This window comes from Corallincola holothuriorum (assembly GCF_003336225.1).
Taxonomy (GTDB): domain Bacteria; phylum Pseudomonadota; class Gammaproteobacteria; order Enterobacterales; family Neiellaceae; genus Corallincola; species Corallincola holothuriorum.
This window is the reverse complement of the sequence record NZ_QPID01000002.1, coordinates 403,700-461,370: the sequence shown is the minus strand read 5'-3', so window position 1 is coordinate 461,370 and position 57,671 is coordinate 403,700. Positions and strand designations below refer to the sequence as shown.

The following is a 57,671-nucleotide window of genomic DNA, read 5'->3' as shown; positions in this document are numbered from 1 at the left end:
CGTAGCCGCAGACAGTTCATCATCGGACTTCATCTGCGCTATCTGCGACATCACCTCTTCCGCTTGCTCTGGCTCCCCAGCCCCAAACAAGGCTTTGGCCTTATCCAACTGATCTTCAATATTGTGTAAAGGCTCTGCAATAAGCTGCGGATCCAGCAACACACGAGCGGTTTCGATATCGCCTTTCAACACACTGATACGGGAATTCAAAATCTGATTTTGCGAATCAAGCAACTCACTGTTGAAGCGGCGGCAGGTATCACGTAGCACCTCCTGTGCGCGATTCACACAACGCACAGCCACTAAATCATTACTCTCGATCGCCAGATCGACCAGGCAACGGGCGTAATTAAGGTGATGAAGTGGTGTTTCGTGCACCGAATGCCGGATCCCTTCAACAATTTTCTTATGCGCTTTAACCGCCATCTCTAGCTGATCATTCGCCATCGCTAAATGGGCAATGGCACGTTGACGTTCAATGTTTCTCGGCGAGAGTTTACTGGCTTCGACAAAAAACTCCTGTGCTGCTTCCAGCTGCTTCGCCCTGATAGCTACCCGTCCAAGCCAATCAAACGATTCCACCCGCACTTCGGCTCGCTCTAATAAAGCCTCAAACATCAATTTAGCTTCGCGGATCTGGCCTAAATGAAAGCGCGTGATCGCTAAGCCCAGCATCGCCCAAGGGTGGTCTCGTTCACTCAGCACTTCCGCATACAGGTCAAACGCCCGCTGATAGTGGCCTAATTTAACCAACAGCTCACCGCGCATGCGCATGGCAAAGAGCTTATGCTCTGGCACATTTTTCACAGCAAGGTAGCACTGCTCTGCTGCATCTTCGAGGTTCTCATCACGCAGCGCTTGGTAAACTGAAGCTAATGAATGCTTTTTGATAAATGCACGGGCAAGGCGGCGCCCTAAACTGACGTAGCTAAACGGTTTAATCAGGTAATCATCAGGTTGTAGTTCGATCACCCCATGTACCACCTGGCGGCGATTTTCAGCACTGATCAGAATAAACAGACTTTCCGGCTGGATCAGCGCCCGTTGCTTCAGCTCTTCAAACAACTGATAACCGTCTTTGCCATCACCGAGATTGTAATCGCACAAGACAATATCAAACGGACGGGTTTCACACAGTGCCAGGGCACGCTCACCATTAGCGGCGGTTTGAATATCTTCACAGCCCAAGGTTTGTAGCATCCCTTTGATGGCTGTACGGATTGGTGCGCAGTCATCTACCACCAACAAACGCTGGCGTTTATAAAACTGGTTTGCTACTGCACTCATGCATCCCCATCAATGGCACAACTCAAGCCATTTAAAGCGTAAACGCCCAGGTAATTTAGCATCACCTGATTCTAATCATCCGCCGACAAGTCTATCCAGTTAATCAGATTAACGACACCGATATCATCACACCTTTGTCAAAGGATAAGCATCGGCTATAGTAAGCCTCCGGATGCAGGAGCAACCGGCAGAATAACAATATGAGAAGCTAACGAACAACATTCAGGGAATACCATGGCGAATACACTGCAACAACTCAAAACCATGACCACAGTGGTCGCGGATACCGGTGATATAGACGCGATCGCCCGCAGCCAGCCGCAAGACGCCACCACGAATCCATCATTACTGCTGAAAGCCGTACAGAGCCCTGATTACCAGCCCTATATCGATGATGCTATTGCCTGGGCCAAAGCCCAAAGCACAGATACCACTCAGCAACTGATTGATGCCAGTGACAAGCTCTCCGTCAATGTTGGCCTGGAGATCCTAAAACTGGTACCCGGCCGTATTTCAACGGAAGTGGATGCCCGCCTCTCTTTTGATACTGAGGCAACGCTGGAGAAAGCGCGCAAGTTGATCAAGCTGTACAACGCAGCCGGAATTAGCAATGACCGTATTCTGATTAAGATCGCCGCTACCTGGGAGGGGATCTGTGCCGCCAAGCAGTTGGAGCAGGAAGGGATTAATTGTAACCTGACACTACTATTTAGCTTTGCTCAAGCCCGAGCATGTGCTGAAGCGGGTGCCTTTCTTATCTCGCCTTTTGTTGGCCGTATCCTCGACTGGTATAAAGCGAATACGGACAAGAAAGAGTACAGCGCTGCTGAAGATCCTGGCGTGCAGTCTGTCACCGCCATTTATGACTATTACAAACAACATGGTTATCAAACCGTGGTGATGGGAGCCAGCTTTCGCAACAGTGGCGAGATCATTGAACTGGCCGGATGCGATCGACTGACGATCAGTCCAGGACTACTAGAAGAGTTAAGCCAAGCCAACACAAGCATCGTGCGGAAGCTAAATTCCCCAACCCAACTTAAGCCAAAACCTGCGCCGCTAACTGAAGCGGAGTTTCGCTGGCAGCTCAACCAAGATGCCATGGCTACTGAGAAGCTGGCCGAAGGGATCCGTAACTTTGCCGCAGACCAACTGAAGCTAGAAGCCATTTTGGACAAACAGCTATAGCAGCCTTAGCTCGCTTTCCTTTACTGCAAACACAAAAAAGGCCGCAAATGCGGCCTTTTTTCTAGCAATCATCGCGCTAACTATTTCGCCATCGCTTTATAAGCGTTGATCAAACCGTTAGTAGAGCTGTCATGGCTGCTTACTGCATCATCGTTAGTCAGTTCAGGCAGGATCTGGTTAGCTAACTGCTTACCAAGCTCTACGCCCCACTGGTCAAAGCTGAAGATATTCCAGATAACGCCTTGGGCAAAAATCTTGTGCTCGTAGAACGCAAGTAATTGACCCAGGGTACGTGCGTCTAACTGTTTAAACAGCATGCTGTTAGTCGGACGGTTACCCAAGAACACTTTATGCGGTGCCAATTCAGCGATCTCAGCGTCGGATTTGCCTGCCGCTTTCAACTCAGCTTCCACGGTGGCACGATCTTTACCAAACGCCAACGCTTCAGTTTGCGCAAAGAAGTTAGCCAACAGCTTCGGATGATGATCACCAATCGGATTGTGGCTCACGGCTGGTGCCAGAAAATCACAAGGGATAAGTTTGGTGCCCTGGTGGATAAGCTGGTAAAACGCATGCTGACCATTGGTACCCGGCTCACCCCAAATAATTGGGCCAGTTTGATAATCTACCGCTTCACCATCACGGGTAACATACTTGCCGTTACTTTCCATGTTGCCCTGCTGGAAGTACGCAGAAAAGCGATGCATGTACTGGTCATAAGGCAAAATAGCTTCACTATCGGCACCAAAGAAGTTGCCATACCAAAGACCAACTAGCGCCATCAGTACAGGCACATTTTTGTCCATCTCTGCGGTAGCAAAATGTTGGTCAACATCGTGAGCGCCCTGGAGCAACTGTTCGAAGTTGTCGTAACCAACGGTCAACGCAATGGATAGGCCAATCGCTGACCACAAGGAATAACGACCACCAACCCAGTCCCAAAACTCAAACATATTGGCGCTATCGATACCGAACGCTTCTACTGACTTCTGGTTGGTAGACAAAGCAGCGAAGTGCTTAGCGACATGCGCTTCATCACCGGCTGCCTTCAAGAACCAATCGCGCGCACTGTGGGCGTTGGTCATGGTTTCTTGAGTAGTAAATGTCTTCGATGCAATCAAGAAAAGGGTCGTTTCTGGATCCACTTTCTTTAATGTTTCAACAATATGAGTGCCGTCGACGTTGGAAACAAAGTGTGGCGTGATCCCTTTCCAATATGGCTTAAGCGCTTCAGTCACCATCACCGGGCCAAGATCTGAACCGCCGATGCCGATATTAACCACATCAGTGATCGCCTTACCGGTATACCCTTTCCACTCACCTGAATGCACTTTCTCGCAGAAAGCTTTCATCTTCGCCAGCTCTTTATTCACGGCTGGCATGACATCTTCGCCATCAACTAATACTGGTGTATTGCTGCGGTTACGCAGGGCGACGTGCAGTACTGCACGCCCTTCCGTGGCATTGATCTCATCGCCGGCAAACATCTTGTCGATCGCATCTTTCAGCTCTGTTTGCTCAGCTAACGCCAACAACTTGGTCAGCGTCTCTTCGGTAAGCAAATTCTTCGAATAGTCGAAAAGGATGTCGTGAAATTGTAGTGAAAATTTGTCAAAACGAGCCGCATCATTTGCAAACAAGGCTGCAATGTCAGTTTTCTTCATCTGCTCAGCGTGGTCGCTAAGCGCCTTCCATGCTGCGGTTTGAGTCGGGTTTATTGCCTGAAGCATAGGTGCTCCTTTCCAGTGAAAGTCTTGAGATCAGTTCCGGTCACGCACGCCATAGGCGAGCGCATTCAATTCATTCGGGCTAACAAGTGTTGCGCGAGGGCAAGTCGCTATCAATATAGCTTGTCACTGAGTTTGTGCTAGCGAACCCAATGGTGCCCTTAGCTCCCCAAAAACCTTGTTCTAAGGAGACGGTGAAAGATAACACAACTGACGAAGAACGGAATTGATCGTTGTTAAACAACAAAGTGGCGCACAAAGCACAGAGGCGTTAGGCATTCAGAGATAAACAACGGGATCTGACAAGTGAAAATAACCAAAGAAAGTGTGACGCAATAACAAAAGCGCAACATCATCGTTTTATTTTTAACCTGGTTATGATATCACCGTAATTGCCAACAATATAAAACCGGAGGTAAGCATGGAGCGTTTAGCATTAGAAGTTGCCGGACAAGAGCGCGGGCCTAAGGGGAGCAGACAAAAAAAACGTAAATGGCGTGAAATCGAATCTATTCAAGAGCGTTTCAGGTTAAAGAAAGAGTTGCAAGATATTGATTGGGCACATGATTTAGAGTTAGATGACTTAGAAATATAAAAAAAGCCCCGGATTCTGTCCGGGGCTTTTTATTTCATCCAAATTGCTTAATATCAGGCGATAAGCCTAAACGCTAACACACTCATTTCGGGTCTGTAGACGCTTGGCTAGATCTTTGTATTGCTCTGCTACTTGTTGTCCAAACAATGGATCAAGGCGCTGTGCCGTCGCTTTCGCCTCTTCAAGAGTAGCTCCGGGGCATACCGGGAATTTGTCTGCTACCGCCTGCCAATCATCTTTAGTCATCACCGCTGCTAGTTCTGGCAGAATATGTTGCTCTTCATAATCCATATGCGCTTGTTGCATCGCGATAAACTCGCCGAGCTTATCGGCGAATTGATCCAGAGGGATGACGCAATCATTGAGGATCATATCAAGCATGGTGCGCAGTTCATCGGTATTCAATTCCAGCTTTTTATGCTCAACCGACAACTTATTCCCTTCACTGCTCTGTTGGCATTTATGGGTGAGGTAGTAGTCATAGACCACGTCTTCCACTTTATGGTGATACTTGTCAGCGTACTCCTGCATGTAATCCACCACATCCCGGATCAGGCTGTAATTGACTTCCCCCTTCTCTACCAATGCGGCATGACGCTCTCTCAGCAACTGGATTAGTATTGCCAAGTTCTTATGGTCATTGTGTATTAGTTCGAGCATAGGACCTCTCCCGATGGTCTAAATGGTTGATTTATATAAGCCATGAGTTAAAAGCTGAACAACCAGTATAAGCAGCTCATCCCCACGAGGTGAGTACCTGTTATAAAATTGTGACCGACATCTGAGTCATATGTTCCCATCATAGCCCGAGGAAAGTGACACATTTTTGACCAAAACTAATAGAACTCATTGAATAGGCAGACGTTCTAGCGATCTGCTTCACAAAATATTCATTTCAGTCATGAATCCCCTATTTTTGACCCACTACACCTGCCACTGAATGGGATTTTTACCGAGAGCGACAAGGCGGTCATTGGCCTGAGAAAAATGGCCACAGCCAAAAAAACCCCGGTGAGCAGACAGTGGTGATGGATGCGGCGCCTCAAGTACGGTATGACGTTGGCGATCAATCATCCGGCCTTTCTTCTGGGCATGCGCCCCCCACAACATGAAAACGATGTCTTGCTGATGCTGATTAATTTTAGCGATCACTGCGTCGGTAAATGTCTCCCAGCCGAACTTGGCATGGGAGTGGGCTTTGCCAGCTTCCACCGTCAGCACAGTATTAAGCAACAACACCCCTTGCTCAGCCCACGGGCGAAGATTGCCATGTGTGGGGATCTGAAAACCCGAAACATCATTGGCTAACTCTTTATAGATATTCTTTAACGAAGGGGGCGGAGTAACCCCATGTTGCACAGAAAAACAGAGGCCATGAGCTTGAGCTGGGCCGTGGTATGGGTCCTGCCCCAAGATCACCACCTTTAATTGCTCTAGTCCAGTCGCTTGAAAGGCTTCGAAAACTTGCTCATGGGGTGGATAGACAGTGACACCAGATCGCCTTGCGTGCTCCACCGCCTGCAAGGTCTGCTGGAAATAGGCCTGCTGTTTCTCTTGTTCGATTAACTCCTGCCAGCTCGCGAAACCCACGTTAGTCACCCTAGTATATAAATTTGTGTGCCAGAGTAACTAAGCCAAAGCGATGCAACAACACTAATCAGGGCCAAACAATCCCGCTGACAGCCGCTTGTTTGTCTAAGCAAGGAGGTTACACTGTCGCTCAATCATTATCAGAACCTAGAGAAGCTCGCCATGAAGTTTATTGGTGCCCATGTTAGTGCCTCGGGTGGCGTACAAAACGCCCCCCTCAACGCCGAAAAAATTGGTGCGAACGCATTCGCCCTATTTACCAAAAATCAGCGCCGCTGGGACGCCAAACCGCTGGAACAAAAAAACATTGAGCAGTTTAAAATTAACTGCGACAAAGCCAACATCAAAAGTGATCAGATCCTGCCCCATGATAGCTATCTGATTAATCTGGGACACCCAGAAGCAGCAGGCCTTGAACGTAGCCGCGCTGCTTTTATTGACGAGATGCAGCGTTGCGAACAGCTGGGCTTATCACTGCTTAATTTCCATCCTGGCAGTCATCTGAAGAAAATTTCCGTCACCGAATGTTTAAGCCGCATTGCTGAATCGATCAATATCGCTCTAGATCAGACGCAAGGCGTCTGCGCCGTGATCGAAAATACCGCCGGCCAAGGCAGCAATCTTGGCCATAGCTTTGAGCAGTTGGCCGAAATTATCGCGCAGGTAGAAGATAAATCTCGCGTCGGTATCTGTCTCGATACCTGCCACAGCTTTGCTGCGGGCTATGACTTAACCAGTCATGAAGCTTGTGAAAAAACATTTCAACAGTTTGAACAGGTCGTTGGCTTTCAGTACTTGCGCGCTATGCACCTCAATGACTCTAAGAACCCGCTAGGCAGCCGTGTTGACCGCCACCATAGTCTGGGCATGGGCACCATAGGTAACGCTGTATGGGAGTACATCATGCCAGATACTCGCTTTGATAATATTCCGTTAGTCTTGGAAACCATTGATGAAACGCTGTGGCCGGCAGAGATCCAGTATCTACGCAGCCTGATAAAAAAAGCTGCATAACACCCTGATCCAGCACTTTCATTGCGCTGGATCAATTTTCAGATACCTCTTTCGTGATACAAATCAATTCAGAATTTGAAATCCTTTTTTTAACTCTTTTGAGGGTAATATTATGACTATCGGTATCCAAATCACTAAAGCCGACAACGACGCCTTGATCAACTCTTTCTGGTTGTTGGATGAAGCAGCAAGCGAAGCACGCTGCCTGTGTGTCAAAGATGACCTGTACGCCGAAGACGAAGTTGTAGCCCTATCTAAGCTAGGCAACATCGAGTACAAAGAAGTGGCAATGGAAATGGCAGCACCTAAAGTTGAAGGTGGCCAGCACTTGAACGTGAACGTACTGAGCCGTGAAACACTGGAAGATGCGATTGCACACCCAGAGAACTACCCACAGCTGACTATCCGCGTATCAGGCTATGCAGTGCGCTTTAACTCACTGACTCCTGAACAGCAGCGTGACGTGATCACTCGTACATTTACAGAAAGCCTGTAATACTCAGGTCGACGTCCACCGACCTTTGTTACCTGTGTAAAAAAACCGCCTGATGGCGGTTTTTTTGTAGCTTGAAACTACCTTAGCCCCAGTGAAGTCACTGATCAGAATGGATTGTAGGCGTCAGTTATCCCCATTAAAAAAGGCAGCCTTGATTGGCTGCCTTTTGCTGAACTATCACTAAAGCGAAGTTAGCACTACAAACTCATCAGCTTTGCGCGAACCAAGCTGAAATCAGCAGCAATAGTCTCTGATAACAATGGTTTCTCTGCGGCGTCAGCCAGTGGCTTAGGTAGTGGCAGATCCATAGACAGTGCTTCATCGACACTCTCTTTGAACTTAGCTGGATGCGCAGTACACAGGAACAGGCCATATTCTCCTTCCTGCAGTTGCTCATTCAGCACATGATAAGCAATCGCGCCATGGGGCTCGCACAGATATCCTTCGGCGTTCATCGCCTGCAGGGTGCTGACCGTCGTGGCATCATCAATAGCACCATAACCTAATTGGTCCAAGCCCCAACCTTTCACCTTGCACAGCTCTTCAATGCGTGGCCAGTTATTTGGCGCACTCACATCCATGGCGTTGGCCAGAGTCGGGATAGTTTCTTTTGGCGCCCACTCACCCGTTTGCAGATAGCGAGGTACCGTATCGTTAACGTTGGTCGCGGCAATAAAGCGCTTCACCGGTAATCCCATCGCTTTGCCTAACAGGCCAGCAGTCAAATTACCGAAATTGCCGCTAGGCACCGAGATCACCAGATTATCTCTTGCCTCTTTTGGCATCTGCGCCACGGCTTCAAAGTAGTAACAGATCTGCGCCATCAAACGGCTGATATTGATAGAGTTGGCAGAGTTCAGGCCAACAGCTTCACGCAATTCAACATCATCAAAGGCTTGCTTCACCATCGTTTGGCAATCATCGAAAGTACCTTCAACCGCCAAGGTATGGATGTTGTCACCTAGGGTACAGAACAGCGCTTCTTGCAGCTTACTGATCTTACCTTTCGGGTACATCACCAACACATCGATATTATCGATGCCATGGAAAGCATGCGCCACAGCAGCACCAGTGTCGCCTGAGGTAGCAGTTAAGATGGTGATCTTCTGGCCGCCACCGAACTCACGCAGGCACTGAGCCATAAAGCGGCCACCAAAATCTTTAAATGCTAACGTTGGGCCATGGAACAACTCCAACGCTGAGATTTTATCAGTCACTTTTTTAACTGGCGCGGGAAAATGGAACGCCCGGCCAAGCATGCCTTCTAATGCTTCATCTGACAGTTCTTCGCCAATCAATGCGCCAAGGATCACCTTACTACGGCTCACTAGATCCATCGCCAACAGCTCATCGATATTGTCGAAGAAAGGTAAGTCAGCTGGAAAGAACAGACCTTGGTTACGGCCTAAGCCTTGTCTTACTGCTTGTTGAAAACTGACCTGCTCAGAATGGTCTTTGATGTTGTACAAGTTCATGCTGTTTCCTCCAGAACCCGGGTACCCAGGGTGTCGATCTGGCAGACATGACTGAAGCCACGATCGTTTTGAATAAAGTTAGCTTGCATCCACCGATGCATCTGTTCGGCTTTTTCTTTTGAATCGGTAATCACAAACACGCTAGGGCCTGATCCTGAGATACCCACCGCCAAAGCGCCATCTGCCATCATCTGTTCCCGCATAGCATCAAAGCCAGGAATAAGCTGTTTGCGATAAGGTTCTGCCACCACATCACGAATCGATTCGGCAGCCAGCTGGCCATCACCACGATATAACGCGTGGATAAAAGTACCTAAGTAACGTCCATGGTCGATGATATCGGCACGGCTATAATGATTTGGCAAAATAGAACGAGCTTCAGCAGTCGAAATAGAAATACCAGGATAAGCAGAGACAAAATACCAATCTTCAATCACAGGTAAGCTTTCACTGATCCTGCCATCTCGTTCCAGCATCAGCTGGATGCCACCTAAGTAGCATGGCGCGACATTATCATAGTGGATAGATCCGCTAATCTGGCCTTCCAGCTCACCCATCATCGCCAGCAGCTGCGCTTCAGAAAATGGCTTACCGTAATGCTCATTCAGCGCATAAAACGCTGCGACAATAGAGCTGGCACTGGAGCCTAAACCGCTGCCGATAGGCAGGTGCTTTTCCAGCACCATACTCACAGCAACTTCATCGGTACGCCCCATATCGGCCATCGCTTTACGAAAGGCCAAGTAGCAATCGTAGATAATGTTTTGCTTGGGATCCGCCGGTAGTTTGTCAACGAAGCGCCCCACGCACTGCAGAGAAAAATCTCCCGTGGTGCTGCTCTCTATGCTGACGCTGTCCCCCAGCAGGGAGCCATCTATTGGCGATAAGGCCGCCCCTAAAATGTCAAAACCAACGCTTAGATTACCGATAGAGGCCGGTGCATATACATTCAAGCCCATGGCTTAATGCTCCTGTTTCCATGGCAGCGTTCGCAGCACGTCAGAGAACACTCCGGCTGCGGTTACTGCGGCGCCTGCGCCATAGCCGCGAAGGACAAATGGCAGAGGCTGATAATACTCACTGTAAAACGCCAGGGCGTTTTCACCGTCTTTAATGCTGAATAGTGGATGTTCAGGCCCAACCGCTTCAATACCACAACGGCAATTGCCCTCTTCATCAATGGTACCGGCATAACGCAACACTTTGCCTTCATCTTTCAGCTTGGCTAACCAATCGCTAAAGAACGCATCGGCATCTTTAGTACGTGCCATAAAGCTTTCGACATCACCGCTTTGGTCAAAACCAGGCGGTAACGCAGGCTGCACATCAATATCTTCCAGATCGAGTTCCAGACCAACTTCACGCGCCAAAATAAGCAGCTTACGCGCAACATCAGTGCCGGAAAGGTCATCGCGGGCATCCGGCTCGGTAAAGCCATTCTCACGGGCGATAGCGGTGGCTTCTGAGAACGCCATGCCATCGTCCAGTTTGCCGAAGATGTAAGACAGTGAACCCGATAAGATACCGCCAAAGCTTAACAACTGGTCACCTGCATTAAGCAAGCCTTTGAGGTTATCAATCACAGGTAAACCTGCACCAACGTTAGTGTCATAGAGGAACTGACGTTTGCTTTGCAATGCAGCCTGACGCAATGCGCGGTAGTAGTTCATCCCACCCGTATTGGCTTTCTTATTCGCTGTCACCACATGGAACCCGGCTTGCAAATAAGCCAGATAATCATCCGACAAAGACTGACTGCTGGTGCAATCAATTAACACCGGATTGATCAGGTTATTCTCTTTGATAAAGCGCTTAAGCTCATTAAGAGTGAACGGTGCCTTCTCCTGCTCCGCCACCGCTTGCTGCCAGTGATCCAGATCCAAACCATCAGCTGCGAGGGTTAACCCTTTACTGTTTGCGATGCCGCACAGGCGCAAGCCGATATTTTGTTTACGCAGTCGCTCTTGCTGACGTTGCACCTGATTCAGCAGTTCACCGCCGACCGTGCCACACCCCACCAAGAAGGCATCAATATAATGCAGTGTGTCGAAAAAGTTCTCGTGACAGGCGCGGATCGCATGATTACAGCGTTCATCATTAATCACTGCAGACACCGAACGCTCCGACGAGCCCTGAGCAATGGCTGCAACATTCACATTGGCTTGTGCTAACGCGCGGAAGAATTTAGCGGCAACACCACTGTACTTCTTCATCTCGTCACCAACCAGTGAGACGATGGCCAAGCCATCAAGCATCTCAATAGGATCCAGCAATTTGTTTTCAAGTTCCAGATAGAACTCATCTTGCAAGACCTGCCGTGCCAGCTCCGCTTCACTGCTATGGATACAGAAGCTGATGCTGTACTCAGAGGAAGACTGGGTGATCAAAGTAATAGACACACCGGCCTGACTAATGGTGGCAAATACACGGGCGGCCATACCCACCATGCCTTTCATACCAGGACCAGAGACACTCACCATGGTCATGCCACTCAGGTTCGAAATCGCCTTAACTTGCAAGCCTTCGCTGTCACTTTGCGCACTGATCAAGGTGCCTTCAGCAGCAGGATTATGGGTATTTTTGATTAAACAAGGGATATGGAATTGGGCAATGGGTGCGATCGTTTTCGGGTGTAGTACCTTGGCACCAAAATAGGACAGCTCCATCGCTTCTTGGTAGCTAAGGCTTTTTAACAGCTTAGCATCGGGCACCAGGCGCGGATCACAACTGTATACGCCATCCACATCAGTCCAAATTTCACAGCAGGACGCTTTCAGACAAGCAGCCAGTACCGCAGCAGAATAATCCGAACCATTACGCCCCAGCGTAACAATTTCGCCGGCATCATTACCTGCGGTAAAGCCCGGCATCACCAATACGGCATCAGTCGGTAAAGACACTTTGTCAAAACGTGCGGAAGACTGTTCAATATCAACCATCGAAGAGAGGTAGTCGCCCACGCCAACAAACTTCTGCACAGGGTCAATCCCTTCAGCGTTCAAACCCTTCGCTTTAATCAGCTCAATCATGGTGGCGACACTCATACGTTCGCCTTTCACCAAGATCTGCGCTTGAATGTTATCCGGGCACTGCTTCAATAAACTGACGCCACGCAACAGCTCCTTCATCTGCCCCATCTCCTGATGCAGCTTTTGCAGTAGCTGATCGGCAGCGAACCCGGGGAACTCCTCATTCAGGGTGTTAATCAGGTTGGTAAAGGTCGACTCAATACATTCGATGTGCTGTTGGGCATCAACGCCCTGAGATGTCGTTTGTACTGCAGCCACCAGTGCGTTAGTAACTCCTGATGGCGCCGACAACACCAATGCGACCTGCTCTGACTTGAACTTGTCGGCGACTATCGCAGCCACTTGCTGGAAGCGACTGGCTGTTGCCAGTGACGTGCCACCAAACTTAAGTACTCGCATTTCCTACCTCGCCCTTACATTCCTGAAAAATAAAAAGCCCGCGACCTTTTGGGTCCCGGGCTGTGATTCTGTTCTTAGTGCGCAAAAACTCAGCCCGTCTCCCCATGGGTGCGGGTAATGGTGATAATAATGGTGTTGCGCACTGTGCTGCTCATGTTCTGCTTTTATAGCCTTACAAAAGGTGAGTGAGTGTTTTACCAGAAAACGACCTCACATAAAAGTCAAGCATGTGATAAAAATCACCTGAACTGACCAGTGTCTAGAAAAAATGACACTCGAGCACTGTTTTTATGCTGTCACCACATCAGACGCTCGCTCTGCAGGAAGTATCAATCGTTGTCGCGGTCGCAACACATTAAATCCTTCAGCTTCCATTAACGCAGCATCTTTCTCAGCGTAATAATGATAGAGATAAAGCCGTGGCCATAGCCGCGCATCATAGTCGCGCTTTATATCTTCTATTCCTGTGTGGGAGGGGTTAGCAACTAAACCGACATCGTGCAGGATCGGCTCTCCGCCAGCAGCAAGGTGATGCAACACTTCAGGAATAGGTCGCGTATCGGCAGTGAAGAAAAAGCGCCCAGGCAACGACAAGCTAAAACTAAAATCCAATTGATGATGACGCGCAGGAGTTACCCTGAAGTTATGCTGCGCCAGCCAAAACCCGCTATCCACCGCGACTAACTGTAACACTTGCCAGAAGTTCGCCCCCCCTTCAGCCAGTTGCCCTGGGTGATTATCAAACATGCGGGTCAAACGCGGCACAATCGCCGCCGGCACATAGATCCGCGGGGCGGGCTTATCGTTAAAGCAAGCGGCGATAAACAACTTTTCCAGATCCGCCACATGATCCATATGCGGGTGACTGATATACACCGCTTCCGGTAGTTGCTGATACTGGCGCCGATACGCATCAAGCACACCCGCACCACAATCAATCAGCAAAATGGGACGTCCCTCCTGTTCCAGCACAAAGCTGGACGGCAGCAGCTCAGTGGCCCCTGCACTGCCGGCGCCCAATACAACCATCGCCAAATCACTCAATGCATAACTCCTCTGTACCTTGCGGTACATCTTGCGGTACATATTGTTTATCCAATGGATAATGTTTTAACGAAAAGTGTTGATAACTACCTGCAAAGCCGTTTTTAAGTGCTGCATCATAAGCCAGATTAACCCGCTTTTTGTCTCGTAACATCGTTTCGACTATGCGTTTAAACGGCTCACTGCCAAAGCCCATCGCGTCGGAAAGCAGGCGATCCAAACAGTGCTGATAAGCCATATCTGCGCGCTCAGCCGCATTATCGCTGTGGCAAATCGACTGACTGTTGACACGGTATTGATGCAGCGGTTCGCCCCACATAACACAGCCCTTGGCGCGCTCCATGGCACGAAGGTTAAACAGTGTATCCTCGCCTAACTGAACATCACGATGCCATCCCAAACCAACACAGTCACGACGGAATAAAAATATTAGTGGTGTCTTGGTCTGACTATAGCCAGCGGCCGACCATAAACGATATCCCTGATATTGCGGCAACAGAGTGGCCATCAGTTGACCATTCTGTTCATCGACAATATCAACGTTATCGCCAGCTACACCATACTCCATTGCCAGAGGCACCAACGTCGATAACCGAGTAGGATAGTAGAGGTCATCAGCATCCAACGGCGCGATCAACTCCCCTCGCGCTTTCGCTAAGGCCAAATTGCGTGTGTGATTAGGGCCTGAGCCAATCTCTCCAGAGCTAATAAAGTGGATCCTGGGATCGCAGATACCATGGCTGGCAAGCAATTGTTGATAATCCACACCGTCATCAACCACAATCCACTGCTCCCAATGGCTGTAGTCTTGAGCCAACAAACTCTCAACTGCGCGTAACAGTGTGTTCTCGCCGCGAAAAACCGGCGTTATAACTGAAACCAAGGGAGGCTCTGGTCGAGATGGCGTAACGTCGTTCTGAGGATCAACCATCTATGGCAGCGCTTTTTCAATGTCGTTTAATAACGTATGCAGCAGACGAATATCTCTTCCCTCTACCAATCCCAAACGATCATGTAGCCACTCTGACAGTTTTTGATCTTCGCTGTTGAGTAGGCTTTCCTGTAACGTCGCGACACGTTGCTTAAGCGCTTGCCATTCGCCCGAGTCAGTCAGATCGTCCCGCCCTTGCCCTGCACCCGACAATAGCGTTTTTAGGGGTGATAATGCGTACGCATAAACCATGGCAGCCTGCCCCAAATTCAGCGATGGATAAGGTTGCGCAAGGGGAATGCAGCTTAGCAGGTCGGCACGATCAATCAGGGTATTGGGTAATCCCGATTCTTCACAGCCAAACAACAGCGCTACACGTTGGATCGCAGTCGCTTTGGACTCGAGCTGCTGTAGCGTTTGCTGCGGCGACCAATAATCTCTGGCACATCCCCGTCGTCGAGCTGTGGTTGCGATGACAAAGTCACAATCACTCAACGCCAGATCGGCCGATGCAAAGCAACTTGCCTCGGCTAACAGCTCTTCAGCACCATGGGCCACCCATCCAGCTTCGGGATCTTGATGTGCCACACTGTCCACAATACGCAGCTGGGCAAACCCTTGGGTTTTCATCGCTCTAGCCACAGCCCCTACATTGGCGGGCCTCGCTGGTGAAACCAGCACAAAAATCAATTCCATGGTTCAACAACAGTGACCAAATTCATGCCCTATTCTGCCTAGATAGACCAGCTTGCGCCAGCTCGCCTGCACCGACTACACTGAAAACTACAAAACTGGTCTTACCACAAGGTGTTATCGATGGCACTGCCCGACGAATTAGCCGCTCAGATCCTGGAAAGCTTTAACCTTTGCTACGACCGTTTTTTGAGTATCACCAGGGAATCTGGCCAACGCTTTGTCAACGCCGATTGGCTAGGTGTGCAGGTCGCGTCACGAGAGCGGCTGCAGATCTATGATGGCCGTGTTGCACAGATTTCCAACAAACTGCGTAAGCAAAAAGACTGCTTAGAGGTAGAACTATGGCGTGCCATTAAACAAAGCTACCAACAGCAAACCGTCAACAGTCCTTGTCGCGAGTTAGCCGAAAGCTTCTACAACTCAACCTACGGCAAGATGTTCCATCATCAATTCTTAACTCCCCCCCATGCCTTTGTTTGGGCCGGCGGCCCACCACCAGAAAAAGATGCGCCACTACACCACTATCGACTCGTCGGGGTGCCTCTCGGCACCATCGCCGAGCAGATCCTAAGCTCCAGTGGTTTTATTGATAACTGGCACGATAAAGCTGCAGATATCGAACAACTCACCGTTCTCTTACGAAAACAGCTGGAACGATTCCCTGGAATTCCAACACTTGAGATACTCAAACCGATTTTTTACCGCAATAAAGGCGCATACATGGTGGGGCGTTTGTTTAGCGAACATATCAGCCACCCCTTTATTATCTGCTTAATCAATCGCGAAGGCGAAGGGGTCATGGTAGATGCCGTGTTAACTGAGCGTGACCAGGTGAGCATTCTGTTTGGCTTCGCCCGCAGCTATTTTATGGTCGATATACCAGCCCCCTCATCAGTAGTGGCCTTTCTTCGCCATCTGCTGCCACATAAAAGTGACGCGGAGCTGTACAGCGCCATCGGCTGCTTAAAACACAGCAAGACCCAATTCTATCGCCACTACCTGCACCACCTGGAACACAGTAGCGATCAGTTTGATATTGCCCCCGGGATCCCAGGGCTGGTAATGAGCGTATTTACCCTGCCCTCGTTCGATGTGGTATTCAAGGTAATACGAGACAAGTTTGGCCCCAGCAAAGGGATGAGTAGACAGCAGGTAAAAGCAAAATACCGGCTGGTAAAGCAGCATGATAGGGTCGGCAGGATGGCCGACACGCAGGACTTCGCTAATTTCCGCTTCCCTAAACGCCGCTTAAGTGATGCTTTATTGGCAGAACTAAGGCAAACAGCCCCCAGTAGCATCACTGAAACCCATGATCTGGTGATCATTAAACATCTGTATATCGAACGTCGAATGGTGCCACTCAACCTCTATCTGGATCAAGCCAGTGAATCACAAGCGAGCGCGGCTCTGATCGACTATGGCTGGGCGATAAAAGAGATGGCTGCCGCCAATATCTTCCCTGGCGATCTGCTGCTGAAAAACTTTGGTGTCACTCGCCATGGCAGAGTGATTTTTTACGATTACGACGAAGTTTGCTATCTCATTGATTGTAACTTCCGACGCATTCCAGAACCGCTGTATCCAGAACAAGAGATGCAAGCTGAGCCCTGGTACTCGGTTGCCGAGAATGACATATTTCCTGAAGAGTTTGCGACCTTTGTAACAACCCACCTTAAGCATCGGCAGGTACTTCAACAATATCATCCCAACTTATTCGAGGCCGACTGGTGGAAACAGGTGCAATCCAAATCACTACGCGGCCACTTTGAAGAGTTTTATCCTTACCCGGAGAGTTGCTGCTTTAAAAACCATAAAAAGAGCGAACTGAGCAGCGAATAAGGCCCCCTCTATTGCAATCCCCAGTGAGCAGGTAGATTATGTGCAAACGGTTTTTTTCGCGTTATTTATTGCCGTTCTAATTGACCATTAGCTTAACTAAGGGACTAGAGTGATGAGCCCCATCGCGCCGAATATTATTCTCTTTTACGATCATGATGCGCTCGCAGTGATTGTCGATGACATAGAGCGCCACTTCAGCGACAGTCCGCTATTCGATAGCGGATACAGGATCTCTCGTCTGGACAACCGTGGCCAAGGCAAAGCCAGCTTAGCCGACATCAAGGATGCTGGCATGTTTATGTTGCTAAGCATTGATCGTCAACCGGAGCAGGAAGCTGCCCCACGCAAGCGTTCGCTAACTGAATCTGCGCTCTACCAACATCTAAGTGTCGGTGCACAACGTTTAGTCGTACCGGTACTCGACGTTAAATTGCGAGCCAAAAACGCTGAGCACGACACCCTCGCGGATCCCAGCATCTCTACCAGCGCTCATTATCACCTCCGCCCACTGGTTCGCTCGGCTCATTCTGCAGATGAAATCATCCAGGATATAGAACGGATCCTCGGCAAGCACCTCGACAGCCATGAACAGGTATTGCAAAACCGCAATAGCCTACTGAACGTTGCGGGCTTAACCCCGGACACCGATGCCACAGGTAACCCATTACTTGCTCGGCAGCTGGCAGTTATTTTCGGCAACGCCCCGGATCCGGCTGATGATGAACAGCTGCTGGCTTCCAGTGACGGTGCCAACCTTAAATTAAACCTTCGCTGGGCAATGCGTAACCTGGGATTTGGTCATCGCAAAGGCGCTATCGCCAATTTGCGCCGGATCGTCAGTCTAGATGATGGCCACCTAACGGCTAACTTTTGGTTATCACGCTTACTGAGTGAAAGTAATCGCGATCAGGGAATATTGGACGAAGCCAATACACGCTCAAAGCTGCTGCTATCGCAACTCGAGCAATATCACAACGACTATCACCTGCTTCGCAGCCTAGGCCTTCTGCACCAGTCTCGCGCCAGTTTCCACCTTCATCAACACGATGAGTGTCAACGCCAACTGCGCATGGCAATGAAACTGGATCCCAATCGTGATGTATTAGCCGAGACGGTTCGTCGTACGCTACAAAAAATTATTCGCGACGGCGACATCCGCCTTAGCCACAATGATGATCATGTCGAACTGGCTGTTGATGCTCTAAAGATCCTCTATGTTCAGGATCACAGCTACTACTATCGTACTGTGAGGGCGCTCAGTGAAAGTTTTAGTCCTGAGCTTGTAAGTCAACTCACTCGTCAACTCGATATTCGCATTCAGAAAGAGGTATCACCGCTATTTCGCAGTGAAAACCAAGTCACCCTATTTTGCACCGATGAACTATCAAAACCACTATTGGCAGCGAGAGAAGCCAAACCGTTGCCCAGCTGGCAACAATATGAGTTGAGTAGAGACAGCGCGTTAAATCAGTTAACGCTGCTGCAGCAGATAGCCAGACACCAGCAATCAAAATGGCAACAACTCAAAAACGACGAACAGCGTTTAAAGCTGGAATCACAACAAGCCGCATTACTCCCTGATAAGATTGATCAAGGGTTGGCTGAGATGAAGGATTGTAAGCAATCACTGAGCTCGACACGCTTGGCGACGATTAGCTCCGTCGTTCTCGCCGTCATCTCTGTCACTCTGTTTTGGTTTCCCGCGCTCAGTACGCAACTGGCCAGTGTACCCTTCGTTATTTGTTTCATCCTGAGTGCTTTGTTTGCTATCCAGTGGCGACGCCATAGTGAACGTAAGGCAACATACGAAGACAAGTTACGAGATGCCGTTGCTGCCTTATCCAACCAGCTCGAAGCGGAAACCCACCCAAACCTTACTACGGATGGGTTATTTCAGCGTTTAGATTTTCTTGCCAGCCAACTGCGTGAACATGTTGCCGAAGAAAGTCGAGAATGTAATGAACGGCGACAACACCTGCATCAGCAAACCGGGCAATTTATGCTACTGGCGGATACCTTTGAAAGCTCGCTAACTGCCTGCGACAACAAGTTTAATCCGTTTGTGCATAATCAAGAGATCCGCTGGCAACCCTTAGCGTTGATGGCTGATGCCTGCCTGATGCCACCGGAGCTGCAAGCAGTCAGAGAGAGTCATGGCACGAATGATCAGGGGCTTTGTACCCAAGGCAGTAGCGAGGGGCTTAATCGTTGGTCTGTTTACTTTGAAGCTCAAATTGATGAACAGCGGTGGCAGCGTCTGCAGAGCCAGGAAAAACTGGCTATCAGCCAGCCTAACTTACGTCCGATTATCATGCCGAGCGTGGATAATATTATTAATTTCAAAGCCAAAACCGAAGAGATCCATTAACGTTATTAACCAATAAGCCATCTGAAAAACAAAAAAGGCAGCTATCAACTAGCTGCCTTTTTTATTGACAAGCATGCTATACCGAGAATCGACTAAGTAGAGAGTCCTGCTCTGCCGCCATGGTATTCAACTCTTCCGTGGTGGCTGCGATCTTCTCAATCTCCTCAAAGTTCTCATGGGAAACCTCTGAAACCACATTCACATTACGAGTGATCTCTTCAGCCGCCAACTGCTGTTGACTCGCCGCTTCGCTGATTAAATTAGCCATATCACGCACAGAAGACATGCTGCCCTGGATCTGCTCCATTGATTGGTTGGCATGTTCAATATGGTCGCGGGTGTTATTCATCTCACCGACGCTGGATGCCATGGTAGAAACAGCTTCCTTACTTTGACGTTGTAACTGACCGATGATGTTTTGGATCTCTTCGGTTGAACTGGCCGTTTGACTAGCCAACTGTCGTACTTCATCCGCAACAACGGCAAAGCCTCGTCCCTGCTCACCGGCTCGGGCCGCCTCGATCGCCGCATTGAGTGCCAATAGATTGGTTTTATCAGCCACTCCAGTGATCACTTCGACGATCTTGTTGATTTCACCACTTAGGTTATCCACTTGTTGAATAACCGAATTAGACTCATCTAAACGTTGCGACAGTGTACCTAAGATGGTGATGCTCTCTGCCATCACAGTACGACCACCATCCGCTTCAGTTTCTACTTCCAGCGTCCGCTCACGGCTTGCATCGGTATTTCTGGCGATCTCAGCCACCGCGCTTTCCATCTCGGTGATCGCAGCAGCAACCCCTTGAACTTCGGCATTCTGACGCTCCAATGCCGCACGGGTACGCAAAGTGGTATCGCTATTGTCAGCCGCAACTTGCGTTAAACGCGCCGAGGACTCGCGCAAGCGAGCGATAACTTCGTTCATATTATCAGCCAGCTTGTTCACCCAATCTGCCACCTGAGAAAACTCATCGCCGCCACTATGTTGAATACGTTGACGGAAATCTCCCGAAGCCATCAGATCCAACACGCGCATCACTTTGTTGAGCGGCACGCGGATCGCTTGTCCCATTAACCAAGCTACCACCAAGGCAACCGCCACGGCACCGATTAATGTCACCAAGGTTAATGTGATGGTAGTGGACACCGCGCTGGTCGCTTTTGCCTCTGCTCTAGCAGTGATATCTTGACTGTAATCAACCATGTCATCATAGAGAAAAAGATCGCCAACTAACTCATCCGCCATGCTATCGAGTGCGGCAGCTACCTGCTTCGAACGATTAACATTAGCAATATGTCGAGCAATAATTCCGTTGGGATCATTAACCGCGAAAAACAGCTGTTCCATCCCATCTTTCACATCGGCATTACCATCCAAACCCTCGACTTCATCCAAAATCGAAAGGTAGTAATCATCCAGCGTTACCGCATTAACCTTAATCCGATCCAACATCTCATTCATCTTGTCGATGTCGTCAGACACCAGCAGATTTGTCGTAATAAACTCCATCAACTCTAAAGTCGAATTGAAGGTATCCAATAAGCCTTGAATATAGCCATCATACGCAGCCATACTTGCACTGCCTGAATTAACAGCCTTCTTCGCGATAGAGGTCTTATAAAGGAAGGTGCTACGCTCTTCTGCAATCTGATCGCTCTCAATCAACACCTTGCTACGGTTTTCACGGATCATTTCTACACTCTGGGAATACTCATCTAGGCGACCTTTCAAGATACCCAGTTGATCTGAAACTTGAGAATGAGCGTAAACATCGGCGTGAGACGCCAAGCGATCGAGGCTAGCAAGATAACGTGATGATTCAGCTTCAATAGCTTGTATAGTAGCGCTCAAACTATCAGTGCTGTCGCTCAAAGCCACATTGTTCGCTAGTCGATTCAAGTCAAGCACATGGATCTTAGCGAGGTTGGCATCTGCAGTAAGTAGATTGGCATCATTGGTCACAGACGAAAAACTCGACTTCACACTATTCAGTTGAAGAAACGAGATGCCGCCGGCAATGGCAAACAGCAGAACCAACACAGCAAAAGCTAGATAGATGCGGTGGACTATTGATAGTTTATTCATGTTTTCACTCAGCAATAAAACAGGGCCAAAGGGGCTAGATGACTGTATTGCGACTTACTACTTCCTTATATCATTCGCTATTTTCTTAACTATTATCGACAGTTATGGATAAGAGTTTAGACGTTTCGAAAGAAGATCGCGCACTGAAATAAAATAAATGAGACAGATATGCAAACCCAATCCCAAAATATCCAGAAAAGAGCACTGCTCCTCGTAGCTCATGGCAGCCGCCGCCAAGAATCTAACCAAGAAGTGATCGCTCTGGGTCATGTCATCGCAGCGCATCAAAGTTACGCATTGTGCGAAGCGGCCTTTTTGGAGTTAGCCGCCCCATCAATAAAAGAGGGCTTTGAGCGCTTAATTGCTCTGAGAGCAACAGAGATCGATGTGATGCCCTATTTTCTGGCCGCAGGACGACACGTTGTTGAAGATATCCCTGAAGAGCTAGAAGCCTGCCAGCGAGCCCATCCTTCAGTGCCAATCAAGCTTGCTCCACACTTGGCAGCCGTTCAAGGGCAAATGGCGGAGCTAGTCATACAACTGATGGCAACAGCGAAACCCCTTGACCGACAGTGATAAAACAACGCTAAATACAGAGGTATGACCAGAAAAGGCTATCAGCGACATGACCCAAGTACTTGATCAACTCACCTCCTTACTGACATTAGAAGAGATAGAAGCGGGGCTTTATCGAGGACAAAGCCAAGACCTTGGCTTTCCTCAAGTTTTTGGTGGGCAAGTGATAGGCCAAGCTCTCGCAGCCGCTAAGCAAACGGTCGATATCAGTCGTAAAGTTCACTCTTTTCATAGTTACTTCTTATTACCAGGCGATGCGAGTCGCCCCATTGTTTACGACGTAGAGGTGATCCGTGATGGACGCAGCTACAGCACCCGTCGTATTAAAGCTATTCAATACGGCAAACCCATTTTTTATATGACGGCCAGTTTTCACCAAGAAGAAGCTGGCTTTGACCACCAAACAACAATGCCTAACGTAGCTGCGCCCGAGCAACTGGAATCCCAACAAGCCTTTGCAAAGCGACATCTGCATCTGTTGCCGGAAAAGATCCGCGATCAATATGCCTGTGAAATGCCTATAGAGATGCGCAGCGCTACGCCATTCAACCCACTGCAACCAGAAAAAATGCCAGCAGTGAGGGATGTATGGTTCCGAGCCAACGGCACGCTTCCAGATGATCCTCGCATGCACATGTACTTGCTGGCCTATGCATCTGATTTCAATTTTTTGCCAACAGCGGCACAACCTCATGGCGTGAGCTTTATGCAGCCCTCGATTCAGATGGCAACCATAGATCACTCAATGTGGTTTCATCGCGACTTCAGAATGGATGACTGGCTGCTTTATCACGTTGACAGCCCATCCAGCGGCGGTGGGCGCGCAGTCGTACGAGGCCAGTTTTTTGATACACAAGGGCGACTGGTCGCCTCTACGATGCAAGAAGGGGTATTTCGCCAACGTAAGTCGAGTTAAATCAACGATCGCTAACGCGATCTCGGCAATATATGCCTAAAGTTTAATTGAGATCATGCTCACCAAATAAACAATTATTTGACAAGCGTCACAATTTTTAACATGATGTCGCTCGTTTTAAGCCCTTAACCGTTTTTTGGAGTAGTTAATGAAGCGCGCAGTCATGACATTGGTTTTCGCAGCATCTATCACCACCGCAGCTCACGCGGATACCCTTGCCACCGCAAAGCAAGCGATTAGCGCAGGTAACTGTGACGCGGCGGTTAGCACATTAAATCAATTGGCTGGAAGCAAAGATGCTGCAGCAATGAATCAACTGGGCGGCATGTACCTGGTTGGTCAGTGTGTTGAAAAGAGCAACGACGAAGCAAAAGCTTGGTTCGAAAAAGCTGCCGCGGCAGGCTCACTGCGCGCACAAAAAATGCTGGATCGTTTGAACAAGTAATACATTGTTGAAAATGATTCGAAAAAAAACGCCCGCTGATAAGCGGGCGTTTTTGTTTTAAGAGCGAAATAGCATCACGGTTTATATAAGACCTTTACTGTTCCGTCGACATCCGCTTCATCGATGTAACCAACGGCGCCCGTATTCGCAGCCACCTTTTGTTTCACCTGATCAATTGAGGTCATCTGCGCAGGAGCACTGGCTTTGCCGGTAAAAATCAAACGCGACCAGTAGGACTGCAACTGCGATTCGCTTTTACCCGTCACCTTGTCATGAAACTCGATACGCAATGGGTTACCATCTTGCAGCTCAACCAACACCGCCTTGCCGCCCCCAGGAACACTTTTCATCTTGCCTAAAAACAACTTTTTGGCGTCAGATTTCGACAGTTCATCAGCTGCAGGATTACCGATAAGCACGACCGCAGATTGCGCGGAAAAGCTAGCCAAACAAAGGAGAGAAACTACCCATAATTTTTTCATTACTCACTCTCCCTAAAAGACCACATCGATCAGCACGGAGTAGATGAAGCTTTCATCATACTCGCCAGTGTTTACTGGCACTGGGCCAACCCCTGGAATATCAATTGTCCCGATGTTCCCCGATAATGCACCACTGGTGTCATCAAAATCATCGGTATAAGTCAGGTCAAACTTTACCGCTAAGTTCGGCATAAAGTCCCATCTCACACCGGCACTGGTTGTTCCACGCTCTACGTTTAACGCAGAAACCACACCAGGAATAGGGATGGTACGCTCACCATCATCTTTGCTCTCAACCCATGAAATCATTACATAGGGTGAAAACTGATTGTAACGATAAGTGGCACCGATATATGCAGAGTCGGTATCTGGATACTGGCCATCGACTTCAATACGGGTAAACTCCCCCATCACCATCCAGTCGCCATTATCCCATCTAGCACCAAGGCCATAAAACTCACCGGTCTTATCATCTAACCAAGGTACCGGATCAATATCCGTTTCTGAGTGAAAATAGCTGGCACGTAACGTCAACTCATCCCAATCATAAGTGGATGCCAAGCCATAAACCTTTTTAAAGTTAGTTTCCAACCCTAAGCGACTATCATCGGCATCAACAGTAGACTCACCAAAAATAGGCTGAAATGTGAGTGCTGATTCATCGAAATCAATGACGTGAATAACATCAAAACCGGTGAAAGTAGAAACCGGGATCACGCCATACACCTCCTCCGACGGTCTTGCCCATGGATAGGCATAACCTACTTCCAAATAATCGGAAAGCATATACAAAGGCAGTCTTAATTTGCCCCCACGTATAGTGGTAGCGTCATCAAATTGGTAGGAGAGAAAAGCCCACTCAGCTTTTAGATCCCAGTCTTGGCGACCTCTTGTCACAAGTTGCAAAGTGGCAGAGATATCATCATTAACATCATAACTGGTTTGTACTGCCAATATGCTGTCATTTTCAAAGTCAAAACCGTCGTTGTCATAGTCGGCATAGCCAGCATCATTACTTGCACGCCCCATACCAACGGTAGCAAAACCATTGACATTAAAGCGATTGAGCCAGCTATGAACTTGCCCCTGAGATTCCAACTCGGCGACTTTTTGTTCAAGCTTATCAATACGCGCTTGATCATCTTCTGCAAATGCTGATGGTGCGGCCAACACCGCAGCTATCAACACGGTAAGTGCTTTTAGTTTCATTTCATTCTCCAAACGGAAATAGGATGGGCGCTCTAACGGCACCTATGGTTTATCTACACCTTGAACTGATTAACCACTTGCGACAGCTGTTCATTCACATCCACAAGTGATTGGCTAACGCCCTCCAGCTCAGAGGTGCTACTCATCGCGTCCTGCGCCATCAGTTGGATCTCCTCAACATAAGTACGTATCAGTTCTGACGTCTGATTTTGCTCTTCTGTTGCTGCCGCGATCTGGTCATTAAGACCCGAGATCGCTTCTACTTGGTTAGTAATACTGTTGAGTGATGTTCCGGTGTGCTCTGCCTGCTCAACGCTGTGGCTTGCCATATCTGTACCCCGGCTCATCGATTCAACCGCAGACTTTGACGCGTTTTGCAGCTCTTCCAGTACCTGCTGGATCTCCTGCGTTGAATCCTGAGTGCGACTCGCCAACGAACGCACCTCATCAGCAACAACGGCAAAACCTCGGCCCTGTTCACCGGCACGCGCCGCCTCAATCGCAGCATTCAATGCCAGCAGGTTGGTTTGCTCAGCGATACCGCGGATGGTATCGAGAATGCTGCCAACGTTACTGGTGTAGCTTTCCAGCCGAGAGATTTCGCCAGCTGTCTTTTCGACTTCAACAGCCAACTCGTTAATAGAGCCAACACTTGCCTCCATCAATGTCAGTCCTTGACTGGAGTCACCGCTGGCTTGCGATGCGGAATTAGAGGCCTCTGCCGCATGCTCAGCAATATGACCAACACTGACAAACATTTCGTTTAATGCGCCGGTTGTCTGATCTATCGCATTGGTCTGAGAAGCGATATTGGCATTCGCCTGTGCACTGACCCGAGATAACTGCTCAGCCATATCACCTAATGATGACGCGCTATCCACCGTTTGTCGGATCAACCCCTGCAATTTGTCGACAAACTGATTGAAGTAGCTCACCAGATCAGCCAACTCATCTTTGCCGTCATAGTTAACCCGGACAGTTAAGTCACCATCACCGCTGGCAATCTCCTCTAGTGAACGACTAACCTGACGGATCCCTTTAGTAATGTTGGCAGACACAGACCAGCCAATCAGTAGAATCAAAATGACCGTCGCCACCCCCAGGCTGATAGAAAAGCCCAAGGTCCATTGGCTGGCTTGATTCGCTTGTTCAACACGCTCGTCTACAGCCATTTGCGCCTGGCTGCGAAACTCGATAAGTTGATTCTGAAGTTTTTCCAGGACAGCGTTGCTGGCTGCGGCTTGGGAGGCCATCTGCTCCATCGACACTGTGCCTTCAATCATGCCAAAGGCTAATGCTCTGGCGCTATTAAAATAGCTATTCAAATTTCTGGATATATCAGCTAATGCCTTACTGTCAGCGCCGTAGCCGTTCAACACCTCTAAACTTGCTTTCAGCGCAGCCATCTGTTCATCCGCGCCCTCCAACATATCTTCTTCGCCAATCATCACCGCCGTTCTCAGCCCTTCGGCCACTTGATTAACGGCAACAACGCTCGACTGAGCCTCCTGCAGGATCGGATACAAACGTTCTTTCAATTCAGACAATCGTTCTGAGTTATCACTCACATTGGTACTGATAACCGATAGCAACACCACAAAGCTTGCTACCGATACGCCGGTAATGATGGCAATTTTTTTACCAATAGAAAGTGTTTTAAGCAGATTCATAAAGACAACCCAACCTCGTTGCGTTAACAGCAGTAACAGATTTGTTATTCAGAACTTCAAAGCTCTATCGGCAAACCACCCTAAGAATATTAGGCAATATTTCGAAAATATGATGAAAATCGATGGAAAAGCACTAAGTTACGGGGAATAGTGTGAACCAAGACGAGCCGTACAAAACAGTGTTAAATTTTCTGACACACTTATTAACAATGCAAGACTATATAAGTTTTTTTGCAACGAGCCAGTCGTTAGTTTCGCTCAAAATCTGTGTGAGTGGCACCTGATCGTTATAACCAAATTGCTCCCTTGCTTTATGGCTATCCGCCATCACTTTTTTTGACACCATGGCAGCTTTTTCTGGCGTAATATCTGGCTCCCTGTTGGTCAGTGCTGCCAATGCCTGCTTGCAGTAACCAATCAGCAGTAAGAATGATGCAGGGATGACCTTGGCTGACAGTGGCACCCGCTGAAGCTTTGCGATCTGCTCACAGACCTCTTTCATCTGGTGGTACTGCCCACCAAGAATATAGTTTTCACCTCGTCGCCCCTGCTCATAAGCCGAAATATGGGCACGTGCCACTTCTGCCACGTGGCAGAAAGGGCCGCCGCCGGGAGGGATCCCTGGCAGCCTGTTGGTTTTGATCAAGCGAAACAGTTGCATCCAATTGTGTCGATCACCCGGCCCCATAATATGGCAAGGGTTGAGCACCACCGTGTCCAAACGCCCAGCGGCTTCAATCACCATTTGATCTGCGCAGCATTTGGTATGTAAATAGTTAACACCGCTGTTTTTACCTAGCTTCTGGCTTTGCTCATTAATGACGCCTTGATGAAAACCATAAGCTGAAATACTCGAAGTATAGATAAAGCGGCCAATACGTTGCCGTTCAGCCATTTTCAGTAACGCCCGCGTGCCATCAATGTTGATGCGGGTTTGCCTGTCATCATGGCGCCGCCACACACTGGTATCTGAGGCAACATGGAACAGGGCATCACAATGAGCTGGCAATGCTTCCTCAATGCTGTCGATATCCAGCAAGTCGGCTTCAATCCAAAAAACAGCAAGATCAGCAAGCGCACTGGTATCACTACTGGCACGTTTTAATGCGTAGACAGTCCAACCCGTATCGGTTAACTGACGCACCAAGTGACCGCCGAGAAATCCGGTTGCACCAGTCACAAAGGCGATCTTGCTCTCTGTCATCTCAATTCCTCTCGCAGCCTTAAACATCAGCACAGTCAATAAAACATTCAGAAAAAAGGCCAGTCAAAACCGGCCTTCATTTACTGCTACAAACGTGGACTACTCCTCCAACGTGCTGAGATCGCCCTCATCCTGCCCCAAGGCTCGGGCGCGCAATACTCGCCGCATGATCTTGCCTGAACGTGTCTTCGGTAATGCATCAACAAAAGTGACATCTTCCGGCTGAGCAATACGACCAAGCTCTGCCGCCACATGCGCTTTTAACTCCTGCGCCAGTTCATTGGTACCGGCAACGCCCTCTTTCAGAATGGCGTAAGTATGGATCGCATTACCTTTCAGTTCGTGGGGTAAACCGATAGCAGCCGCTTCTGATACCAATGGGTGACTCACTAACGCACTCTCAATTTCTGCGGTACCTAAACGATAACCGGAAACTTTGAGTACCTCATCCATGCGACCAATGACCCAAATGTAGCCATCATCATCGACTTTCGCCGAATCACCGGCTTTGTAATACTCCTTGTCGCCATAATCACCCCAGTAAAGATCGGCATAGCGTTGGTCATCCCCCATGATCGTCCGTGCCATACCAGGCCAAGGGTTCTTAATCACCAGCTTACCCTCTTCCCCTGCCGGCACTTCATCACCATTGTCATCCACCACACCAATCTCATTACCAAAAAAAGGCTTGGTTGCCGAGCCCGGTTTTAACGGGGTAATAGGTAACGGACAGATCATGAAACCACCGGTTTCAGTTTGCCACCAGGTATCAATAATCGGACAACGACTGCCACCAATCACGTCGTAAAACCAACGCCATGCTTCTGGATTAATCGGCTCGCCAACACTCCCCAACAGACGCAGGCTAGAAAGGTCATGACGCTTCGGCCACTGATCGCCAAAGCGCATCAGGCCACGGATCGCGGTCGGTGAGGTATACATCACGTTGATGCCATACTTCTCCACCATCTGCCACCAGCGATTGGGGTACGGGTAGTTTGGCGCACCTTCATACATCATGATGGTCGAGCCGTTGATCAACGGTGCATAGACGATATAGCTGTGGCCAGTGATCCAGCCGGGATCAGCTGCACACCACCAACGATCGTCAGGTTTAATGTCGAATGCCATACGGTGAGTGGTCGCGGTATAAACACTGTAGCCGCCGTGGGTATGTACCATGCCTTTCGGCTTACCCGTGGTGCCCGAGGTGTAGAGCACAAACAGCATATCTTCGGAATCAAGCACTTCCGTTTCACACTTAGGTGATGCGATCGGTAAGGCTTTCAAATCGTGATACCAGAAGTCACGCTCTGACTCCATTTCCACGTCCAGTTGGTTGTATTTAACCGTGATGCACACTTCAATTGTCGGCGAGCGCTTCATCGCTTCATTGGCGATCGCTTTCAAATTGGTCGGTTTACCCCGGCGCCAGCCACCATCCGCGGTGATCAATACATGACTGTTGGCATCGGCAATCCGCGCAGCAAGGGCCTCATAACTAAAACCACCATAAACGACCGAGTGAGCGGCACCGATCTTGGCACAGGCCAACATAGCAAACACCAGCTCAGGGATCTGCGGCATATAGATAGTAACGATGTCGCCTTTCTTCACCCCCATGCTTTTCAGCGTGTTGGCCATCTGGCTCACTTCACGGTTCAATGCATAGTAGGAATAACTGCACATCTCACCGGCTTCACTTTCCCATATGATGGCTAGTTTATTGCGGGTGGCATTATGCAGGTGGCGATCAATGGCGTTGTGAACAATGTTGGTTTTAGCACCACTAAACCATTTAAAAAATGGCTTATTGCTGTCATCCAACACCTTATCCCAGGGCTCATACCATTCAAGCTCATTGGCTTGTTCCGCCCAAAAACCTTCTCGATCTTCAATCGAACGTTGATACAGGCTGTCGTAATCTTTGATTGTGGCATTCGCTATCACTTCAGCAGACGGATGAAATAGCTCCTTTTTGTCACTCATTGCGCTTCTCCCAGTGTTTGTTCGCTAGTGCGATTCTTTTCGTTATAAATTTTTGTCTGACTACCTTATGAGAAAAAAGTGAGGCCATGGCACTACCAGTATGATTATTGGTTCAAGGTGTGATCTATTTCGCTCTTTTTTTAGCCACAGCCAATAAATAGCGAAAGACAACCTAAGAGAAGCCTAATTCATTGTTCTTAAATGAGATCCGCCCTAAAGTAATGTCATCACTTCGTAACCCACTGGCATCATGGCACCCGTTTTCACCATATTACTGCCCGTCTTTCTGATGATATTGATTGGCGGCTGTCTCGGACGTTTTGCAGGTTTTGCCGAGCACCATTACAAAGGGATCGCTGCGCTCACCTTTAATCTGCTGGTGCCCGCCTTACTATTTAACGGAAGCTTGCATACCCAGTGGCCTTCGTCCATTCCATGGGGACTGTTTGCCAGCTATTACCTGCCCCAATTCATCATCTTCACCATCGCCTGGTTTGCCTGTGGCTATCGCCTAAGTCATCCACAACGCGCCTGTGTGGCGCTGGGGTCAACCTACTCCAACAACGTACTGATAGGGATCCCTGCGGTATTAGCTGTATTTGGTGAACCCGGTATGGCGCCGGCATTTATGATCATCGCCTTTCACAGTGCGTTGCTATTTACCATCAGCGGTATCGCTCTGGAGCTAGGACGAAGCAACACGGCTCATTGGCGACTGTTTTTTCGTGCACTGAGGAAGACCCTCACCACCCCCTTAGTCGCTTCTTTGCTGTTGGGGTTTGTTGCCAACGGCATGGGGCTGATGCTACCAAAACCAATTCAGCAACTTCTTAGCTGGCTTGGGGACGCCGCGATCCCCTGCTCCTTGTTGGTATTAGGGATCGCTATCAGCAAATACTCCCTAACAGGACTCGGACCACGGGTGCTAATTATGAGCTTGCTCAAAGTCGGCTTAATGCCGGTACTGGTATGGTGGTCGGTAACTTTCCTATGGCAGCTCGATTTTTTAGACGGTGCTGTTGCCGTGCTACTGGCAGCAACGCCGGTCGGAGTCAATGCTTACGCCTTCGCCCACCAGCATCAGCAAAGCGAAGCTGAAGTGGCAGCCGCTGTGCTTTTGTCTACGATAGTAGCAAGCATCAGTATGAGTGCTTGGCTGGCGTGGATGCTGTTACCAAATACCTGACAGGGGGTCAGTGCTTACTCATGGCAACGACAGATATCTACTTGGTGCGGCACGGTGAGACAACATGGAACCAAACACATCGACTGCAAGGTCACTTAGACAGCCCCTTGACTCAGCGCGGCAAACAGCAAGCAAAACAAGCTGCTGAGCTGCTGAAAACCACCTGTTTAGCTGCAGTGTATAGCAGTGACTTAGCCCGCTGCAGTCATACCGCTCAATGCATAGCTGCGCAACATAAACTGCCCTTGACCACGCTCAGCGGACTCAGAGAGCGCCATTTTGGCCCACTGCAAGGGATGCAGCTGACCGATATGGATCATCATCAGTTAGCACTATGTAATCTGCATGTGGATGGCTCTCCCGATGCTGCTCCGCTCGGCGGCGAAAGTGTCAGAGAGGTCTGGCAACGTAGCCAAAATACTCTCGCTGAAATCGTCAAGCCTCATGTGAATCAAGCCATAGTTGTCGTCACCCATGGTTCGGTTTTGGCTATTTTGTTACAAGGCCTGGCCGCTAAACCACTGCATCCGGTGCGCACCGGATATTATGAGAATGGCGCTGTCGTTGGCTTACAGTGGCAACACTGAGTCAGCACACGGTTCATACCTGTTAATAACTTGTTGTCTCCAGCAATATGCCGGATAATCTCGCCACCAATTCGTTGTGGCTAAGTAAGCGATCGATAACCACAGCGGTAACGATGGTGCCATACAGGCTTAAAAGGGAACGCGGTGCAAAACCGCGGCTGTACCCGCAACTGTAAACAGAACGCTGCACACTCGCCACTGACCTCCAAGGGTTGGGAAGGCGTGCAGTCAGAAGCTGTGAGCCAGGAGACCTGCCATCCGTTAAAACTGAACCTTGTATCACGCAATAGCGTGATAACACCTGAGCGGGTTACTCAGGGCAGTGTTTACCGGAACCAGATCTATAGCTTTCAATTCCGGTCAACCCGCCTAAAAATCCGCGCTCAATAATGGAAGCAATGTGGCGCATATCCAAGCTAAACATCTGTATCGACCTCAGCATCACAGGCGATACCACTGATGCCCAATCAAGAGCAACCGCTGGTGCAGGTGGACGCCCTTGGCTGGCAAGCTGATGGTCGCCATATTCTGCAACAGATAGATTTCCAGATTAGCCGTGGCACATTTGTTGGCTTGATCGGGCCAAATGGCGCAGGCAAATCCAGCTTGCTACGATGTCTATATAGAGTAAATAAACCATCCAGCGGTCAAGTACGCCTTAACGGTCAGAATTTATGGCAGCACTCGGCGCGCACCGTTGCGCAGCAAGTGGCTGTGGTACTGCAAGAAACCACCGGTAACTTCGGCTTGCGATTGCGTGATGTGGTACGGATGGGGTTAACTCCCCATAAAGCCGCATTTGCATTGGATAGCCACCATGATCTGCAACTGGTCGATGATGCCATTGAACAGGTGGGTTTAACGGCATTAGCACAGCAGCCCTTTGAACATCTGTCTGGGGGCGAGAAACAGCGCGCGCTGATCGCCCGCGCTATTGTGCAGCGTCCTAAGCTGTTGCTGATGGACGAACCAACCAATCATCTCGATGTGCGTTATCAAATTCAGGTATTGGAGCTAGCCAAACACTTGGGCATCACTGTGATCGCATCGATCCACGATCTGAATTTGGCCAGCGCCTTTTGTGATCAGCTGTTGTTGATCGATCAGGGCAAACTGATTGGCCAAGGAACCCCTGACGAAATATTAACCGAACGCATGCTCGGTGAGGTATTTGGAGTCTGCAGCAGTATCGATCAACACCCGGACCATGGTCACCCGCGCATTACCTACCACTATGGCTACTTAACCGCAAACAATAAGCCACCGGGAGGTGACCATGCCTGAGCAGTTATGGCAACGGCCCGCCTTTCGCTGGTTGGTAATAATGGCGCTACTGCTATTTGCATTAGCAACACCGCTGTTCGCAGCCAGCTTCGGCGCTGCCCAGATCGATGCAGCAGATGTGTGGCATGCTCTGTGCCATCATTTGGGGGGCAGTTGTGATGTCAGCGCGATCAAACAGCGTATCGTTATCGATATTCGCTTACCTCGGGTCATTTTGGCCTTTGTTGCCGGCGCGGGGCTAGCACTGTCTGGAGCGGTATTACAAACCGTCACTCGTAACCCGTTAGCTGACCCCTACCTATTCGGCATCTCTTCTGGGGCTTCGCTGGGGGCAGTGATCGTCATTGCTGTTCTAGGTATAGGCCATGGCATCGGTCTCCCCTTGGGGGCCTTTTGTGGCAGTGCTCTGGCCGTTATCTTAGTGATGGCGATGAGCAGTCGCTCCGGTCCGGGACAAGTGGAGCGCATGCTACTGGCGGGCGTGGCCACCTCATTTATGCTCAGTGCCATGACCAGCTTGGCACTCTACACCAGCGATCCTCAGGCCACCGCATCGGTGCTGTTTTGGACCTTAGGCAGTTTTACCCGCGCCAGCTGGGATAATATATGGCTGCCGGTCGTTGTCACCAGCAGCTGCTTACTGCTTTTTATCGGCTTCAGCCGGCAGTTAAACGCCATTTTAGCGGGCGAAGAGAGCGCACGAACCTTAGGTGTCAATGTCGCCCGCCTGCGCGTGGTGATGTTGCTGCTCAGCTCCTTAATCACTGCCACACTGGTGGCCTATTGCGGTGGCATCGCCTTTGTCGGCCTGATGATCCCTCACCTGGTACGCATGTTACTAGGCGTTAATGTACTGCGCAGCCTGCTAGCCACTTGCTTGGCCGGGGGACTATTTATGGTTTGGATCGATGTGCTGGCGCGTAAACTGCTACCGGGGCAAGAACTGCCTGTCGGCGTTATCACCTCGGCACTCGGTAGCCTGTTTTTCCTGATTATTTTACGTCGCCGCAGCGCAGGCATGGGGAGTTAGGCTTTGACCACCAGACAATCCTTCTCTGCCCCAGCCCCAACACTGATGGTGCAGGGGACGACATCGGACGCAGGCAAAAGCATCACTGTCGCAGGGCTTTGTCGCCTGTTTCAGCGGGCAGGCGTCAAGGTCGCGCCATTTAAACCACAAAATATGGCGCTCAACAGTGCTGTCACCGCCGATGGTGGTGAAATAGGTCGCGCGCAAGCGTTGCAAGCAGAAGCCTGCAAGCTTGCTGCTCATACCGACTTTAACCCGGTGTTGCTAAAGCCCAATACGGATATCGGCGCCCAGGTGATCATTCACGGCCATCCGGTTGCAGATATGGATGCCACTGATTACCACCAGTATAAAACCGTGGCTATGTCTGCGGTGCTGAGTTCATATCAGCGATTGGCTGAGCAGTATGAATTGATCCTGGTTGAAGGGGCTGGCAGCCCTGCCGAAATCAATCTACGGGATAGAGACATCGCCAATATGGGGTTTGCCGAAGCGGTGGATTGCCCGGTGATTATTGTTGCCGATATTGACCGTGGTGGCGTATTCGCCCACCTCCACGGAACGCTGGCCCTGCTATCCCCTAGTGAACAGGCCCGCGTCGTTGGTTTTGTTATCAATCGCTTTCGCGGCGATATCAGTTTGCTGCAATCGGGTCTGGATTGGCTGGAACAGGAAACAGGCAAGCCGGTACTCGGTGTCATCCCCTATCTGCATGATCTGCAACTGGATGCAGAAGACGCCATTAACGCCGCGCAGCTGAAAGAGCAAGCCCAGCTGCGAATTGTCGTTCCCGTGTTGCCCAGAATAAGTAACCATACCGATCTGGATCCCCTGCGCTTAAACCCTGCCGTCGACCTTATCTGGATAAAAATGGGGGATGCCATGCCTGCGGCAGATCTGGTGATCCTACCCGGCAGCAAATGCGTGCGTGACGATCTGGCTTTTTTACGTCAGCAAGGGTGGGATAAGGCGATCGATAAACACCTGCGCTACGGCGGTAAAGTGCTAGGGATCTGTGGTGGCTTCCAGATGTTGGGACAACATATTGCAGATCCCAACGGCATAGAAAGTTCCCCAGGAACGAGTGCTGGCTTGGGTTACCTGAAACTGGAGACAATCCTGACGACAGCTAAAACCCTGGAAAACCGCTCAGGGCAGCTGCAACTCGACGAACATCAGGCAGCAGTAAAGGGGTATGAAATACACGCAGGTGATAGCCAAGGGGCAGCGCTTTCAAGACCACTGATGACACTCAATGGTCAACCGGAAGGGGCGATCGATGAGGATAATCAGATCATCGGCAGCTACCTGCACGGATTACTCGATCACCCAGCCGCCTGTGCCGCCGTACTCTCCTGGGTTTGTGGTCACACGCTGGCCACGGTAGATGTTGATACACTGCGCGACCAGGAACTTAATAAACTTGCCGACGCCTTCGAAACACATTTAGATTTAACCCGGTTCAACAGCTTCCTTTCCATTGACACACCAAGCCTTCAGGGAACGAACAGATGATAAAAACAACACTGGCTCTATTGGCCATCTCCACATTTTCACTCACCGCCTATGCCGCGACGCCACAGCGCATTATCGCCCTGTCTCCCCACGCAGTTGAGATGCTCTATGCCATCGGTGCCGGCGATAAGATCATCGCCACAACAGAGTATGCAGATTACCCGGAAGATGCATTATCGATCCCTCGTATTGGTGGCTATCACGGCATACAGCTCGATCGGGTGATAGAACTAAAGCCCGATCTCATCGTGGTATGGCAAGGTGGAAATCAGCCCGGTGATATCGAACAACTCAAGCGTATGGGTTATCCCATCTACCACAGCGAACCGAGCAAGCTGGAAGAGGTTGCCAACGAAATGGAGCAGCTTGGCGAGATGCTTGGCTATCAAGAGCAAGCGCATGCAGCGGCGACCGCCTACCGCCAACGCATGCTGGGACTAAGACGAGCCTACAAAAACCAACCGCCAATCAAGGTGTTCTATCAGCTATGGGGCACCCCGTTAATGAGCGTGTCGAAACAGAGCTGGATCCATCAAATGATCGACCATTGTGGCGGTGTCAATGTAATGGCCGAGGCGAAAACAGCCTACCCGCAAGTCAGCTTAGAGCAAGTTCTACTGAGCGAAGCCCAGGTGATCGTGCACCCAGATGATCACGGCAGTAACAGCGCGACCGATTTCGATTGGCAAGCTTGGCAGGAACTGCCAGCCGTAAAACATCAACAGATCTATGGTATTGATGCTGATCTTTTGCATCGCTTCTCACCTCGTGCGCTGGATGGCATGCACAAGCTGTGTGAATCACTGATGACGGCACGCAGCCGTTACACAGTAAAAGGCGACGAATAAAGAGAAGAATTCAATCGATTAGAAAATCGGTTAAACAACAGGTTTGGGCGACACAGTTTCAGCCACTGATGTCATTCGGGAAGCCGGTGAAAATCCGGCACTGCCCCCGCAACGGTAACTGAGATCGATGATCACAGAGTCCGGAACCGACCCAAGCTATTTTGCGGCAGGTAAGCCGTTACACATTGAACCTGACGCGGAGGGCGTCATTTATGAGGAAAACAATGCACAACACGTTTCGAACCACAACAAACAAAACCCCTTGGTACCAGGTTTGTCTGCTAACACTGGGCGGTATTATCAGCAATCATGCGGTGGCAGACGAAGTGCTGCCAACGGACGAACAACCCGTTGAACACATCATAGTCACCGCCAGTCGAACACCACAAAATGTGGATCAGGTGATGGCCTCGGTCGAAGTGATCACCCGTGATGAGATAGACAAGCTGCAACCAAAATCACTGGCCGATCTATTAGCCACTGTCGCCGGTTTGGACGTTGCCCGGCAAGGGGGCGCAGGTCAACAAACCTCGTTGTTTACCCGCGGTACCGGCTCTGACCAAACTCTGATCCTGATCGATGGCGTTCGCAGTGGTTCCGCTACCCTTGGCAACAAAGCGATCGAGAACTTGCCCATGGCACAGATCGAACGTGTCGAGGTGGTGAAAGGGCCAAGAGCCTCGATGTGGGGATCCGATGCGATTGGCGGCGTGATCAATATTTTTACCCGTCGCATGAGTGCAGGTGAATATCAGTTAGGTGCCGAAACCGGCAGCGACTCATACGTCAGCGGTGATGGTCAGATAGGTGTTGGCTACGATGCTGGTACCACCACCATCAGCCTGAGCGCCGAAGATAGCCGTGGCTTTGATGCCCGTGAAGATACAGAGTTTGACGACGACGGTTACGATCGCTTATCTGCCGCGATCCGCGGTGATTATCGCGTCAACGAGCAGATCGTCGTTGACTGGATAGGCCAGGTTGATGATGGCAGCAACGACTATGACAACAGCTACGGTGCCAACAAGAATGATTACGATAATTACCTTTGGCAACTGCGAGGTAATTACCAAACAGAACAATGGCTAAGTACCTTCGCCTTCTCCCAAACTCGGGATTACAACAAGAACTATGGCAACGGTATTGCCAAAGGCGACGGCGACTTCTTTGAAACACGTCGTAAGCAAGTAAGCTGGGTTAACCACTATCAGCTATACAACCCGTTCACGGTTTCTGCCGGTGTTGATTTTTATCGCGAAGATATCAACGCCAACACCGACTATGAGGAAGATTCCCGCGACGTATCGGCGATCTTTGGCAACGCCCTGTTTCAAGATCAAAAGTGGATCGCAGAAGCAGCCATTCGCTACGATGATGTCGAAAATATCGACTCAGAAACCACTTACAATGCCAGCATCGGCTATAACGTGACAGACAAACTGCTGGTAGCGCTCAATGCAGGGCACAGCTTCAAGGCACCGACTTTTAATGATCTTTATTATCCGGAGTCATTTGGTTCGAAAGGCAATCCAGATCTAACCTCTGAAACTGCCGACAGTTATGAACTCTTGCTGCGTTCAAGCTATGCCGGCATCAAAGTGACCGCCAGTCTCTACTACACAGAGATAGACGACCTCATCGAATGGGTCTGTGACGAATTCTGGAACTGCAGTCCAGAGAACATCAACGAAGTGAAGATCACCGGCGGAGAATCCACTGTTAACTTCAGTACAGCCGGACTCGATCACCGAGCCACCTTGAGCTACGTTGATGCAGAAGATCAGGCCACAGGCTCACAATTAATTCGTCGCGCTCGGAAAACAGCCAGTTATCAGGTGAGTTATGATTGGCAAGATTTTGAGCTGTTAGGCCAGTATGAGTATCACGGTGAGCGTAGCGATGCCGGGCAGCGTTTAGATGACTATCAGCTAGTCAATATCGCTCTAGCATATTATGTCACGCCGAGCTGGACCATACGGGCGAAAGCCAACAACCTGTTCGATGAAACCTACCAAAATGTGCTGGGCTACAACACCCCTGGCAGTGAGTATTTTGTCGGCGTCTCGTATCGCGGCTTTTCACTGTAATTAGCAGTGTTCGCTATATAGCTACAGAATGAACGGGCCAGATAGTGGCCCGTTTTTTTCGCTAATATACCTGACCATAAGTTCCGCTAACCCGGTGACTCCCCCTCTTATAGCCTCACCAAATACTGCTGGCTCTCACTTCCCCCTCTTCTCGCCAGGGATGATCAACTTAGTTCCCCTTATGACAGCCGATTAACTATGCTTACAGCTGAATTACGACAGTCAATCTGTGGGTGGTATTCAATGTTAAAACAAATGATTAGTGTCTCAATCATCTTCTGCGCCTTGGTTATAGCTGGATGTAATGAAGCGCCAACGCCTCCTTCACCCACAACCGAGAAAGCCAAACCCTTTCGGGTGCTACTGGTAATGAAGTCGTTGGTGAATCCGTTTTATATTGAGCTACAACGTGGCGCAGAGCTAGCCGCGGCAGAGAGCGGTATTGAGCTGATCGTCAAATCAGGCACCAATGAGACATTGGTGCCACAACAAATTGATATTATCGAACAGCAACTGAAATTAGGTGTCGATGCCATTGTTATTGCGCCTGCTGACTCTGTTCGCATTATTCCGGTACTCAAGCAGGCGATACAAAGCGGCATTAGCGTGGTTAACATTGATAACCGTATCGACCAGGATGCGCTGGCGCGTAGCGGTCTTGAACCGATCCCATTCGTCTCCGTGGATAACCATCAAGGGGGGTACTTGGCGGCCGAGTACCTTAGTCGTGGCGTCGAGCAAGCAGCCTCGGCACTGATTATTGAAGGCCCCCGCGCCGCCGAAAACGCCCGTCAGCGGAGAGACGGCGCCCGCCAAGCATTCGACGAAGCAGAGCAGATCACCGTCGTCGCCTCGGAACAGGCAAACTGGCACCTTGATCAGGCCTACGCAGTGATAAAAAGGGTGCATGCGCTGCATCCGGATCTGTCTCTGGTGTTCTGTGCCAATGACATGATGGCTCTGGGCGCGGCTCTTTACCTGCAGGAAAACAATCTGCAACAGATAAAGATTGCTGGGTATGACAATGTGCCCGACGCCCGCTCGGCCATAGAACAAGGGTTAATGGTTGCCACCATTGATCAACAGGCTTTCCAGCAGGGGTATGTGGGCGTGCAAACCGTTGTAAGCTTATTGAATAAGCAAAAGGTAAAAGATAGCGTGTTAGTTGACGTCAAACTGATCACCACAACGGAACTGTAACACGATGATCTCAGGGCCAGCCTGGTTCAACCGACTGCAAAACAGGTTACTTACCTATATGGCGGTCGCAACCTTGCTGCCTTTAATTGTACTAGGCGGTGTCACTTACCAGCTCTCCGTCAATGGGCTAACCCAACAAGCAGAAACACTGACTCAAGAACTGATTGAAGAACGTGCCGCTTCTGTTGCATTAATGGCAACCAATACCGAAAGGCTCGCTAACCGCATTGCCCAAAATGACGCGGTAGCAGAGCTATTGCTGCGAACACAACAGCAAACAGAGTTAAGCCGTATCGAAAAACTCAAACTGCAGTCAAGAATCGAAGCGGAGCTCAGCTCAATGATCCGCGCCAATGATCTGCTTGCGGTTGAAATCATCACCGATGATTCGATATTCGGCGTAGGTGACGTTGCCGCTGACGGCACCTACGACACCGCGCTGTTTACGAATTGGTTGCAGCAATGTCAGCAGCGCGAGCAGGTACTGTGCTGGCCGGGAATTGAGCACAACACACATATCCAGTCTCCCTACGGCTTAGTCTTACCCGCACTCTATTCGCTAAAAGAGTTTGATGAACAGTTGGTGGCCTACCAAACCGTTGGTTTTCTGGTACTGAAGTTCTCGATCAGCGCACTCTATGATTACACCCACTCGCAAAACCAAGACTGGATGTACCACATCATTGTCGATCAGAAAAACCGGATCATCTATCACCCATCACAATCCAAAATTGGCCAAACATTAGCTCTGAACACAGCAGCAAGCGATGACACTGCCCGCTTTCAAGCCACGCTCTTCAACGCATCCGAGCCACTAGAGCGCCACTTAGAAACAGAGATCACCAATATGGGCTGGCGTACGATAGGTGTCATACCGCAGTCTCGCCTGCAGACCAACGCGCGCCTTATCAGCCAGCTCACCATAGGTTGTATCGCTTTTTCTCTACTGCTGATGATACTGGCGATGCTCTATATTGCGCGCCGGATCATTTTACCAATACGCACCGTCACCGAAGCCAAACCCAATAGCGAATCAATGCATCCCATTACCACCCAATACTCCATTCAGGAGATCAACCAACTGGTGCAATGGTTCAATGACTACACCAGTATCGTCAGTAATGAGCGCACTCAACAGCGAGAATTAAAACGAGCCTACGACACCCTGCAGCAAACACAAAAACAGCTGATTGAAAGTGAAAAGATGGCAGCGCTGGGTAACTTAGTGGCAGGTGTTGCCCATGAGATCAATACACCGCTAGGCGTAGCGATCACGGCATCCTCCATGGTGCTGGAAAAAACTGAGATACAGCAACGCAAACTGGCAAATGGAGAACTGAAGCGTAGCGACTTGGATCACTACTTTAACGATGGCCACCATGCGCTTAACCTCACCCTAAATAACCTGCATAGGGCAGCACAATTGGTACAGACCTTTAAACAGGTAGCCGCAGATCAACACCAGGAACATAAACAGGAACTTCTACTTCAGAAAGCGATCTCAGACGTCTTTGTCAGTTTAGGACCACAGTTTAAGCGCTTTGATGTCACCACCCACCTTAACTGCGATAAGAGTCTGAAGATCACCAGCTATCCGGGGATCGTATGGCAAGTGATCTCGAACCTAATGACCAACTCCTATAAACACGGGTTTCACCCTAAGGACAAGGGCGAGATCAGGGTCGATGTCGAAGCGGCGGAAAGCTGGGTGATTGTCACCTATCAAGACAGCGGCCAAGGTATTTCACCACAGGATCTACCGCATATTTTTGATCCCTTTTTTACCACCCAACGCAACCAAGGCGGCACCGGCTTAGGCCTGAATATCGTGTATAACCTGGTAACGCAAAACCTTGGCGGCACGATTCGTTGCGATAGCAAACTCGGTAGCGGCGTGGCCTTTACCATCAACCTGCCCTATATCGCGCCTTAGCTTCAATGGGTGATCACAACAAAAAACGGGCTAACCAGCCCGCTCTTTTACTCTGTATTCGCCCATTAGAATCGATAACCGACACTGGCCATATAAACCCAAGGGTCAATGTCGACACTCACACTGCTTTTAGCGCCGCCCACTTTAAAGTCGGCATCCGTACTGATATCGATATAGCGCACCTGCGCATTGACGAACCAATCTTTATTGATCGAATAATCAGCGCCCAGCTGTGCCGACCAACCGAAAGAGCTATCCAGATCCAAGTCGCTGAACCCCTGCTCTTTACGACTGCCACTAAACTCTTCATCGAAGAATACGGTGTAGTTGAGGCCGACCCCCACATAAGGGCGGAACACCGACTCGCTAGTACCAAAGAAATACTGCACAGAAAGCGTCGGTGGTAGATGACTGACTTCAGCCAGCTTGCCATCGCCCAACCCTAACTGCGACTTTTCCAGATCAACATCATGGGTAAATGGCGTTGCCGCCAGCAGTTCAACGGCAATATTGTCGGTAAACATATAGGCGAAGTTAAGACCGATCTGGGTATCATCATCTACCCCGATCCCCATATCGGTTGACCCCAAGCCATCGACATAGACATTACCGGAACTATCATCAGGTGAGACATTAATGATACCGCCGCGTACTAACCAGTCTCCCGCCTGGTGAGCTTGTGCCGCAAGAGGGGACATGAGAACTAAACCGCAGAGAACAGAAGACGCTATTTTTGTTTTCATCGTGTTAACCACTTGTTGTTATTTCGATGAAATTATCTAGCGGCTAACAGGTGGAGCTCTTGATCTAAATCAATTGATGCAGATCAATTAACGAGCGCAATCACAAAACATAACTCTGACATCTATATTCAACGACTTAACCTCAACCGATTAAGCGAGGCTAAGTCGTCGCATAAAACAGGACAAATAGTGCCCCTAATTTAACTCATCACTTTTCCAGTATTTTGCGCCTTTTGCCGTAGCCTGAATTGCTAATCCCGCCTCTGTCAGCTGGTACACGGTAACATCACCAAATTTTGCACCACCGCTGGCTTCGCCCCCCTTATCTTTAGTCTTTGCTGCGGCATCAGCTTCACCACCAAAAACCCAGCCATCATCAATAAATGAGTTCAAGGCTTTCTGAGTATGGAAAACAAACAACACTCGGTAATCCTTAGCGCCTAGGCCAAGGCCAATACCGCCCTCGCCCATCTCCATATAGGTGACTTTCCCAGTCGAATTGTTTTTAGCCATGCCGTAGCCACCACCACCAGCGACAAAAATCACGTTGACTTGAGCATTTGAAAAAGTAGCGTAACCCGCAGCAGAACCCATAAGTTTCTTCGCCGCAGGTTCCTGTTTGTATACGGCGCTGATAACTTCCTGATTCATTTTTTGAATCTCCGCTCGCTGCTCTGAGGGGTTTGAACCTTTTGCAGAACATCCCACAAGAACCATAGCTATCAATATTGAAAGTACTTTATTCATTGCTTCACCTTTTATCGGGATTTAAGTTAAGAGACAGACTCTTGCAAAAAGCATAGTCAAAAATTGAGTATCTCCTTAACTCTACTCAAAGAAATTCAGTAGCAACGACTTGCTAATTTTTTATCGAACACAATCTCACAAGGTCACTGACTCAGCAGCCGGGCGCTATTGCTTAGCTGTATCTGCAACTCAGTCATAGGCATGACAACAAAGCGGTCAAAAGTAATTTCACTCGGCTGCGCTGTGCTTTGCAGCTGTTTATCTAATAGTGCTAGGTCTTGAACACTTAATGGTAGCGGTAGTTCATTGGGCTGATACAAGGTGCCGATTGGGTAGTACAGCCCAGGCGTGGTGGTCATTTCTATATGTGCGCCCAATACAGCGCTGACTGGATGGGTTTGAGTGAACTGATACAGCCGATGCACACTGTCGCGATAATCCTGCCAGTGCTTTACATAGATCAAACCGGGATAAACGGTATCACCAGTCAGCAGCCACTGGGTTTGTGGATCATAGATGGCGATGGATTCTTCCTGGTGGCCCGGTATCGGGAATACCGCCAGATTCCGACTCCCCAACTCGATATTGGCCTCGCCCTGCGGCCAGCTATCAAAACCAAAGAACTGGGTCATGGGTTTAGCTTTGGGAGATACCAAAGTCACCTCTGACACTCCTTCAAACTGAGCATCTCCAGCATAATGATCGCTATGACTATGGGAATGAATCACCAGCCATGGCTTCGACTCGCCCTCTGAGTGTTCAGACACCAGTTGTTTAACCGTTTGATACAGGGGCAATAAATCAGTGTCATCGCTAGGGCCAGTATCCACCACTAGCACTTTCTCTTCACCTATCAGCAAATAAACAAACGGCGCTTCAAAGCTGATGCACTTGTTGACCCGAAGGATATAACTGGTGGCACTGTGCTGATAGACATCAATCGCGCTGTAAGGCGCAGCAGAACACGCCTGCTTACCATCTGCCCACTCTTTTTCCAGCAAGGGTTTTACAGAATTTGGAAAATCGGTTTCAGAGTTGCGTTGGTCCGCAGTGATTTCAATGCGTGCATCCAATTTGGGTGGGGCACTGCAGGCGGTAAGTAGTAAGGCCATTATCTGCACCAAAAATGTCAGGCTGAGAGTTTTCATTCTAATCCTTCGATATCACTCATCTGGTTCGCGATCAGAATACCGATAGCCTGCCCAACGAGTGATTAAGAAACGTAACAAAACGCTACACGTATTTTTGGCTACAACGGTAAGTATTGGTTAGCAATAACTAGGATCTGTTTTAGCGGTTGAACTTAAACTGATAATCTTTAATCTTGTTTGCCTGAGAACAACATAAGTTCAACTATGTTTTGCCACACTAATGCAGCGAGGAACGCCATTAGTTATCACCCCAAAGGACTTTTCAATGATTCGATTTCTCTTTACCCCCCTACTTCTATCCTGTGTTTTTCAAACCTTCGCAGCAGACAACCAGCCAGAAACTAACCCCTTAGTTACCAGCGGTATTTTCACCCGGGTCAACCCTGGTGAAGTGATGGCACATCTGGATGAGGAGTCAGAAAAGTCACCGCTCTATATATTCATGGGATTAGATGGCAAAGGCTGTGTTTACTGCGCTAACTCACAAAAGATGCTCGAAGGGATGACTGATCAGTTCGATCTTGGCTATCGCCATATCTATGTTGGTTTTAACAGCCTGAGAGAGATAAACGACTACCCGGAACTAAAGCAAAAATTCTTTATTTCCGGACTTCCGGCATTTTACGTCTACTACGACAAACAGTTTGCAAATATGCATTCAGGGAGCTTTGGAACCGAAAAAGACGCAGAGAATTTCTGGAAGTTTGGCAAATGGAACATCCAAAACACTACCGGCTCAGTTTTTCACACAGTAAAAAGTGAGCCGGACCTTGCAGCCATGCAGTTTCATAGTGCCGTCACATTCTACCGATATGGAGGGGCCCGTGGATACAAAGCTCTTGCCATGACGGTATCGGGTTATAAGTTTAAGTTTGGCGAAGGCAGAAGCGAGGCCTCTCAGGAAGAAGCGGATTTGGCGGCGATGGATGACTGCAAAAAATACCAGCCAAAGCAGGCCAAAATGAAATGCAAGTTGGTCGCTTCAGGCAATCAAATAATACCTGATATTTTTAATCCGGATATTACCGAAAGACTTGCGCTATATATAAGCCTAAAAAAGAAATAGGCAGTTTATAACCAATAAAAAGGGCGCCGAAGCGCCCTTTTCTCATTAAAGCTTAACTTCGGTGAATTCAGTTTATTAACGCTTAACCTGAGCAGACACTCGGCGACAGAATCCAGCCAGCATGGCGAAGAGGATCATGCCGTAGCCGGTTGAACGGAACAGGCCGTCATCGTCATCATCGCTGTCAGAGCTAGGCGTGCCACTGTTATCAGAGCGCTCAGTCAGTGTCGCATCCACATACACCAAACCGTGATCCGAGCTGGTCACGCCGGGGCCTACCAGACGGTACAGCACGTCTGCACGGCCAGGCCAGAATACGGCGGTATGCTCAATCTCGAAACCGAAGATAGACGGCAACACGTAGTCAGCACGCATCTTCCAGTCAGCGGTATGCATCGGCGCATTTTCGTTGCCTGCATCGTTCTGTTCGCCACCCGTGCTCATTGGCGCCATGGTGCCATCAATATACGCACTTTCGGTCAGCAGACTAATAGGATCGCCTGTGGCATCCCCTTCCACCGACGAGGCATTCAGATCACCCATAATCACGAAGCGCTGACTTTCGCCCAGGCCACCTGTGTTGCCATTGTCGTCATAGATATAGTCAGACAGGCTGGCATCGACATAGTCTCGCCAGAAACGCGTTTCGTCGTGGTTACGGGTGCCGTTTCGGTCTTCTTCACCGTCAAAAACTGGCGGTGTGGGGTGGCTGGCCAGCACGTGAATGACTTCACCATCTACTTCAATCGGCACATCCCAATGGCTCTTAGAGGAAAGACGGAATACATCCAAAGCTTCCCCGCTGTACCAGCTCTCACCTGTTTCAGGGTCTACCGGCAGCATCGCATCCGGCATATCTTTCCACAGGAAGTTCTGGAAGGTACGTACGTTTTCAGTCTGGATCGGGTAGCGAGACAGGATCACCATGCCGTATTGGCCAGGGAACTCACCGAAGCCAAAGGCATCACCCGGACCACCGACTTCACCGTTGTTATCCAGGTCGACGCCGCTGGCAATACCGGTATTAGATGCCGCCAGGAACATGTAGGGATATTCGATAGGATCGGCGCCGTTCTGGCTCACCTCTAGGTAATTCTGCTTCAGCGCATCTACGGCTGAACCGTCAGCGATATAGTCGAACTCGTTTAGCAGCAGAATATCAGGGCGAACGCGCTGAATGATTTCGGCAACATTGGCGATCTGCAGGTCATCACCGGCCAGCGCATCTTCCAGGATCTGCCCTTCGCTACTGCGATTCAGATACGCATTAAAGCTTGCGATACGCACATCGCCTGCCAGTGCCGGAACCTCTTCCTGGGTGGATTGCAGTACTTCAACCAGATCCTCACGCTTACTGACCTGCGCCGCGATCCAACTGTTTGGCCGCAATCCGTTTGCGCCTTTGTGCTGCTGTTTGTAATCGCCAAAATTGGTTGGGAACAGATGTTAGGACCACTGCAGAGCAGCAACGACATGATGCCAGAGCAGATCGCGATTCAAGCACATCTTTACGGCGCTATTTTTGGGGTCGCACTGGGAGTGATTAGCCGTAACCTCTTCCCCCTCAGCAACACAAAAAATTAAAAGCACATTTTTCAGCCCATCCTATCCCCTTCTGATCTATCGGCGACTTTTCTCATGCTGTCTACATTTAATAAGACACGGTAGAACTGAGATTGAAACGATATGGATTTGATGAACATAAATGCAATGCTCAAGATCCTCGCTGCAAAGGATGGCAGCGACCTGTATTTAAGCACTGGTGCGCCCCCCTGCGCGAAGTTTGAAGGGGTTCTGAAACCGCTGGCAAGGGAGCCCCTGACCACCGGCATGATAGCTAAAATAGCTGACGGCATCATGGACGAGGAACAGCGCGAGATCTTTAATCACGAGCTTGAGATGAACCTGGCGATCTCACTGTCCAATATCGGGCGTTTTCGGATCAATATATTCAAGCAACGGAATGAGGTATCCATTGTCGCCCGAAATATCAAAGCAGAGATCCCCAAATTTGATGCTTTGGCTCTGCCAGAAGTATTGAAAGAAGTGATTATGGTGAAGCGCGGTCTGGTACTGTTTGTTGGTGGGACAGGCTCGGGTAAATCAACCTCTCTTGCGGCGCTGATTGATCTGCGCAACAGCAATTCTGGTGGTCATATCATCACTATCGAAGACCCTATTGAGTACGTTCACCGGCATAAAAAAAGCATTATTAATCAGCGTGAAGTCGGCGTTGATACCCGCAGTTTTCACGCAGCTCTTAAAAATACCTTACGCCAAGCGCCAGATGTCATCCTGATTGGTGAGATCCGTGACCGGGAAACCATGGAACATGCTTTAGCGTTTGCCGAAACCGGCCACCTCGCAATCTCCACCCTGCACGCTAACAACTCCAACCAAGCCCTTGATCGTATCATCAACTTCTTTCCAGAAGAGAGGCGTCCGCAACTCCTCAACGATTTAGGCAACAACCTGCGAGCCTTTGTGTCACAACGCCTGGTGCCTACAGTGGATGGTAAGCGCTGCGCAGCAGTAGAGGTGTTGATAGGCAGCCATACCATTAAAGAGCTGATCCAAAAAGGCGACTTTTCCAGCATCAAGGAGATCATGGAAAAGTCAGAAAACCTAGGGATGCAAACATTCGATAGTGCGCTGTTCAAGCTGGAGCGGGCAGGAAAGATCGATGAAGAGAGTGCTCTAAAAAATGCCGATTCTCCCAATAACCTACGGCTTAAGATCAAACTGGCAAACAATGATACCGGAGACGGCTCTACCACCTCGTCAGGACTAACTCTGACCATGGAAAAAGACCCCAACGAAGAAGATGAAGAGGATCCGCTCTAGCCCCGGTTTGCGGTTACCAGACGTACAAAATCAAAAAGGCGGACAAATGTCCGCCTTTATCTACGTCAATAAAATTAGTCTCTTAACCACATTCTAGCGCTGCGCGGCGGCAGGTAGAACTTGTGCCAATTACTGCTGATGCGCTCAACACTAGATCCATCCAAGGTATCGCGGTAGTTAGTATTCCACCATAGACCCGCGCTGCCAGCATCGGCCCAGGCATCTTGTCCGCCACTGCACTTGTTGATACCAACAACCCCCTTGCTACCACGCGAGAACAAGATATGACATTCATTGTGGCTAAGGATCTGCATGCCTGTGCCTTGCACGCCATTGTGGAAGCGCAACATACCCTGAATATCACCACGCTTATAGAAATTCACCCAACGATTGTCGCCACTCTCGTTATTGTCTGAGTAGATCAGCGGCGTACCACCATCACGCCCCAATACAAACGCATGCGCAAGATGTTCATTGGTGCCGTCCATTAGCTGATAACGAAACCCTTCATTCAACGGGATATCATGAGTAATCGCAAAGGTAATGGCACGACCGCCGTCCAACGCCTGACCATAAGCACCGGGATCAACCAACGCACTCATGCTGCCACCGAAATTCAACGCGCCGCGAAGTGTCGCGAACAGTGGGAAATCGTACGCGGCATGGTCAGTGTCGTATAAATACGGCCCAAGGAAGTTGTCATAGTCACCGTTACCCGCGCCGCCAGTGGTGATGATCTCGCCAAAGACATGCATACCTGACTTGATTTCTGGTGTGAATACCGCATTCAGATGGTAATTGGTCATGTGCTTTGCCGCATCAATACGGAAGCCTTTAACACCCAATGCCTTAAGCGCATTCAAATACGCTTTTTGCTGAGCAACTACCCAGTTGTTGGGATCCAGATCTGGCAGGCCACGGTCATCCTCTCCTCCGCACAAACGCCAGTATTGAACATTGCCCGGATCGTTATAGTTGGAGATACACCCCTCAGGATGGAAGTCATTCGCACCAAAGAAATTATCCTCCAGATCACCATACAGGATCTGCGAATTGTAATAGCTGCTGTTGGCTGCATAGCTATTCAACACTTCAGTGCCCGGGTAGTTGAGGTCTTCACGTTTCCAGGTTTCGTTAGCCATGTGATTGAAAATAATATCCGCATACACAGCAACGCCCTTGGCACTGAGGGCATTAACCATCGCCTTAAAAGCCTGGGTATCGCCCAGCGGGTTATCAATCACTCGATAATCCTGAGGCTGATAGCGAGACCACCACTCGCCACCGGAGGACTTATAAGCGGGTGAAACCAACACTTTTTTATAACCTAGGTTGGCAATCTCTTGTGCTCTAGCGGCAACATCGGAGTACTTCCAGTTAAACGCATGTAGGATAACTTCGGCAGAGGCTGAGGCACTGAAAAAGCCCAGACCAACCAAGGCTGACAAGGCCATTTTTTTTATAGTTTTCAAAACACTTTCCTTTGATTAAGTCAGTATGAATTGTTATTAGTTTGTCATTCGCACATGGCACTCAGCTCACTAACGTAGCGAAGCAGGTGAAATATGCAGCGGCGATAATGCGCAATTTTTAACCAACTTTTTTTGAACTCAATCACAGTTAAAAATTGAAGTGTTTACTAATCAAGATAGGTTTTTAACAGTGTTTAATTAGCCACCTAGGCCAAGGCCAGAACCGTCGGGCTGTGGCATAAAAAACCAACGCTCAACGACCAGGAAGAATGTCTAACAACAACAGATAGATAAATCAGGGATGATCGACAGGACGACTAGATCAGAATGCATTTAGTCACCGGAATTACGGATGAATCTTTAGTGGGTATCCCCATCAACAACAGGTCAAAGTAATAAAAATAATCCATCCCCCTGACCAGAGCACGGTATGTGTGAGGAAGTCCCTCGCCCATTGAATAACGAATAAACTAACGCCATCGGCAGCCAACGGTCAGATGAACCTTCTGCCGTTAGCTAAGATTTCGTTCAATTTCCCCCTCAACCCAAGCAATCCTTGATATGCTTGGGTCTGGTCGCAGTTCAATGACTTTTGCAGGCACCGAATTCGCATTCACGGTGATGCAAGTTTAGAGAGTTAAAAATGGTAGAAGTAAGAAAAGCGGTGCCACTAAAAGTTGGTGCCGCGCAGGTAGAAGCAGAGATAATCTCTTTCAATGGGCTAGAATCAGGATGCGAACATATCGCTATGCGGTTCAAGGGCACCCAACCCAATAGCAATATTCCCTTAGTGAGAATGCACTCTGAGTGCCTGACTGGTGATGTCTTTCATTCATCCCGCTGTGACTGCGGCGAACAGCTAAACGAAGCAATTTCACTCATTCATGTCGAAGGCGGCATTCTGCTGTACCTGCGACAAGAAGGCCGCGGTATTGGCCTTTACAATAAATTGGATGCCTACGAGCTGCAAGACACCGGCCTGAACACCTACGAAGCCAACGTTAAACTAGGTTTCGGCGAAGATCTGCGCGAATTCAACGAAGCGGCTGAAATGCTCAAAGCGCTCGGCATCGACCATATTCGCCTGCTCTCAAATAATCCGCGTAAAACTGAGCAGTTGAAAGCGGCCGGGATCTCGATCGAAACGATGGTTAACACCTCGGTGCATCTCAAACCCGGTAACTCAGATTACCTGAAAGCAAAAAAGAACCACGGCAATCACCAACTCAGATTTTCGTAACGGCTAAAGCGTATTCTTTCGGTTACTGAATAAACCTATGTCATGCAACCCAGCCACCAGGCTGGGTTTTTCTTTTGTATCTGCACACTGCTGTCCATAGTGAATCAATTGTAATAATCCGCGCAATCTACCGGTCTAGATTAAAGCGCCCACTGATCTAACATTGGGATAGCGCCATACAATCAAGGATAAACAGGTGAGAGAGCCAGATGTTAACACGCAAAAAGAGATTGCTAGCGACCAGTGGATTGATGTTGATATTTAGTACGCCAGCTAGCGCTGAGTCCCTCGAAGTAGAGTGTGTGACAAGCCGTCCATGCCAAACAGAAAGCACACAGCAGCCACTTTGGGAGATAGGTCTGGCAGGCGCAATCATTTATGGACCAGACTATCCCGCGGCGGGTCAAAGCCATACTAACCAGATCGTATTGCCCTACCTGATCTATCGTGGCGATGTGATCCGCGCTGGTGAAGATGGGTTAATCAAGGCACAGGCATTTGAAGATGAGCGCTGGGAACTAGATCTGTCACTTGATGGGGCATTTAATGCGGACTCCGATGACAACGATGCTCGCGAGGGCATGCAGGATCTGGATTACCTGTTCGGGATCGGACCAGAGCTAAAGTACAAGATTTACCGAGCCGATGATGAACAGAGCAAGCTCGATCTTAAGCTGCAAGCACGCGCAGTGTTCTCCACCGATTTCTCCAATCTGAATCAGCGTGGCTATGCCTTTGAGCCGCAACTACGTTACGAGCATGACAACCTGTTTGGCAGAGAGATACGATTTGTTGGCACCGTCGGCCCGGTATGGGGCACAGAGAAGCTAACCGACTACTTCTACCAGGTCGATGACAAATATGTACGCCCAGGCCGTGAAGCCTATGATGCAAATGGCGGTTACATGGGCACAGATTTTGGCTTCGGATTGGTATTCACCCTGATGGAAAAACGTGCGCGTCTGTTCCTGGGGGGGCGAGTCAGCTTTCATCAAGGCGCAGAAAACGAAGACAGCCCGCTGTTTATTGACGAGACAACCTATGCCGTCGGCATGGGCTTCGCTTATCGCTTATTTGCGAGTGACAAAAAAGCATCTGGGGGCTGATATAAGCTGCTGCTAATTCGTTTAGGGCTGTTTAACGAACAAAGTTTTTTTCAATGCTCTATCAATAACCAGACCAGCCAATGTAAAACGTCACGCTACCCAATAAGAGCAGCGCCATCGGTGGCGTTGCAACACTTAGCCAACTTGCCAGCATCACTCTATTACCTGCAACAACCAGCATCACTCCGTCACCCGTTCGGTATAGCCCGGTAAGCAGCGAGTTATCGCATACATAAAGTTTCTTCCCCTGCTGCGGATCCACGTATTCAATCTTCAGGTGCCGTGATTTTCCGCCACGGGTTTCAGGGCTAAAATTTCGCAGTACTTTATCAATCACAAGCCCTTGCAGCCGCTGCCCTCTCACATAAAACAGAACGCGCCAAGTAAACAAAGCAACAGCCCAAGCAATCAATAAACCACCGACAATGATGCAGTAATAAGCCACACAGAATCCTCAACGCGATGTAGTCATTTCGATTTGGCAATAAAACCGACGTAGGTAGCAACCGCAAAAACCAGACCGTACCACAGCAAAGAAAAGTAATATTTAATGGGGGCACTAGCTGCGGTCACAGTATGTTCGTGCCCAATGGCGTGATAGTGGAAACCACCATCGTACAAGGTTTTTGCTAACGCAATACCAAAAGCGACACTGAATATCTGTCCTATCAATCGGCTTTTTTTATCGACTTTCATCATCTGCTTTCGGCCATATTACTTGAACTCAATACCCTATCATCAAGGTGTTGAGTGTAAAAATGCTCAGGCACAATGTGGTGCCCTTACTGCAACTGACCACGACAAAACCTTCACAAATATATCGTTAGCCTATGGGCATATTTAGCTAATACGGCCACGATGATGAACAAACCTCTATTTTTCACCCTCCTCTCAGCACTATGGCTGTTTGGCTGTCATCCAGATCATTTAGACCTGTTGCCGCCATTGGAAGATCCATCCCTGATGGAGAAAAAGCTGACCATCGAGCAGATGCATCAGGACATAGGTGCGTTTGTTACAGGCGTTTTGGAACGCCACCCAGAACTCGATGCTTATGCGGATATGGGTTCACTTAAGGCTGCAGTCAAAGAGGCCAAAGCTGAGATCACGCAGCCCCTGCTTAGGACCGATTTTTATCGCATCGCTGGCAGGCTTAACCACCATTTAAATGACGGCCACTCTTTCTTAATCTGGCCATATCAGGAATACAAACAACTCAAAGAGGACGGCCACACTCCGTTTCCTTTTGACGTGGTGATCTCACAACAAGGGGCGATCTACCTAAAGTATGATTATCAAAGCGGGAAGCAGAAGCTGGCGGCTGGCAGCCAGATACTCACCATCAACGGCGTGCCTGCCTCCTCCCTTGTCAGCACGCTGCAGCAATACAGCGGTGGCGAATCTCGCCGGTTACGAGAGCAGGTCGTTGCCAAGCGGTTCGCGCTGTCGCTTTGGGCAGTTTTCGGCTTTATCGACAGCTTCGAACTTGAGATCGACAACAGACCAGCCTCGCTTGCCATCACTCAAGTTGCCATCACCAAAGATCAGTCCTGGCAGCGAGTTTCTGCAGACAGCAACGAGCAACAGGGCGAACACTACTATAAGCAGCTGCAAGCGGGGGTAGGTTTACTCTATCTCGCCCACTTCGATATCGAACCAAATAAATTTGAAGACTTTATTGACGGTGCATTTGCTGAAATAAAGCGGGATCAAATTCACTCATTGATCATCGATATTCGAGATAACCCGGGCGGCAATACCGACACCGTCACCTACCTGAGCCGCTATCTGGCGGATAAACCGTTCAGGCTGGTTTCTTCAGTACAAGAGAAGTTAAACCGGGATAACCGGGGCTGGTTTAACTACAAAGGTGAAGTGGGTGAACTCATTACCACCCAATGGCAAGAGTGGGAAACGCCTATCGAAACAGAGCAGCGATTTAAAGGCGAGGTCTATCTGCTGGTGGGGCCGATAACCTACTCCGCCGCTATCGTGTTGGCAACCACACTGAAAGACCATCAGTTTGCTACTCTGGTTGGTGAGAAAACCGGGGGATTTGCCAATCAAACCGCACAGGGTAATTTGTTTAACCTGCCCCATTCTAAGTTGCGAGCCTATGTCACCACCCGAACGCTGATACGGCCAAGTGGCGACATCGAACGACGCAGTGTCGAACCCCATCATGTGGTTAACCGCTCAGTAGATGATATAAAGAAGCAAAGAGATGCAGGCATTGCACGCGCGCTAACTCTGATAGAGGAAAAACAAGCCAATGACGCCTAAGTATGCCGTTCTGGTAGTCGAAGATAATCAGGATATCGCAATACAGCTGGTCGACTATCTCGCAGACAAGGGGTTAGTGGTCGACTATGCGGCTGATGGCAAAACCGCACTGCAACTGCTGGCAGCACAGCGTTACGATATTGTGGTACTCGATCTGATGCTGCCCGATATGGATGGCCTCAGCATTTGTAACCATATCAAACAAAACCTGAGTACCAATATTCCGGTGCTGATGCTGACCGCCAGGGACAGTTTGGATGAAAAAGTGCAAGGGTTTGGTGTCGGAGCTGACGATTACCTGACCAAACCGTTTGCACTGCAAGAGATGTATGTTCGTTGTCTGGCGTTGGGAAAACGTCATCAACTACATCAGCAAAACACGCTGACCATCGGTGAGCTTGAGGTCAATTTTCATAAGCACTCAGCGACGCGAGCGGGTCAGCCGCTCTCGCTCTCAAGCACTGACTTTACCATCCTTAAGCTGTTAGCAGACGCTTACCCAAACGCGGTCAGCAAACGACAACTGACCGAGCAGATCTGGGGAGATGAAGCGCCACAAACGGATGTACTACGCAGCCATATTTACACCCTGCGGAATGCGCTGGATAAACCTTTTTCTTACCCAATGCTGAAAACGCTCCATGGCATTGGCTTCAGATTAGCACTACCAAGCGAGTAGTAAGAGATGGCTCGAATGAATAAAAGCTTACCCTCCGCCATCACCTGCCTTGTGTTAGGTGTGGCCATTAGTATTACGCTGATTTATAGCCTGCTGATCCTGCTCTATTCCTGGATGGTTGAAGACAATATTTTTAACCGACTGGTCGCCGCCGAAGCGGATTTCATTGAGCAGTCCTATCAACAGAGCGGCACCCTGCCCCAGCCCCGGTCAGGCTTTGTTACCCTGCATCGCAATTGGCAGGATATGCCGCAAGAGCTAATAGACGCCCGCAAGCGCAAGCAGGATCGCATTGAATTTGACTTAAATGATGGCTCCACGGTGCATATTCATGTGTTACAACTGGAGGGGATCGATTATGTGTTAATGGCCAAGGTTGACGACTTTGAGGTCAGCAAAGAGTATCTTCCAAACCTGCTTGGCTGGCTTGCCCTGCTGGCGCTAGCTGGCGCGGCATTGGTCTCCATCATCGCTTTTGTGATTGGTCGACGACTAACCCGACCGATAAAAAAACTGGCCGACCAAGTAAGCTGTTTACCCACCGAAAGCAATGGCGCAACGTTCGCCAACAACTATCCAGACAATGAAATACGGGTGCTTGCCAACGCTGTCGAAACCAGTTTTTTCAACCTGCAGGACGCGCTGCAGCGGGAGATAAACTTCACCCGCGATGTCAGCCATGAAATACGAACGCCGATCAGCATCCTCAAGAATCTTCTCGACAGCCGAAGTCACTCACAGCAGCTAACACCAAGCGACTATCAGCAAGCGCAACGCGCGATCTTTGAACTGGAAAAGGTAACTCACACACTATTAGCGCTGGCTCGAAACGAATCGAAGCAGAAATCTGAATTAGATATGACGCAGTTAGTGGAAAACACACTGCTTGAACACTTTGAGTTAAACAACTCTGAGAAAGGACAAAAGCTCTCGCTGCAATTGTCGCTGCAAGAAGGAATTCACCTACACGCGAACCGGAATCTGACACAGATCCTGCTCAACAATATCATCTCCAATATCGTGCAATACGCCACTGGAAGCGACGTCGAGATCAGGCTTACGTCAACCTCGATTTCCTTTATCAACCACACGACAACACCGGTCCCGGTGCAACCTGAAGCAGCAGGAGTTAAAGCTCAACTAAGCACAGGCATCGGTCAGGGTCTTAACCTGATTGAGCGTATCTGTGCCGTCAACCATTGGCAGATGGAAACACATTCCTCCCCCACAGTCCCCTTAAACTCTGAACACTCTTCATCAAAAGAAACAACATCAGCGTTCAAACTGACCGTTCATTTCAACCCGACCTAATTTATGGCTGATTTCTTCACAAAATCACGACAAAGGCATCGCTAAAGTGCTCCTAATATCGGAGGAGCACATCATGAAAAAAAGTTTCTATTCCCTGTTAGCACTGATTTTATTCACGGTTTCGTTTGCGGCATATTCTGACACCCGCGTTGCATTGCTGATATCTGGATACGGCAACGAAAGCGATGGCAACATCAGTTACGATCTTGAGGAACTGGCCCAAACCTATCTGGTACTGGCAAATAATGGGATCACGCTGGATATCGTCAGCCCTATAGGCGGCGCGGTTCCTGTTCACAACAAGAAAGACGACCTTGAATACATTCAGCGGTTTAAACAACAAACGCCGGCACTGAGCCAGCTGGCTAATACCTTATCGGCCAAACAGGCGCTGACCCAAGAGTATCAGGGGCTGATGGTTATCGGTGGAGATGGCGCCATGTTCGACCTGCCTTTTGACAAAGATACCCAGACATTGGTGACGCAATTTGCCCATCAAAACAAGCCGATCGCCGCGGTATGCCATGGCCCGGCGGCGTTGTTAAACATCAAACAAACAAGTGGCGAGTACTTTGTTAAGGGCAAACGGGTAAACAGTTTCACCCTGAAAGAGGAACACGCCTTCAGCGCCGAGTTGCTGGGTAAGTTTCCATTTATGCTACAAACCGAACTGGAAACACGCGGCGCGATCTTCCAGTCCAATGCGCCGATGCTGCCTTTTGTGGCCGAAGATGGTCAGCTGATCACAGCACAAAATCCCATGTCTGTGGCCAAAGCGGCAGATGCCTTGGTGGTAAAACTGGGTCTGACACCAAAAACCAGAACCCTATATCGAGATGAAGCCACGTTTCAATTGATCTCGCGGGCAAGAACCGAAGGCGCCTTTATCATCGACATTGCTTTGGCCAGCGCAAAGGAAAGCTACAACCTGAACTATATGGCGTTGTATGGCTTTTATGCTTACCAGCTTGCTGACACGCCAGAGCAAAAGATTGTGGAGCTTGAGATCATGGCTCGGATCGGCAAACAGTTTTCCCACCCCAAGTACTCTCTCGCGCTAATCAGCGCTTATCTCGAGCAGGGCTATGTTGAGCAGGCAAA

Annotated in this window: 49 protein-coding genes and 2 riboswitches (2 of these 51 running past the window's edge); of the genes, 26 read left to right on the top strand and 23 right to left on the bottom strand. The window is 49.3% G+C overall.

The window, feature by feature from the left end; translation table 11 throughout:
• On the bottom strand, window positions 1-1,287 hold the 5' portion of the coding sequence (locus DU002_RS04940; RefSeq protein WP_114337246.1) for a response regulator. The gene continues 348 nt to the left of window position 1, outside the view; the window shows 1,287 of its 1,635 coding nt (coding positions 1-1,287); its start codon is at window positions 1,285-1,287; its stop codon lies beyond the left edge, outside the window.
• Window positions 1,288-1,521: 234 nt separating this feature from the next.
• Between DU002_RS04940 and tal the strand changes: the two genes are divergently transcribed.
• Window positions 1,522-2,475 (top strand): transaldolase, encoded by a 954-nt coding sequence (gene tal, locus DU002_RS04935; protein WP_114337245.1) that lies wholly within the window; start codon window positions 1,522-1,524, stop codon window positions 2,473-2,475.
• A gap of 80 nt (window positions 2,476-2,555) precedes the next feature.
• Here tal and pgi read toward each other — a convergent pair whose 3' ends face one another.
• Window positions 2,556-4,205, bottom strand: coding sequence for a glucose-6-phosphate isomerase (gene pgi, locus DU002_RS04930; RefSeq protein ID WP_114337244.1), 1,650 nt, complete (start codon window positions 4,203-4,205; stop codon window positions 2,556-2,558).
• A 418-nt stretch (window positions 4,206-4,623) separates the two neighbouring features.
• Here pgi and DU002_RS04925 point away from each other — a divergent pair, with 418 nt between their 5' ends.
• Window positions 4,624-4,797 (top strand): DUF3545 family protein, encoded by a 174-nt coding sequence (locus DU002_RS04925; protein ID WP_114337243.1) that lies wholly within the window; start codon window positions 4,624-4,626, stop codon window positions 4,795-4,797.
• Between the two features lie 66 nt (window positions 4,798-4,863).
• Here the strand turns inward: DU002_RS04925 and DU002_RS04920 are convergent, their stop codons facing one another.
• Window positions 4,864-5,457, bottom strand: coding sequence for a hemerythrin domain-containing protein (locus DU002_RS04920; RefSeq protein ID WP_114337242.1), 594 nt, complete (start codon window positions 5,455-5,457; stop codon window positions 4,864-4,866).
• 264 nt (window positions 5,458-5,721) lie between these two features.
• Window positions 5,722-6,387: a uracil-DNA glycosylase gene (gene ung, locus DU002_RS04915; RefSeq protein ID WP_114337241.1), complete on the bottom strand. Its 666-nt coding sequence runs from the start codon at window positions 6,385-6,387 to the stop codon at window positions 5,722-5,724.
• Window positions 6,388-6,549: 162 nt separating this feature from the next.
• Between ung and nfo the strand changes: the two genes are divergently transcribed.
• Both nfo and grcA read left to right on the top strand, forming a co-directional pair.
• A complete protein-coding gene (gene nfo / locus DU002_RS04910; protein WP_114337240.1) occupies window positions 6,550-7,401 on the top strand; it encodes a deoxyribonuclease IV in 852 nt (283 codons plus the stop codon).
• 112 nt (window positions 7,402-7,513) lie between these two features.
• Window positions 7,514-7,897, top strand: coding sequence for an autonomous glycyl radical cofactor GrcA (grcA, locus tag DU002_RS04905; RefSeq protein ID WP_114337239.1), 384 nt, complete (start codon window positions 7,514-7,516; stop codon window positions 7,895-7,897).
• Window positions 7,898-8,094: 197 nt separating this feature from the next.
• Here grcA and thrC read toward each other — a convergent pair whose 3' ends face one another.
• The 6 genes from thrC to DU002_RS04875 form a co-directional block, all read right to left on the bottom strand.
• Complete coding sequence (gene thrC, locus DU002_RS04900) at window positions 8,095-9,372, bottom strand: threonine synthase (protein WP_114337238.1); 1,278 nt, start codon at window positions 9,370-9,372, stop codon at window positions 8,095-8,097.
• Complete coding sequence (thrB, locus tag DU002_RS04895) at window positions 9,369-10,331, bottom strand: homoserine kinase (RefSeq protein ID WP_114337237.1); 963 nt, start codon at window positions 10,329-10,331, stop codon at window positions 9,369-9,371. The genes thrC and thrB overlap by 4 nt, the downstream gene beginning before the upstream one ends.
• A 3-nt stretch (window positions 10,332-10,334) precedes the next feature.
• Window positions 10,335-12,800: a bifunctional aspartate kinase/homoserine dehydrogenase I gene (thrA, locus tag DU002_RS04890; RefSeq protein WP_114337236.1), complete on the bottom strand. Its 2,466-nt coding sequence runs from the start codon at window positions 12,798-12,800 to the stop codon at window positions 10,335-10,337.
• Window positions 12,801-13,088: 288 nt separating this feature from the next.
• Window positions 13,089-13,844, bottom strand: a complete 756-nt coding sequence (locus DU002_RS04885; protein ID WP_199405164.1) for an MBL fold metallo-hydrolase — start codon at window positions 13,842-13,844, stop codon at window positions 13,089-13,091.
• Window positions 13,837-14,775: a glycosyltransferase family 2 protein gene (locus tag DU002_RS04880; RefSeq protein WP_114337235.1), complete on the bottom strand. Its 939-nt coding sequence runs from the start codon at window positions 14,773-14,775 to the stop codon at window positions 13,837-13,839. The genes DU002_RS04885 and DU002_RS04880 overlap by 8 nt, the downstream gene beginning before the upstream one ends.
• A complete protein-coding gene (locus DU002_RS04875) occupies window positions 14,776-15,471 on the bottom strand; it encodes a tRNA/rRNA methyltransferase (RefSeq protein WP_114337234.1) in 696 nt (231 codons plus the stop codon).
• Between the two features lie 120 nt (window positions 15,472-15,591).
• Between DU002_RS04875 and aceK the strand changes: the two genes are divergently transcribed.
• Window positions 15,592-17,310, top strand: a complete 1,719-nt coding sequence (gene aceK, locus DU002_RS04870) for a bifunctional isocitrate dehydrogenase kinase/phosphatase (RefSeq protein ID WP_114337233.1) — start codon at window positions 15,592-15,594, stop codon at window positions 17,308-17,310.
• Between the two features lie 112 nt (window positions 17,311-17,422).
• Entirely contained in the window at window positions 17,423-19,678 is a 2,256-nt protein-coding gene (locus DU002_RS04865; RefSeq protein ID WP_114337232.1) for a hypothetical protein, read from the top strand.
• A 76-nt stretch (window positions 19,679-19,754) separates the two neighbouring features.
• On the opposite strand, the gene DU002_RS04860 is transcribed toward DU002_RS04865, so the two are convergent.
• On the bottom strand, window positions 19,755-21,767 hold the full coding sequence (locus DU002_RS04860; protein WP_114337231.1) for a HAMP domain-containing methyl-accepting chemotaxis protein: 2,013 nt from the start codon (window positions 21,765-21,767) through the stop codon (window positions 19,755-19,757).
• A 168-nt stretch (window positions 21,768-21,935) separates the two neighbouring features.
• Here DU002_RS04860 and DU002_RS04855 point away from each other — a divergent pair, with 168 nt between their 5' ends.
• From DU002_RS04855 to DU002_RS04845, 3 genes are all read left to right on the top strand, one after another.
• On the top strand, window positions 21,936-22,343 hold the full coding sequence (locus DU002_RS04855; protein ID WP_114337230.1) for a sirohydrochlorin chelatase: 408 nt from the start codon (window positions 21,936-21,938) through the stop codon (window positions 22,341-22,343).
• A 49-nt stretch (window positions 22,344-22,392) separates the two neighbouring features.
• Window positions 22,393-23,259: an acyl-CoA thioesterase II gene (tesB, locus tag DU002_RS04850; RefSeq protein WP_114337229.1), complete on the top strand. Its 867-nt coding sequence runs from the start codon at window positions 22,393-22,395 to the stop codon at window positions 23,257-23,259.
• 148 nt (window positions 23,260-23,407) lie between these two features.
• A complete protein-coding gene (locus DU002_RS04845) occupies window positions 23,408-23,704 on the top strand; it encodes an SEL1-like repeat protein (RefSeq protein ID WP_114337228.1) in 297 nt (98 codons plus the stop codon).
• A gap of 74 nt (window positions 23,705-23,778) precedes the next feature.
• On the opposite strand, the gene DU002_RS04840 is transcribed toward DU002_RS04845, so the two are convergent.
• The 5 genes from DU002_RS04840 to acs form a co-directional block, all read right to left on the bottom strand.
• Window positions 23,779-24,186, bottom strand: coding sequence for a type 2 periplasmic-binding domain-containing protein (locus DU002_RS04840; RefSeq protein WP_114337227.1), 408 nt, complete (start codon window positions 24,184-24,186; stop codon window positions 23,779-23,781).
• 12 nt (window positions 24,187-24,198) lie between these two features.
• Window positions 24,199-25,395, bottom strand: a complete 1,197-nt coding sequence (locus DU002_RS04835) for a porin (protein ID WP_114337226.1) — start codon at window positions 25,393-25,395, stop codon at window positions 24,199-24,201.
• A 53-nt stretch (window positions 25,396-25,448) separates the two neighbouring features.
• Window positions 25,449-27,065, bottom strand: a complete 1,617-nt coding sequence (locus tag DU002_RS04830) for a methyl-accepting chemotaxis protein (protein WP_114337225.1) — start codon at window positions 27,063-27,065, stop codon at window positions 25,449-25,451.
• A gap of 217 nt (window positions 27,066-27,282) precedes the next feature.
• The gene (locus tag DU002_RS04825) at window positions 27,283-28,269 is read right to left on the bottom strand and encodes an NAD-dependent epimerase/dehydratase family protein (RefSeq protein WP_158537967.1); all 987 of its coding nucleotides are present in this window, start codon (window positions 28,267-28,269) and stop codon (window positions 27,283-27,285) included.
• A gap of 99 nt (window positions 28,270-28,368) precedes the next feature.
• Window positions 28,369-30,258: an acetate--CoA ligase gene (acs, locus tag DU002_RS04820; RefSeq protein WP_114337223.1), complete on the bottom strand. Its 1,890-nt coding sequence runs from the start codon at window positions 30,256-30,258 to the stop codon at window positions 28,369-28,371.
• Between the two features lie 250 nt (window positions 30,259-30,508).
• Here acs and DU002_RS04815 point away from each other — a divergent pair, with 250 nt between their 5' ends.
• The 9 genes from DU002_RS04815 (at window position 30,509) to DU002_RS04775 (ending at window position 41,928) form a co-directional block, all read left to right on the top strand.
• Window positions 30,509-31,444: an AEC family transporter gene (locus DU002_RS04815; protein WP_114337222.1), complete on the top strand. Its 936-nt coding sequence runs from the start codon at window positions 30,509-30,511 to the stop codon at window positions 31,442-31,444.
• Between the two features lie 20 nt (window positions 31,445-31,464).
• Window positions 31,465-32,031: a histidine phosphatase family protein gene (locus DU002_RS04810; RefSeq protein ID WP_114337221.1), complete on the top strand. Its 567-nt coding sequence runs from the start codon at window positions 31,465-31,467 to the stop codon at window positions 32,029-32,031.
• A 97-nt stretch (window positions 32,032-32,128) separates the two neighbouring features.
• Window positions 32,129-32,304: riboswitch (cobalamin riboswitch) on the top strand.
• 186 nt (window positions 32,305-32,490) lie between these two features.
• On the top strand, window positions 32,491-33,315 hold the full coding sequence (locus DU002_RS04805; RefSeq protein ID WP_114337220.1) for an ABC transporter ATP-binding protein: 825 nt from the start codon (window positions 32,491-32,493) through the stop codon (window positions 33,313-33,315).
• The gene (locus DU002_RS04800) at window positions 33,308-34,345 is read left to right on the top strand and encodes a FecCD family ABC transporter permease (RefSeq protein ID WP_114337219.1); all 1,038 of its coding nucleotides are present in this window, start codon (window positions 33,308-33,310) and stop codon (window positions 34,343-34,345) included. The genes DU002_RS04805 and DU002_RS04800 overlap by 8 nt, the downstream gene beginning before the upstream one ends.
• 45 nt (window positions 34,346-34,390) lie before the next feature.
• Window positions 34,391-35,860 carry a cobyric acid synthase gene (locus DU002_RS04795; RefSeq protein ID WP_114337389.1) on the top strand — a complete coding sequence of 490 codons (1,470 nt, stop codon included), beginning with the start codon at window positions 34,391-34,393 and terminating at the stop codon, window positions 35,858-35,860.
• Window positions 35,857-36,708 carry a cobalamin-binding protein gene (locus DU002_RS04790; RefSeq protein ID WP_114337218.1) on the top strand — a complete coding sequence of 284 codons (852 nt, stop codon included), beginning with the start codon at window positions 35,857-35,859 and terminating at the stop codon, window positions 36,706-36,708. Before DU002_RS04795 ends, DU002_RS04790 begins: the two co-directional genes overlap by 4 nt.
• A gap of 28 nt (window positions 36,709-36,736) precedes the next feature.
• Window positions 36,737-36,877: riboswitch (cobalamin riboswitch) on the top strand.
• Window positions 36,878-36,932: 55 nt separating this feature from the next.
• Window positions 36,933-38,795, top strand: a complete 1,863-nt coding sequence (locus tag DU002_RS04785; protein WP_158537966.1) for a TonB-dependent receptor domain-containing protein — start codon at window positions 36,933-36,935, stop codon at window positions 38,793-38,795.
• Window positions 38,796-39,038: 243 nt separating this feature from the next.
• Complete coding sequence (locus DU002_RS04780) at window positions 39,039-39,995, top strand: substrate-binding domain-containing protein (protein ID WP_158537965.1); 957 nt, start codon at window positions 39,039-39,041, stop codon at window positions 39,993-39,995.
• 4 nt (window positions 39,996-39,999) lie between these two features.
• A complete protein-coding gene (locus tag DU002_RS04775; protein WP_114337215.1) occupies window positions 40,000-41,928 on the top strand; it encodes a sensor histidine kinase in 1,929 nt (642 codons plus the stop codon).
• A 65-nt stretch (window positions 41,929-41,993) separates the two neighbouring features.
• On the opposite strand, the gene DU002_RS04770 is transcribed toward DU002_RS04775, so the two are convergent.
• The 3 genes from DU002_RS04770 to DU002_RS04760 all read right to left on the bottom strand — a co-directional run bounded on the left by DU002_RS04770 (window position 41,994) and on the right by DU002_RS04760 (window position 44,566).
• Window positions 41,994-42,671, bottom strand: coding sequence for an OmpW family outer membrane protein (locus DU002_RS04770; RefSeq protein WP_114337214.1), 678 nt, complete (start codon window positions 42,669-42,671; stop codon window positions 41,994-41,996).
• A 195-nt stretch (window positions 42,672-42,866) separates the two neighbouring features.
• Complete coding sequence (locus DU002_RS04765; protein WP_114337213.1) at window positions 42,867-43,418, bottom strand: lipid-binding SYLF domain-containing protein; 552 nt, start codon at window positions 43,416-43,418, stop codon at window positions 42,867-42,869.
• A gap of 143 nt (window positions 43,419-43,561) precedes the next feature.
• Window positions 43,562-44,566 carry an MBL fold metallo-hydrolase gene (locus tag DU002_RS04760; RefSeq protein ID WP_114337212.1) on the bottom strand — a complete coding sequence of 335 codons (1,005 nt, stop codon included), beginning with the start codon at window positions 44,564-44,566 and terminating at the stop codon, window positions 43,562-43,564.
• Window positions 44,567-44,834: 268 nt separating this feature from the next.
• Here DU002_RS04760 and DU002_RS04755 point away from each other — a divergent pair, with 268 nt between their 5' ends.
• Entirely contained in the window at window positions 44,835-45,635 is an 801-nt protein-coding gene (locus tag DU002_RS04755) for a hypothetical protein (protein WP_114337211.1), read from the top strand.
• 75 nt (window positions 45,636-45,710) lie between these two features.
• Here DU002_RS04755 and DU002_RS04750 read toward each other — a convergent pair whose 3' ends face one another.
• Window positions 45,711-47,024, bottom strand: coding sequence for an endonuclease/exonuclease/phosphatase family protein (locus DU002_RS04750; RefSeq protein ID WP_114337210.1), 1,314 nt, complete (start codon window positions 47,022-47,024; stop codon window positions 45,711-45,713).
• Window positions 47,025-47,330: 306 nt separating this feature from the next.
• On the opposite strand from DU002_RS04750, the gene DU002_RS04740 reads away from it, so the two are divergent.
• On the top strand, window positions 47,331-48,479 hold the full coding sequence (locus DU002_RS04740) for a PilT/PilU family type 4a pilus ATPase (protein ID WP_199405163.1): 1,149 nt from the start codon (window positions 47,331-47,333) through the stop codon (window positions 48,477-48,479).
• A 74-nt stretch (window positions 48,480-48,553) separates the two neighbouring features.
• On the opposite strand, the gene DU002_RS04735 is transcribed toward DU002_RS04740, so the two are convergent.
• Window positions 48,554-49,951 (bottom strand): alpha-amylase family protein, encoded by a 1,398-nt coding sequence (locus DU002_RS04735; RefSeq protein ID WP_233496421.1) that lies wholly within the window; start codon window positions 49,949-49,951, stop codon window positions 48,554-48,556.
• 643 nt (window positions 49,952-50,594) lie between these two features.
• On the opposite strand from DU002_RS04735, the gene DU002_RS04730 reads away from it, so the two are divergent.
• Window positions 50,595-51,191: a GTP cyclohydrolase II gene (locus DU002_RS04730; RefSeq protein ID WP_114337207.1), complete on the top strand. Its 597-nt coding sequence runs from the start codon at window positions 50,595-50,597 to the stop codon at window positions 51,189-51,191.
• A gap of 209 nt (window positions 51,192-51,400) precedes the next feature.
• The gene (locus DU002_RS04725) at window positions 51,401-52,297 is read left to right on the top strand and encodes a MipA/OmpV family protein (RefSeq protein WP_114337206.1); all 897 of its coding nucleotides are present in this window, start codon (window positions 51,401-51,403) and stop codon (window positions 52,295-52,297) included.
• 61 nt (window positions 52,298-52,358) lie between these two features.
• Here the strand turns inward: DU002_RS04725 and DU002_RS04720 are convergent, their stop codons facing one another.
• Both DU002_RS04720 and DU002_RS04715 read right to left on the bottom strand, forming a co-directional pair.
• On the bottom strand, window positions 52,359-52,742 hold the full coding sequence (locus DU002_RS04720; protein WP_114337205.1) for a hypothetical protein: 384 nt from the start codon (window positions 52,740-52,742) through the stop codon (window positions 52,359-52,361).
• Between the two features lie 23 nt (window positions 52,743-52,765).
• Window positions 52,766-52,996 (bottom strand): hypothetical protein, encoded by a 231-nt coding sequence (locus DU002_RS04715; RefSeq protein ID WP_147271775.1) that lies wholly within the window; start codon window positions 52,994-52,996, stop codon window positions 52,766-52,768.
• A gap of 159 nt (window positions 52,997-53,155) precedes the next feature.
• Here DU002_RS04715 and DU002_RS04710 point away from each other — a divergent pair, with 159 nt between their 5' ends.
• The 4 genes from DU002_RS04710 to DU002_RS04695 form a co-directional block, all read left to right on the top strand.
• Complete coding sequence (locus DU002_RS04710) at window positions 53,156-54,580, top strand: S41 family peptidase (protein ID WP_114337203.1); 1,425 nt, start codon at window positions 53,156-53,158, stop codon at window positions 54,578-54,580.
• Entirely contained in the window at window positions 54,570-55,259 is a 690-nt protein-coding gene (locus DU002_RS04705) for a response regulator transcription factor (RefSeq protein ID WP_114337202.1), read from the top strand. The genes DU002_RS04710 and DU002_RS04705 overlap by 11 nt, the downstream gene beginning before the upstream one ends.
• Window positions 55,260-55,274: 15 nt before the next feature.
• Window positions 55,275-56,570 carry a sensor histidine kinase gene (locus DU002_RS04700; RefSeq protein WP_158537964.1) on the top strand — a complete coding sequence of 432 codons (1,296 nt, stop codon included), beginning with the start codon at window positions 55,275-55,277 and terminating at the stop codon, window positions 56,568-56,570.
• A gap of 73 nt (window positions 56,571-56,643) precedes the next feature.
• Window positions 56,644-57,671, top strand: the 5' portion of a protein-coding gene (locus DU002_RS04695; protein WP_114337200.1) for a type 1 glutamine amidotransferase domain-containing protein. 73 nt of this gene lie beyond the right edge of the window; only the first 1,028 of its 1,101 coding nucleotides appear in the window; it begins with the start codon at window positions 56,644-56,646; its stop codon lies off the right edge, out of view.

Excerpts from the sequence above, each read along its gene's own strand:
- tal (WP_114337245.1), top strand. The coding sequence starts at position 1,522 with ATGGCGAATACACTGCAACAACTCAAAACCATGACCACAGTGGTCGCG.
- pgi (WP_114337244.1), bottom strand. The coding sequence starts at position 4,205 with ATGCTTCAGGCAATAAACCCGACTCAAACCGCAGCATGGAAGGCGCTT.
- DU002_RS04925 (WP_114337243.1), top strand. The coding sequence starts at position 4,624 with ATGGAGCGTTTAGCATTAGAAGTTGCCGGACAAGAGCGCGGGCCTAAG.
- DU002_RS04920 (WP_114337242.1), bottom strand. The coding sequence starts at position 5,457 with ATGCTCGAACTAATACACAATGACCATAAGAACTTGGCAATACTAATC.
- nfo (WP_114337240.1), top strand. The coding sequence starts at position 6,550 with ATGAAGTTTATTGGTGCCCATGTTAGTGCCTCGGGTGGCGTACAAAAC.
- grcA (WP_114337239.1), top strand. The coding sequence starts at position 7,514 with ATGACTATCGGTATCCAAATCACTAAAGCCGACAACGACGCCTTGATC.
- thrC (WP_114337238.1), bottom strand. The coding sequence starts at position 9,372 with ATGAACTTGTACAACATCAAAGACCATTCTGAGCAGGTCAGTTTTCAA.
- thrB (WP_114337237.1), bottom strand. The coding sequence starts at position 10,331 with ATGGGCTTGAATGTATATGCACCGGCCTCTATCGGTAATCTAAGCGTT.
- thrA (WP_114337236.1), bottom strand. The coding sequence starts at position 12,800 with ATGCGAGTACTTAAGTTTGGTGGCACGTCACTGGCAACAGCCAGTCGC.
- DU002_RS04880 (WP_114337235.1), bottom strand. The coding sequence starts at position 14,775 with ATGGTTGATCCTCAGAACGACGTTACGCCATCTCGACCAGAGCCTCCC.
- DU002_RS04875 (WP_114337234.1), bottom strand. The coding sequence starts at position 15,471 with ATGGAATTGATTTTTGTGCTGGTTTCACCAGCGAGGCCCGCCAATGTA.
- aceK (WP_114337233.1), top strand. The coding sequence starts at position 15,592 with ATGGCACTGCCCGACGAATTAGCCGCTCAGATCCTGGAAAGCTTTAAC.
- DU002_RS04865 (WP_114337232.1), top strand. The coding sequence starts at position 17,423 with ATGAGCCCCATCGCGCCGAATATTATTCTCTTTTACGATCATGATGCG.
- DU002_RS04860 (WP_114337231.1), bottom strand. The coding sequence starts at position 21,767 with ATGAATAAACTATCAATAGTCCACCGCATCTATCTAGCTTTTGCTGTG.
- DU002_RS04855 (WP_114337230.1), top strand. The coding sequence starts at position 21,936 with ATGCAAACCCAATCCCAAAATATCCAGAAAAGAGCACTGCTCCTCGTA.
- tesB (WP_114337229.1), top strand. The coding sequence starts at position 22,393 with ATGACCCAAGTACTTGATCAACTCACCTCCTTACTGACATTAGAAGAG.
- DU002_RS04845 (WP_114337228.1), top strand. The coding sequence starts at position 23,408 with ATGAAGCGCGCAGTCATGACATTGGTTTTCGCAGCATCTATCACCACC.
- DU002_RS04840 (WP_114337227.1), bottom strand. The coding sequence starts at position 24,186 with ATGAAAAAATTATGGGTAGTTTCTCTCCTTTGTTTGGCTAGCTTTTCC.
- DU002_RS04835 (WP_114337226.1), bottom strand. The coding sequence starts at position 25,395 with ATGAAACTAAAAGCACTTACCGTGTTGATAGCTGCGGTGTTGGCCGCA.
- DU002_RS04830 (WP_114337225.1), bottom strand. The coding sequence starts at position 27,065 with ATGAATCTGCTTAAAACACTTTCTATTGGTAAAAAAATTGCCATCATT.
- DU002_RS04825 (WP_158537967.1), bottom strand. The coding sequence starts at position 28,269 with ATGACAGAGAGCAAGATCGCCTTTGTGACTGGTGCAACCGGATTTCTC.
- acs (WP_114337223.1), bottom strand. The coding sequence starts at position 30,258 with ATGAGTGACAAAAAGGAGCTATTTCATCCGTCTGCTGAAGTGATAGCG.
- DU002_RS04815 (WP_114337222.1), top strand. The coding sequence starts at position 30,509 with ATGGCACCCGTTTTCACCATATTACTGCCCGTCTTTCTGATGATATTG.
- DU002_RS04810 (WP_114337221.1), top strand. The coding sequence starts at position 31,465 with ATGGCAACGACAGATATCTACTTGGTGCGGCACGGTGAGACAACATGG.
- DU002_RS04805 (WP_114337220.1), top strand. The coding sequence starts at position 32,491 with ATGCCCAATCAAGAGCAACCGCTGGTGCAGGTGGACGCCCTTGGCTGG.
- DU002_RS04800 (WP_114337219.1), top strand. The coding sequence starts at position 33,308 with ATGCCTGAGCAGTTATGGCAACGGCCCGCCTTTCGCTGGTTGGTAATA.
- DU002_RS04795 (WP_114337389.1), top strand. The coding sequence starts at position 34,391 with ATGGTGCAGGGGACGACATCGGACGCAGGCAAAAGCATCACTGTCGCA.
- DU002_RS04790 (WP_114337218.1), top strand. The coding sequence starts at position 35,857 with ATGATAAAAACAACACTGGCTCTATTGGCCATCTCCACATTTTCACTC.
- DU002_RS04785 (WP_158537966.1), top strand. The coding sequence starts at position 36,933 with ATGCACAACACGTTTCGAACCACAACAAACAAAACCCCTTGGTACCAG.
- DU002_RS04780 (WP_158537965.1), top strand. The coding sequence starts at position 39,039 with ATGTTAAAACAAATGATTAGTGTCTCAATCATCTTCTGCGCCTTGGTT.
- DU002_RS04775 (WP_114337215.1), top strand. The coding sequence starts at position 40,000 with ATGATCTCAGGGCCAGCCTGGTTCAACCGACTGCAAAACAGGTTACTT.
- DU002_RS04770 (WP_114337214.1), bottom strand. The coding sequence starts at position 42,671 with ATGAAAACAAAAATAGCGTCTTCTGTTCTCTGCGGTTTAGTTCTCATG.
- DU002_RS04765 (WP_114337213.1), bottom strand. The coding sequence starts at position 43,418 with ATGAATAAAGTACTTTCAATATTGATAGCTATGGTTCTTGTGGGATGT.
- DU002_RS04760 (WP_114337212.1), bottom strand. The coding sequence starts at position 44,566 with ATGAAAACTCTCAGCCTGACATTTTTGGTGCAGATAATGGCCTTACTA.
- DU002_RS04755 (WP_114337211.1), top strand. The coding sequence starts at position 44,835 with ATGATTCGATTTCTCTTTACCCCCCTACTTCTATCCTGTGTTTTTCAA.
- DU002_RS04740 (WP_199405163.1), top strand. The coding sequence starts at position 47,331 with ATGAACATAAATGCAATGCTCAAGATCCTCGCTGCAAAGGATGGCAGC.
- DU002_RS04730 (WP_114337207.1), top strand. The coding sequence starts at position 50,595 with ATGGTAGAAGTAAGAAAAGCGGTGCCACTAAAAGTTGGTGCCGCGCAG.
- DU002_RS04725 (WP_114337206.1), top strand. The coding sequence starts at position 51,401 with ATGTTAACACGCAAAAAGAGATTGCTAGCGACCAGTGGATTGATGTTG.
- DU002_RS04715 (WP_147271775.1), bottom strand. The coding sequence starts at position 52,996 with ATGATGAAAGTCGATAAAAAAAGCCGATTGATAGGACAGATATTCAGT.
- DU002_RS04710 (WP_114337203.1), top strand. The coding sequence starts at position 53,156 with ATGATGAACAAACCTCTATTTTTCACCCTCCTCTCAGCACTATGGCTG.
- DU002_RS04705 (WP_114337202.1), top strand. The coding sequence starts at position 54,570 with ATGACGCCTAAGTATGCCGTTCTGGTAGTCGAAGATAATCAGGATATC.
- DU002_RS04700 (WP_158537964.1), top strand. The coding sequence starts at position 55,275 with ATGAATAAAAGCTTACCCTCCGCCATCACCTGCCTTGTGTTAGGTGTG.